The 40,682-nt window shown below is 71.4% G+C and carries 41 protein-coding genes and 1 pseudogene; 26 read left to right on the top strand and 16 right to left on the bottom strand.

The annotated features are described in order from the left end of the window. Nucleotides 1-115: 115 nt before the first annotated feature. From ACFXBC_RS17585 to ACFXBC_RS17545, 9 genes and pseudogenes are all read right to left on the bottom strand, one after another. Nucleotides 116-1,465: pseudogene (locus ACFXBC_RS17585) on the bottom strand (AAA family ATPase); the annotation flags it as partial. Nucleotides 1,466-1,524: 59 nt separating this feature from the next. After that, nucleotides 1,525-3,057 carry a 3' terminal RNA ribose 2'-O-methyltransferase Hen1 gene (locus tag ACFXBC_RS17580; protein ID WP_385024500.1) on the bottom strand — a complete coding sequence of 511 codons (1,533 nt, stop codon included), beginning with the start codon at nt 3,055-3,057 and terminating at the stop codon, nt 1,525-1,527. 43 nt (nt 3,058-3,100) lie between these two features. After that, complete coding sequence (gene mmuM / locus ACFXBC_RS17575) at nt 3,101-4,024, bottom strand: homocysteine S-methyltransferase (RefSeq protein ID WP_385024498.1); 924 nt, start codon at nt 4,022-4,024, stop codon at nt 3,101-3,103. A gap of 6 nt (nt 4,025-4,030) precedes the next feature. Next, a complete protein-coding gene (locus ACFXBC_RS17570) occupies nt 4,031-4,951 on the bottom strand; it encodes an LLM class F420-dependent oxidoreductase (RefSeq protein ID WP_385024496.1) in 921 nt (306 codons plus the stop codon). Between the two features lie 111 nt (nt 4,952-5,062). Next, nucleotides 5,063-5,524, bottom strand: a complete 462-nt coding sequence (locus ACFXBC_RS17565) for a DUF6099 family protein (RefSeq protein WP_385024494.1) — start codon at nt 5,522-5,524, stop codon at nt 5,063-5,065. A gap of 122 nt (nt 5,525-5,646) precedes the next feature. Next, on the bottom strand, nt 5,647-5,997 hold the full coding sequence (locus tag ACFXBC_RS17560; RefSeq protein ID WP_385024492.1) for a nucleotide pyrophosphohydrolase: 351 nt from the start codon (nt 5,995-5,997) through the stop codon (nt 5,647-5,649). Further along, entirely contained in the window at nt 5,994-7,118 is a 1,125-nt protein-coding gene (locus tag ACFXBC_RS17555; RefSeq protein ID WP_385024490.1) for an AAA family ATPase, read from the bottom strand. Before ACFXBC_RS17555 ends, ACFXBC_RS17560 begins: the two co-directional genes overlap by 4 nt. A gap of 56 nt (nt 7,119-7,174) precedes the next feature. Then, nucleotides 7,175-7,570 carry a cell division protein SepF gene (locus ACFXBC_RS17550; protein ID WP_385024488.1) on the bottom strand — a complete coding sequence of 132 codons (396 nt, stop codon included), beginning with the start codon at nt 7,568-7,570 and terminating at the stop codon, nt 7,175-7,177. A 210-nt stretch (nt 7,571-7,780) separates the two neighbouring features. Then, nucleotides 7,781-8,659: an ABC transporter substrate-binding protein gene (locus tag ACFXBC_RS17545; RefSeq protein ID WP_385024485.1), complete on the bottom strand. Its 879-nt coding sequence runs from the start codon at nt 8,657-8,659 to the stop codon at nt 7,781-7,783. Between the two features lie 288 nt (nt 8,660-8,947). Here ACFXBC_RS17545 and ACFXBC_RS17540 point away from each other — a divergent pair, with 288 nt between their 5' ends. From ACFXBC_RS17540 to ACFXBC_RS17525, 4 genes are all read left to right on the top strand, one after another. Beyond that, nucleotides 8,948-9,313 (top strand): SCO4225 family membrane protein, encoded by a 366-nt coding sequence (locus ACFXBC_RS17540; protein ID WP_385024483.1) that lies wholly within the window; start codon nt 8,948-8,950, stop codon nt 9,311-9,313. A 72-nt stretch (nt 9,314-9,385) separates the two neighbouring features. Then, nucleotides 9,386-9,718, top strand: coding sequence for a cupin domain-containing protein (locus ACFXBC_RS17535; RefSeq protein WP_385024481.1), 333 nt, complete (start codon nt 9,386-9,388; stop codon nt 9,716-9,718). A gap of 230 nt (nt 9,719-9,948) precedes the next feature. Next, nucleotides 9,949-10,326, top strand: a complete 378-nt coding sequence (locus tag ACFXBC_RS17530) for a hypothetical protein (RefSeq protein ID WP_385024479.1) — start codon at nt 9,949-9,951, stop codon at nt 10,324-10,326. Nucleotides 10,327-10,380: 54 nt separating this feature from the next. After that, nucleotides 10,381-10,752 (top strand): VOC family protein, encoded by a 372-nt coding sequence (locus tag ACFXBC_RS17525; RefSeq protein WP_385024478.1) that lies wholly within the window; start codon nt 10,381-10,383, stop codon nt 10,750-10,752. Nucleotides 10,753-10,792: 40 nt separating this feature from the next. Here the strand turns inward: ACFXBC_RS17525 and ACFXBC_RS17520 are convergent, their stop codons facing one another. Further along, entirely contained in the window at nt 10,793-11,548 is a 756-nt protein-coding gene (locus ACFXBC_RS17520) for a GntR family transcriptional regulator (RefSeq protein ID WP_385024476.1), read from the bottom strand. After that, complete coding sequence (locus ACFXBC_RS17515; RefSeq protein ID WP_385024474.1) at nt 11,545-12,072, bottom strand: peptide deformylase; 528 nt, start codon at nt 12,070-12,072, stop codon at nt 11,545-11,547. Before ACFXBC_RS17515 ends, ACFXBC_RS17520 begins: the two co-directional genes overlap by 4 nt. Nucleotides 12,073-12,088: 16 nt before the next feature. On the opposite strand from ACFXBC_RS17515, the gene ACFXBC_RS17510 reads away from it, so the two are divergent. Together ACFXBC_RS17510 and ACFXBC_RS17505 are read left to right on the top strand one after the other, a co-directional pair. Further along, on the top strand, nt 12,089-13,018 hold the full coding sequence (locus ACFXBC_RS17510; RefSeq protein ID WP_385024472.1) for a threonine/serine dehydratase: 930 nt from the start codon (nt 12,089-12,091) through the stop codon (nt 13,016-13,018). Between the two features lie 179 nt (nt 13,019-13,197). Next, a complete protein-coding gene (locus ACFXBC_RS17505; RefSeq protein ID WP_385024470.1) occupies nt 13,198-13,977 on the top strand; it encodes an SDR family NAD(P)-dependent oxidoreductase in 780 nt (259 codons plus the stop codon). Between the two features lie 42 nt (nt 13,978-14,019). Here ACFXBC_RS17505 and ACFXBC_RS17500 read toward each other — a convergent pair whose 3' ends face one another. The 3 genes from ACFXBC_RS17500 to ACFXBC_RS17490 all read right to left on the bottom strand — a co-directional run bounded on the left by ACFXBC_RS17500 (nt 14,020) and on the right by ACFXBC_RS17490 (nt 15,795). Continuing rightward, nucleotides 14,020-14,472, bottom strand: a complete 453-nt coding sequence (locus tag ACFXBC_RS17500) for a VOC family protein (RefSeq protein ID WP_385024468.1) — start codon at nt 14,470-14,472, stop codon at nt 14,020-14,022. A 91-nt stretch (nt 14,473-14,563) separates the two neighbouring features. Continuing rightward, nucleotides 14,564-15,463, bottom strand: a complete 900-nt coding sequence (hypB, locus tag ACFXBC_RS17495) for a hydrogenase nickel incorporation protein HypB (protein WP_385024466.1) — start codon at nt 15,461-15,463, stop codon at nt 14,564-14,566. Nucleotides 15,464-15,465: 2 nt separating this feature from the next. Beyond that, nucleotides 15,466-15,795 carry a hydrogenase maturation nickel metallochaperone HypA gene (locus ACFXBC_RS17490; protein ID WP_385024464.1) on the bottom strand — a complete coding sequence of 110 codons (330 nt, stop codon included), beginning with the start codon at nt 15,793-15,795 and terminating at the stop codon, nt 15,466-15,468. 350 nt (nt 15,796-16,145) lie between these two features. Here ACFXBC_RS17490 and ACFXBC_RS17485 point away from each other — a divergent pair, with 350 nt between their 5' ends. From ACFXBC_RS17485 to ACFXBC_RS17425, 13 genes are all read left to right on the top strand, one after another. Then, the gene (locus tag ACFXBC_RS17485; RefSeq protein ID WP_385024462.1) at nt 16,146-17,201 is read left to right on the top strand and encodes a hydrogenase expression protein HypE; all 1,056 of its coding nucleotides are present in this window, start codon (nt 16,146-16,148) and stop codon (nt 17,199-17,201) included. A gap of 34 nt (nt 17,202-17,235) precedes the next feature. Then, entirely contained in the window at nt 17,236-19,029 is a 1,794-nt protein-coding gene (locus ACFXBC_RS17480; RefSeq protein ID WP_385024460.1) for a nickel-dependent hydrogenase large subunit, read from the top strand. Next, nucleotides 19,029-19,973, top strand: coding sequence for a NifU family protein (locus ACFXBC_RS17475; protein ID WP_385024458.1), 945 nt, complete (start codon nt 19,029-19,031; stop codon nt 19,971-19,973). The genes ACFXBC_RS17480 and ACFXBC_RS17475 overlap by 1 nt, the downstream gene beginning before the upstream one ends. Beyond that, entirely contained in the window at nt 19,970-20,623 is a 654-nt protein-coding gene (locus ACFXBC_RS17470) for a DUF5947 family protein (protein ID WP_385024456.1), read from the top strand. The genes ACFXBC_RS17475 and ACFXBC_RS17470 overlap by 4 nt, the downstream gene beginning before the upstream one ends. Next, nucleotides 20,620-21,276, top strand: coding sequence for a DUF6084 family protein (locus ACFXBC_RS17465; protein WP_385024454.1), 657 nt, complete (start codon nt 20,620-20,622; stop codon nt 21,274-21,276). The genes ACFXBC_RS17470 and ACFXBC_RS17465 overlap by 4 nt, the downstream gene beginning before the upstream one ends. Next, on the top strand, nt 21,273-22,697 hold the full coding sequence (locus ACFXBC_RS17460) for a hypothetical protein (protein WP_385024452.1): 1,425 nt from the start codon (nt 21,273-21,275) through the stop codon (nt 22,695-22,697). The genes ACFXBC_RS17465 and ACFXBC_RS17460 overlap by 4 nt, the downstream gene beginning before the upstream one ends. Continuing rightward, nucleotides 22,694-22,813, top strand: coding sequence for a DUF6893 family small protein (locus ACFXBC_RS17455; protein ID WP_385024450.1), 120 nt, complete (start codon nt 22,694-22,696; stop codon nt 22,811-22,813). The genes ACFXBC_RS17460 and ACFXBC_RS17455 overlap by 4 nt, the downstream gene beginning before the upstream one ends. A gap of 52 nt (nt 22,814-22,865) precedes the next feature. Then, on the top strand, nt 22,866-23,360 hold the full coding sequence (locus tag ACFXBC_RS17450) for a hydrogenase maturation protease (RefSeq protein ID WP_385024448.1): 495 nt from the start codon (nt 22,866-22,868) through the stop codon (nt 23,358-23,360). 2 nt (nt 23,361-23,362) lie between these two features. Next, complete coding sequence (gene hypF, locus ACFXBC_RS17445) at nt 23,363-25,963, top strand: carbamoyltransferase HypF (protein WP_385024446.1); 2,601 nt, start codon at nt 23,363-23,365, stop codon at nt 25,961-25,963. A 76-nt stretch (nt 25,964-26,039) separates the two neighbouring features. Then, nucleotides 26,040-26,342, top strand: a complete 303-nt coding sequence (locus ACFXBC_RS17440; RefSeq protein ID WP_385024444.1) for a HypC/HybG/HupF family hydrogenase formation chaperone — start codon at nt 26,040-26,042, stop codon at nt 26,340-26,342. Then, entirely contained in the window at nt 26,339-27,442 is a 1,104-nt protein-coding gene (hypD, locus tag ACFXBC_RS17435) for a hydrogenase formation protein HypD (protein ID WP_385024442.1), read from the top strand. Before ACFXBC_RS17440 ends, hypD begins: the two co-directional genes overlap by 4 nt. Before the next feature lie 44 nt (nt 27,443-27,486). Continuing rightward, nucleotides 27,487-28,554 (top strand): hydrogenase expression/formation protein HypE, encoded by a 1,068-nt coding sequence (hypE, locus tag ACFXBC_RS17430; RefSeq protein ID WP_385024440.1) that lies wholly within the window; start codon nt 27,487-27,489, stop codon nt 28,552-28,554. After that, the gene (locus ACFXBC_RS17425) at nt 28,555-29,277 is read left to right on the top strand and encodes a DUF6390 family protein (protein ID WP_385024438.1); all 723 of its coding nucleotides are present in this window, start codon (nt 28,555-28,557) and stop codon (nt 29,275-29,277) included. A gap of 16 nt (nt 29,278-29,293) precedes the next feature. On the opposite strand, the gene ACFXBC_RS17420 is transcribed toward ACFXBC_RS17425, so the two are convergent. After that, nucleotides 29,294-30,223 (bottom strand): LysR family transcriptional regulator, encoded by a 930-nt coding sequence (locus ACFXBC_RS17420; RefSeq protein ID WP_385024436.1) that lies wholly within the window; start codon nt 30,221-30,223, stop codon nt 29,294-29,296. Between the two features lie 62 nt (nt 30,224-30,285). Further along, the gene (locus tag ACFXBC_RS17415) at nt 30,286-30,888 is read right to left on the bottom strand and encodes a TetR/AcrR family transcriptional regulator (RefSeq protein WP_385024434.1); all 603 of its coding nucleotides are present in this window, start codon (nt 30,886-30,888) and stop codon (nt 30,286-30,288) included. A gap of 142 nt (nt 30,889-31,030) precedes the next feature. On the opposite strand from ACFXBC_RS17415, the gene ACFXBC_RS17410 reads away from it, so the two are divergent. The 7 genes from ACFXBC_RS17410 (at nt 31,031) to ACFXBC_RS17380 (ending at nt 40,647) form a co-directional block, all read left to right on the top strand. Further along, nucleotides 31,031-32,500, top strand: a complete 1,470-nt coding sequence (locus ACFXBC_RS17410; RefSeq protein WP_385024432.1) for a purine-cytosine permease family protein — start codon at nt 31,031-31,033, stop codon at nt 32,498-32,500. Beyond that, entirely contained in the window at nt 32,497-33,969 is a 1,473-nt protein-coding gene (locus ACFXBC_RS17405) for an aldehyde dehydrogenase (RefSeq protein ID WP_385024430.1), read from the top strand. The genes ACFXBC_RS17410 and ACFXBC_RS17405 overlap by 4 nt, the downstream gene beginning before the upstream one ends. Further along, nucleotides 33,966-35,291, top strand: a complete 1,326-nt coding sequence (locus tag ACFXBC_RS17400) for an ArgE/DapE family deacylase (RefSeq protein WP_385024428.1) — start codon at nt 33,966-33,968, stop codon at nt 35,289-35,291. The genes ACFXBC_RS17405 and ACFXBC_RS17400 overlap by 4 nt, the downstream gene beginning before the upstream one ends. Before the next feature lie 124 nt (nt 35,292-35,415). Continuing rightward, nucleotides 35,416-36,765: an aspartate aminotransferase family protein gene (locus tag ACFXBC_RS17395; RefSeq protein ID WP_385024426.1), complete on the top strand. Its 1,350-nt coding sequence runs from the start codon at nt 35,416-35,418 to the stop codon at nt 36,763-36,765. Between the two features lie 145 nt (nt 36,766-36,910). Continuing rightward, complete coding sequence (locus ACFXBC_RS17390; RefSeq protein WP_385024424.1) at nt 36,911-38,464, top strand: APC family permease; 1,554 nt, start codon at nt 36,911-36,913, stop codon at nt 38,462-38,464. A 99-nt stretch (nt 38,465-38,563) separates the two neighbouring features. Further along, nucleotides 38,564-39,385, top strand: coding sequence for a FadR/GntR family transcriptional regulator (locus tag ACFXBC_RS17385; RefSeq protein WP_385024422.1), 822 nt, complete (start codon nt 38,564-38,566; stop codon nt 39,383-39,385). Beyond that, on the top strand, nt 39,382-40,647 hold the full coding sequence (locus ACFXBC_RS17380; protein ID WP_385024420.1) for a CynX/NimT family MFS transporter: 1,266 nt from the start codon (nt 39,382-39,384) through the stop codon (nt 40,645-40,647). Before ACFXBC_RS17385 ends, ACFXBC_RS17380 begins: the two co-directional genes overlap by 4 nt. Nucleotides 40,648-40,682 lie beyond the last annotated feature (35 nt).

The raw sequence follows: 40,682 nt of genomic DNA, 5'->3' as shown, positions 1-40,682 counted from the left end.
AGGGGGGGGGGTGGGGTGGGCGCCCCGCGGGGGCGCCCCCCGAACCCCGCAACTACAACACCCCCCCCCCCGCGGATTCCCCCGCGCGCCCCGCCCCCGGGCGGGGGGCCCGGCACTCCACGGTGCGACGGCCACTGACGTCGGTGAGGTCGAGCGGGCGCCCGTCATGGCCGCCCGGCGCCTCGGTGACGAGCGGGCGGGCCGGCTCGTACCAGACCTGTTCGGCGGGGACGTCGACCAGTTCGCGCTCGGGCCAGCGCAGCGCCGTCATCCGCCCGCCGAAGACCGCGCCGGTGTCCAGGCAGAGGGTGTTGTTGATCCAGCCGGCGTTCGGTACGGGGGTGTGGCCGTAGACGACGGCGGCCCGGCCTCGGTAGTCCTCGGCCCAGGGGTAGCGCACGGGCAGGCCGAACTCGTCGGTCTCGCCCGTCGTGTCCCCGTACAGCGCGTGCGAGCGGACCCGCCCGGAGGTGCGGCCGTGGTACTTCTCGGGCAGCCCGGCATGGCAGACGACGAGCCGGCCGCCGTCCAGGACGTAGTGGCTGACGAGCCCGTCGATGAACTCCCGCACCCGCTCCCGGAAGTCGGGGTCCCTCGTGTCCTCCTTCTCCAGCTGCTCGATGGTCTCGGCGAGTCCGTGGCTGTGCTGGACCTTCCGGCCCTTGAGGTAACGGCCGAGCTTGTTCTCGTGGTTCCCGGGCACACAGAGCGCGTTGCCCCCGGCGACCATCCCCATGACCCGGCGCAGCACACCGGGGCTGTCCGGGCCGCGGTCCACCAGGTCGCCGACGAAGACGGCGGTACGGCCCTCGGGGTGCGCGCCGTCGGTGTAGCCGAGGCGGGTGAGCAGGGTCTCCAGCTCGGAGCTGCAGCCGTGGATGTCGCCGATGATGTCGAAGGGGCCGGTGAGGTGGGTGAGGTCGTTGTACCGCTTCTCCAGGACGACTTCGGCGGTCTCCACCTCCGCCACGCTGCGCAGGACGTGCACCTTGCGGAAGCCCTCGCGCTCCAGACCGCGCAGTGAGCGGCGCAGTTCACGGCGGTGGCGCTGGATGACGTGGCGGGGCATCCCCGCGCGGTCGGGGCGTACGGCGTTGCGCTCCGCGCACACCTCTTCGGGCAGGTCGAGCACGATCGCGATGGGCAGCACGTCGTGCTCGCGCGCCAGCCTCACCAGCTGCTTGCGGCTCTCGGACTGCACGTTCGTCGCGTCCACGACGGTCAGCCGCCCGGCGGCCAGACGCTTGGCCGCGATGTAGTGGAGGACGTCGAAGGCGTCGCCGCTGGCGCTCTGGTCGTTCTCGTCGTCGGCCACCAGTCCGCGGCAGAAGTCCGACGAGATGATCTCGGTGGGCCTGAAGTGCCGCTGCGCGAAGGTCGACTTGCCCGAACCGGTGGCCCCGACCAGCACCACGAGGGAGAGGTCGGTCACGGGGAGGGTACGCGGGCCGGGCGGGTCGGCCATGCCGGGGCCGCCAGGCCCAGTCGCGCTCTGCGTGCTGCTGTCGCTGTCGCCGGTACTGCTCATGCCGCTTCCGCCTCCTTCGGGGACGTGCCGGACTTCGGGGCTGTGCCGGACTTCGATTCGGTGCCGGATTCCGGGGCCGCGCCGGACTTCGGGGTCATGGTGAACACCGCGAGCTGGGTCGGCGGGCCGACCTCGGGGTCGTCGGGCCCCACGGGCCTGAACTCCACTCCGTAACCGTGCCGTTCGGCCACCCCCGCGGCCCAGGCCCGGAACTCCTCACGGGTCCACTCGAAACGGTGGTCCCCATGACGCACCTGACCGGCGGGCAGCGTCGCCCAGCGCACGTTGTACTCGACGTTCGGCGTGGTCACCAGGACGGTCTGCGGCCTGGCCGCGCCGAAGACCGCGTACTCAAGCGCGGGCAGCCGCTCGGGGTCGACATGCTCGACGACCTCGCTCAGCACCGCGGCGTCGTACTGCTTGAGCCGCTTGTCGGTGTACGCGAGAGAGCCCTGGATGAGCTTCACCCGGGCGGCACCGCGCTCGCCGAGCTGGTCGAGGCGGAGCCTGCGGGCCGCGCTGTTCAGTGCGCGCATCGACACATCCATGCCGACGATCTCGGTGAAGCGGGCGTCCCTCAGCAGCTCCTGCAGCAACTGGCCCTGGCCACACCCCAGATCGAGCACCCGCCCCGCGCCCGCGGCGCGCAGGGCAGCCAGGATCGCCGCACGGCGCTGCGCGGCCAGCGGCACCGGCCTCTCCTCGGTGTCGGTGGTCTCGTCCACGGCGTTGTCGACCGACTCGACCTCGGTGTCGTCGGCCTCCGCGAGCCGCACCAGCTCCAGCGCCTCGGTCGCCTGCCGGGTCAGTCCCCGGCGCCGCGACAGATAGCGGCTGGTGATCAGCGACTGCTCGGGGTGCCCGGCCAGCCAGCCCTCACCGGCCCGCAGCAGTTTGTCGACCTCGTCGGGCGCCACCCAGTAGTGCTTGGCGTCGTCGAGGACCGGCAGCAGCACATAGAGCTGCCGCAGCGCGTCGGCGAGCCGTAGCTCGCCTTCGAGCACGAGACGCACATACCGCGATTCGCCCCACTCGGGGAACTTCTCGTCCAGCGCGACCGGTTCGGCCTTCACCCGCTCCCAGCCGAGCGGCGCGAAGAGCTGGTGCACCAGACCCGGTCCACCGCTGGCGGGCAGGGCTGGCACCTCGATCCGCAGCGGCATCGGAGCTGCTGCCCGCTCCGGCAGCGCGGCGCACACCCCGCGCAGGGCGCTCTTGAAGACGGTGGTCATGGCGACGGAGAGCAGCGAGGACGCGGCGTAGGGCCGGTCGTTGACGTACTGGGCGAGCGCGGTGCCGGGTGCGCCGCCGCGCCCCTTGCCCTTGCCGCGCCGCACCAGCGCCACCGGGTCCACCTCAAGGAGCAGCGCGGCCGTGCAGCGCTCGGCGGTGGCCTCCGGATAGAGGACATGCGCCGTGCCGTGCGAGGTGGAGAACGCCTGCGCCTTGTCGGGATGCTTGTGCAGCAGAAAGCCGAGGTCGGTGGCGGGGCGCTCTGGGGTGCCGGTCGTACTGATCGTCAGGAACACGCGTCCGATTATCGCCCGCACGGCCCGGTCCGACCAGAGGTTTTCATGCCCCCGGGGCCGGCGTCCGCGGCCCGGCGACGGCTGCGATGTCCGCGATCTCAGCCGGGCCGACCCGGCAGCAGCCGCCGACCAGTGCGGCCCCGGCCCGCTCCCAGCCCCGCACCCGCGAAGCGGCGAAGGCGGCGGGGCCGCGCCAGTCACGGCGCCCGGCGTCCCACTCCTCACCGCTGTTCGGATAGACGACCACCGGCTTGCCGGTCACCGCGGACGCGAGCTCCACCGCCCGATCCGCATCCCCCGGCGCGCAGCAGTTCACTCCCACGGCGACGACCTGGTCCCGGCCCGCCGCCAGGCCGAACGCCTCGGCCAGCGGCTGCCCGGCCCGGGTCCGCTCCCCCGTGACGCTGTACGAGAGCCAGACCGGCGTCCCGCACCCGTCGGCCGCCCGCAGCAGCGCCTCGGCCTCGTCGGTGTCCGGCACCGTCTCCAGGGCGAGCACATCGGGCTCCGCCGCGGCCAGCGCCTCGATCCGCGGCCGGTGGAAGCGCTCCAGCTCCCGGACGGAGAGCCCGTACCGGCCGCGGTACTCACTGCCGTCGGCGAGCATCGCACCGTACGGACCGACGGAGGCGGCGACCCAGACCTCACGGTCCGCCGCCCCGGCAGCCTCCCGCGCCAGCAGCACACTGCGGGCCAGCAGCCCCGTGGCCTCGGCCCGGCCGGTTCCGCGCCGCGCGAACCCCGCGAACGTGGCCTGGTAGCTCGCGGTGATGAGCACCTGGGCGCCCGCCCGTACATACGCCGTGTGCGCCGCCACGATCTGCCGGGGACCGTCGGCGAGCAGCCGCGCCGACCAGAGCGCGTCGGAGAGATCGCAGCCCTGTGCCTCCAACTGGTTGGAGAGTCCGCCGTCCAGGACGACGGTGGACTCGGCCAGTGCGGCGGCGAGGGTACGGACGGGGCGCATCCGGTCCTACTTCAGCTGGGAGAGGACCTGTGAGGAGATCAGCTCCAGGTGGTCCAGATCGTCGAGGTCGAGCACCTGGAGGTAGATGCGCGACGCGCCGATGGCCTCGTAGCGGCCGATCTTGTCGACAACCTCGGCGGGTGAACCGCCCAGCCCGTTCGCCTTCACATCCGCCGTGTCACGCCCGATGGCCTCCGCCCGGCGCGCCACCTCGGCGTCGTCCTTGCCGACACAGACGACCAGCGCGTTCGAGTACACCAGGTCGTCCGCCCGGCCGGCCGCCTTGGCCGCTGCCCTGACCCGCCCGAACTGCCGCTCGCTGTCCTCGATCGAGGCGAAGGGGATATTGAACTCATCGGCGTACTGCGCGGCCAGCCGGGGGGTACGGGTCGCGCCGTGTCCGCCGATCAGCACGGGCACCTTCGCCTGGGCGGGCTTGGGCAGCGCGGGCGAGTCGCTCAGCTGGTAGTAGGCGCCGTCATAGCTGAAGGTCTCACCCGTCCTGGTCCCCCAGAGCCCGGTGACGATGGCCAGCTGCTCTTCCAGGCGGCCGAACTTCTCCTTGGGGAAGGGAATCCCGTACGCCCGGTGCTCCTCCTCGAACCAGCCTGCCCCCAGGCCCAGTTCGACCCGGCCGCCGGACATCTGGTCGACCTGCGCCACCTGGATGGCCAGGACTCCGGGGAGCCGGAACGTGCCCGCCGTCATCAGCGTCCCGAGCCGGATCCGCTTGGTCTCGCGGGCAAGTCCCGCCAGGGTGATCCAGGCATCGGTGGGGCCTGGCAGGCCGTCGCCCGATCCCATGCGCAGATAGTGGTCCGAGCGGTAGAAGGCGTCGAAGCCCAGGTCCTCGGTTGCCTTGGCGACGGTCAGCAGAGTGTCATAGCTCGCCCCTTGCTGGGGCTCGGTGAAGATTCGAAGATCCATACATCCATCCTGCACCTTCCTCCGTCCCCCGACGCTCCCCGAACTGCCCGTACGGCGATTTCCCGGCACACCGGGAGGGGGCTCACCACCCCCCACCCCTGCCGCCGCCCCCTACCGCCGGGACCCCTCCGCGTCCCGCTCCTCCAGCTTCCGCAGCATTCCGCGCACCCGGTCCCCCGACTCGTCGGCCGCGTCCATGGCCTCGATGCACTGCCAGTAGACGGACTCCTCGTCGGTGCCGCAGGCGACGCCCACCAGTGCGATACCCACCTCCCCCAGCAGCACCCCGAGCGCGGCCAACGCCTCGTGCACATTCGACACTTCGGTCAACTGCGCCGCCCGTATCAGCCCGCCGCGCACCGTCGGCACGTCGAGCGCCCCGCAGCCCCGGCCGCCCGATTCGCCCAGCGCCCGCGCGTCGGCCCGCAGCTCCTGCGGGCCGCGCAGCGCCAGATGTCCGCCCACGGCGCGGGAGAGCGCCTGCGCCTGCCACGCCTCCACCATGGTGTCCAACTCCGGGACGCTCCGCGCCAGAGCGTCCCGGCTGATTGCGATGAGCCGCACCCCGTCCATCCCAGTCCCCGTTCGTATGACGTACCGTCTCCCCTTTCATTACCCAGAGTGAAGGCGGATGGACCATAAAGCCAGGGGAATTCGGAAATCTGTGGACGCAAGACGCATTGTTGATAACTCACTCACTCCGGAGAGTGACGATCCGCATCCCGCTCCACCGGAAACCGTGTCTCATTTCGGTCAATTTTATCGGAAAGCGCCGTAAGGGCATCGATCCCCAGCACCTCGCAGAACTGCAGCAGATACGCGAGGACATCGGCGACCTCGTCCGCGACCCGGTGTGCCGACCCCGGATCCTCCATCACCCGGACCGACTCCTCGGGCGTCAGCCACTGGAAGATCTCGACCAGTTCGGCCGCCTCGACGCTCAGTGCCGCCGCCAGGTTCTTCGGCGTGTGGTACGGCTGCCAGTCCCGCGCCGCGGCGAACTCGGCCAGCCGACGCTGCAATTGCGCTACATCCCGTTCTGTCACACGTCCAGATCTACCACCGAGACGCCGGCCAGCCGACCGGCCCACCCCGCGTCCGATGCCGTGCCCACCACCCTGATGTGGCCCTGACCGCAGATGGCCGCGGCGAGAGCGGCCAGCTCGCGCGCCTGCCGGGGGTCGAGGGAGCGGTCGAAGCCATCGGCCAGGACCGTCAACGACTGCATCGCGGACGGCACCTCGCCCGCGGGATCCACCGCGAGCACTCCGGGCCCGGTCAGCAGCACCAGCGCGAGGGCGAGATAGCGCAGCTCGCCCTCGCCCAGCCGCTCCAGCGGCGTGCCCGCGCCACTGCCCCGGCCGAGCACCGCCCGTACCCTCCCGTCCGTCAGCTCCTCGGCCGCGAGCCCCGCCACCGGGCCCACGCACCCGGCGCGCGCCGCTGCGACCAGCTGCCGGTGCCGGTTCGCGCACTCGGACTGGGTGCGGTAGAGCACCGAGGCCAGGTTGTCGCAGCCCCGCCGCAGCAGCCCGGCACCCGCGGCCACCGGGCGGCGCATCCGGTGCGGCTGGGGATCGCAGGCGAAGACCGAGCGCAGCGCCACCACCACCTGTTCGGCTGCGGCCAGCACCTTCAGCTGCCCGTCGGTCTTGCCCGCCACGCGCAGCGGAAGCAGGGCGGTCCCCATCCGGTCGTCGGGCAGCGGTGCCCGGGTCACCGGAACCGCGCCCGCGGTGTGCCAGGCGGCCTGTACGGTCCTGCGCGCCGGATCGCGCAGCGCGGTGGAAAGCAGCAACTGGCCTTCCGCGGCCAGCCGTTCGCCCACCACCCGCAGTTCGGGCTCGGCCTGCACCGCGAGATCGAGCTGTACGGGGCCGGCCGGTCCGTCCACGGTGCAGCCGATCCGGAACCCCCGTCGCCCCTGGGCGTCCGCGCAGGCCCGCTCCGGGACGCAGCTGCCCGGGTCGTCGAAGACCTCACCCAGCTCGTCCCCCGCACCGAGCCGCGCCAGCGCCTCGTACACCTGGAGTGCGCTCGTCTTCCCGCTCCCGCTCGCCCCCGTGAAGAGGGTCAGCGGGGCGAGCGGGAAGGCGGCGCCGCGGTGCGACTTGAAGGCCGAGAGCCGGAGTTCGGTGACGGTGGGGCGTGCGTAGGTTGCGTCCATGGTCCGGACCGTATGCACGCGCCTCGGTGGCGAACCGTTACGCCTGGATGACCTTCCTACGATCGGGGGACTGCGGCCGCCGCGATCCCCTCCACCTCCATGCCGGCCGGGGCCAGCAGGAAGACGTTCTTGTCGACCCGGTGCATTCCGCTGCCGAGGCCGAAGACCACTCCGCTGCTGAAGTCCAGGATGCGTTTGGCCACTTCGGTCTCGGCCCCGGTCAGATCGAGCAGTACCGGAACCTGGCCGACGAGGTACTCGGCGACTTCACGGGCGTCCGCGAAGACCTGGACACGCAGGACCACGAATCGGCGCTGCTCGGCCGCGTACTCGTGGGGAATCGTCTCGTGGTCGACGCGCGAGGGCCATTCGTTGCGCCCGCGCAGCGGCACCACCTGGGCGAGCCCCTCCCACTGCTCGTCGGTGACGTCGTAGTCGTCGTACCTGCTCACCGGACCACCTCGGCTGGACTTTCTATCTGCATCAGCCAATTCTGACCCCCTTCACCCGTTCGGCCCAACACCGACACGGATGAGTCCCCGGCGGAGCGCGTCCTTGATCGTCCGGGCCCTTGACCGTCCGCACCCTGACCGCCCGAGTCGTTGACCCATCAATTCCCTGACCCACCGGGTCCCTGACCGGACTCAGAGGCGTGAGCGCCCTCACTCCGTGGCGGCGGCCTCCAGCGCGTCGGCCACCGAGCCGAAGAACCGCGCATGGGACCGGGCGCTGTCCGGGGCTTCCGGATTCCACGGCAGGACCCGTGCCCGGCCGGTGAGGTTCAGCCATCCGTCGATGCCGCTCAGCTCGCCGATGGGTGTGGCGTTCGACCGGACGTCGGCGAGGACGATCCCGGGGTTCAGTGCCGCCGCCTCCGCCCAGCTGACGGTGGCCCAGTTCGCGCCGGGGCCGTCGGGCGGCTGCACCGTGCTGACGCCGTGCGCGGTCAGCGCACGCAGCTCCGGCCAGGCTCCGGGGCGCGCCAGATGCACCTGGTCGGGCCCGGCGGGCGAGAGCGCGAGCACCTCCGGCCCGGACGGTGCGTCCGCCGCCGCGCGCAGCCGCCGGTGTGCGGCGTCGAGCACCTGCTGCTGTTCGGCGTCGCCGCGGGTCCCCAGCGAGCGGGCGAGCGCGTCGAAGCGGCCCCTGATCCCCTCCAGCGTGTGTGTCTGCCCGACGTCGATGACCACGACGGGGACCTGCTCCTCAAGGTGTTTGGCGGTGTCCGGGTCCAGTCCGTACACCTGACCGCCGCCGTAACTGACCGCCACCACGAGATCGGGGCCGCCGCTGAGCAGCGTCTCCAGATCCAGCGTGCCGCCGGCCCCCAGGTAGCGGACATCGCCGGACGGCAGCGCCCCCGCCTTCGCCGGGTCGACCACCGCACCGTCGTGCAGGGAGCCGAAGACCGCGAGCGGGGCCAGGCCGTGGTCCCACAGGGTGGCACCCGCCCGTATGTACGCCGTCACTCTCGACGGTGTCCGCGCGGCCGTCGACAGCTGTCCACGGTCGTCGGAGAACTGCCAGCCAGCTTGTTCCATGACGTTTCGCGCCCCCTCCGGGTCTGCGCCGCCCGGCCTTCCGGTCGCCGCACACCCGTACCTGCCCAGCTCTCGTGTACGGCATTCGGCGCGAGCCGTGCCGCGTACGGCGAACACGAGCCGCCCCCGTACTCGGCCGCGGCTTGAGTACCGGTACTCAGGCCGCCGCGGCCCGTCTCCGGCAGTCTGGGAGAAGAGGGACACCGGGACACGGCCCCCGAATCCGAGCGGAGCGGTCGGACGGGCGCGCCATTCCGGTCACATCGACGAGAGGGTGGTGGAGGGACGATGAGCGGCAGGAACCTGATGCAGCGGATCGGCAGGACGGTGGCGGGCGACTGGATCTCGCGCGGATACCTCGTGGTCGTCGCGGCCCTGCTGGTCTGGGTGTGGGTGGACACCACACTGGTCTCCCACCCGGACGCGTCGTTCGCCGGGGTGTACCCGATCCTGCTCACCGCGCCGACGAGCCTGCTTCTGCTGCTGCCGGGCATCGAGGGAGCCCTGGTGTACGTCGTGCTGGTGGCGGCGGCACTGGTCAACTCCTCGGTCGTCGGCCTGATCGTCCGCCTGGCCGACGGACAGGGCCCTGGGCGCGGCCCCGGACACAGCACCAGCCGCCGCGTCGGCCCCGGCTCGGCCCCGGCCCGGTGACGTACCCGCCCTCCCCCAGATGTGCCCGCCCGTCCGCGTTGCCCGGTCGGGCGAATGCGGGACAATGACGACATGCAGAGACTCTCTCTCGAAGCGCTGGCCCGTCAGCAGATCGAGCTGGCGGCCACGGCCGGTGGCGGGCACACGGCGGACACCGTCTACGGCGGTCATGAGAAGGTCCTGCGCCAGACGGTCATCGGGATGACGCGCGGCTCACACCTCGCCGAGCACGAGAATCCCGGCGAGGCCACGGTGCAGGTACTGCAGGGCCGGGTGCGGCTCTCGGCGGGCGAGCTGGCCTGGGAAGGCCGTCAGGGCGACCTGATCATCGTGCCCGACAGCCGGCACCGGGTGGAGGCCCTGGAGGACTCGGCCCTGCTGCTGACCGTCGCCAAGCTGCCCTGACCACGCGCACCCCCGCTTCTCAACTCCCGGCTTGCCGCGCCCCAATACTGGACTGCGGACACGCAGGTTAGCCTCGGCGGCTGAAGAGATTCAGCCGACGGGCAACGGGGGTTACGGAAGTGAACAGCGAGCATGACGGCGCACATGACGGCATATCTGGTGAAGCCGGGATACCGGGAAACCCCGAACGCGTCCGGCCGGAACGGTCGTTGGGGCGGCTCCCCGCAGTCGTGAGAGGTGGCGCGACCCTCGCGCTGCTGATCGCGGTGGCCGCGGTGGGCCTGCTCCTCCTGCCGGTGTCCCCGACCGTCCACGATCCGTCCGATTACGCGGAGGACAGCGCCACCGTGCAGCTGACCTGCGGATCGATCCTGAACCCGGCGGGCGACGACGCTCTGGCGGACAACCGCGAGGAAACCGCGCCGGCCTGCGGCTCGGCCCGGACCCAGCGCGCGGGATGGTCCGGCGTGGGCCTCGGCGCCGCCTTCGCCGTCCTGGTGGTGTCGCTGCTCATGGGGGACGGCATGTCCGAGGACCCCGAGAATCCCAAGGGCCCCGGGGGCCTCGGGGGCTCCGGAAGTCCCGAGGATCCCGCACGGCCGGCATGATCCGGTTGAAAAACCCTGTGCTGCGGCCAGGAGCCGCAGAGCAGAATGGCCGACATGCCTGTTTCCTTGCATCACATCGTGATCGACGCCCACGACCTGCCTGGCCTGGCCCGTTTCTGGGCAGCGGTGCTGGGCTGGCGGATTCTGTCCGAACGCGAGCGGGAAGTGGTGATCGGGCCGGAGGAGACCGCGCCGACAGGCATCTGCTTCATGCCGGTAGCGGATCGTAAGTCCGGCAAGAACCGCCTGCACCTCGATCTGACGTCCGCCGCGGAGGACCGGGACGCCGAGATCGCGCGCATCCTCGCGCTGGGCGCCAGCCCGGCGGACGTCGGCCAGAGCGGAAACGAGTCATGGACCGTACTGGCCGACCCGGAGGGCAACGAGTTCTGCGTGGTCCGCCCGAAGGAAACCCTCATCGCCTAGATCCTTTCCGGGCAACACCGCACCGGAGGTTCCATGACGCTCACTCAGGCGTGACTGTGGCGGCGGGAGTCGTGGTCCTGTGGTCCGACGCGAGCCACTCGGCGATACAGCGCCTGCCGTCATGCCAGTGCTCCTCGACGACCGCCGCCGCACCCTCGCGGTCCCCCGTCGCCAGCGCCGAGAGCACCTCCCGGTGCTGCCGGTCCGCCGGGCCGCGCGACGGGATGTGCTGCATATACGCGATCTCGTAGCGGGAGAGGCTGGTGCGCAGCTTCGCGATCGTCTCCTGGAGGTACTGATTGCCGCAGAGCCTGATCAGTCCGGTGTGGAAGGCCGTGTCGAGCGCGCGCCGCTCCACCGCGTCGCCGCTCGCCTCCAGTTCGTCCAGGAGCCCGGCCAGCCGGTCGTGCTCCGCGGGGGCGAGCGGGCGGGGGGCCGAGCGTACGGCCAGCGCTTCGAGAGTGGCCAGAACGGGGTACACCTCGGAGACCTCACGGCCGCTCAGGGGCCTGACCACGAAGCCGCGCGCCAGGGCGGAGTGGACCACGCCCTCGGCCTCCAGACGTAGAAGGGCCTCGCGCACCGGTGTGCGGGAGACATCGAGGGCACGGCTGAGGGCTGCCTCCGTCACGGACATGCCGGGTGCGAGGCTGCCGGTGGAGAGCAGCGCGACGATACGGGCGTAGACGGCCTCCCTCAACGGCTCGCTCCGGGCGATCCTGGCGAGGGGAGCAACAGGCTCGGAGGTGCTCGTCGCCGAGTCGGGGGCGTTCGTCGCGGGCTCGGGTGTGCTCATCGGCGGTAGGGGCTTTCGTCGCGGTGCCGCGCCTCGAACTCCGTGCGCATGCAGAGGGTGGACACATCGGTCATACGGTCGACGGCGAGATAGCCGTCAAGGTGGTCGATCTCGTGCTGGAGCAGCTCGCTGAGCTCTCCTTCGGCGCGCACGGTGTGCGCCCGGCCGTCCGGGGACTGGTAGTCGACGGTGATCCAGGTATGGCGGCGGACACGGCAGAAGATCTCGACGGAGAAGCTGAGGCAGGCGTCCCAGGGCTCCCAGGTCGCCTCCGAGCGCTCCGTGATGCGGGGGTTGACGAGCGTACGGGGCTCGTCGAGCCGCAGATGCACCATCCGGACGCCTGCCCCGATCTGCGGCGCGGCTATGCCCCGGCCGTAACCGGTGCGTCTCACCCAGTCCGCCAGGGTGTCGTCCAGATCGGCGGCGAGCGCTCGCGCTTCGCCGGAGAGCGGGGTGGCCAGCGGCCGGGCGGGCGTACGCAGGAACGGGTCGCCGAGTTGCAGGGTCTCTTGTACCGTCACACACCTATCGTATACGATGTGCAGCGTGCTGTCAGTAGAGAACATCGAGGAAGCCGGCCGTACCATCGCCCCCGCCTTCGCCAACACGCCGCAGTTCGAGGACGAGGCGCTCCGTGCCGCCCTGGGCCGCCGGCTGATCGTCAAGGTGGAGACGGTCAACCCGGTCCGTTCTTTCAAGGGCCGCGGCGCCGACCACTTCATGAGGGGGCTCGCCCCGGGAAGCCACGTGGTGTGCGCTTCGGCCGGGAATTTCGGCCTCGCTCTGGCGTGGGCGGCCCGCCACCACGGCATCACCGTGACCGTCCACTGCGCGGAGCACGCCAACGCCGTCAAGCTGGCCCGTATGCGCAGCCTCGGCGCCCGGCTGGAGATCGGCGGGCAGGACTTCGACGAGGCGAAGGAGCGAGCACTCCGGCAGGCGGGCGAGGATCCCGGCACGGTGTTCGTGGAGGACGGCGACGACTCGCGCATCACGGCCGGGGCCGGGACCATCGCCCCCGAGCTCGCCGGGCTCGCCCCCGACACCGTCCTCGTCCCGGTCGGCAACGGAGCGCTGGTCAACGGTGTGGGCACCTGGTTCAAGGCCCGCTCGCCCCACACCCGTGTGGTGGGAGTGTGCGCGGCGGGCGCCCCGGCCATGGCACTGAGCTGGCGGGCGGGCGAAGCCGTCAGCACGCCGGCCGTCCGTACGGCTGCCGACGGGGTCGCGGTACGGGTCCCCGTTCCCGGCGCCCTGGCCACCATGCTCAAGGTCGTCGACGACATGCTGCTGGTCGACGAGACAGCCATCAGCCGCGCGCAGGCACTCGCCCACGAGCACCTGGGGCTGGTCCTCGAACCTGCGGGCGCGGTGGCCCTGGCCGCGGTCTCCGGGGCCGGGCCGGGGCCCGAAGTCGGTGAGCGCCCCGCCGTGATCCTCACCGGCGGCAACCAGGCGCCCCGGTAGAGACATCCCGGAGAGACACCTCGGCAGAGGCCCTGGTTCCTGCGCATGACAGGGTCCCTACCGGACCGGCAGGCGGCGCACGCCAGGACCGGCCACAGCACACGGAAGGACTGCATGTTGATCACCGTCGCCGAAGCGGCCGCGCCCGAAGGCGCAGCCGTCCACTCCAGGAGCCGCACATGACCAGCGGGGCCTATCTCTCCGACCTGTTCTCGCTGGACGGCCGGGTCGCCGTCGTGACCGGTGGGAGTTCCGGCATCGGCCGCAGCATCGCAGGGGCACTCGCCAGGGCCGGTGCGAGCATCGTCATCGTGGCACGCCGCGAGGCGGAGCTGACGGCGACGGTCGAAGAGCTGGTGACCGACGGTTGCCGGGCGGCCTGGGTGAGCGCCGATCTGAGCACCCGCGAGGGGGTCCGCACGGCGGCCGGGAAGGCGGTCGAGGCCTTCGGCGAGCCGGACATCCTGGTCAACTCCGCGGGGGTCAACCTCCGCCCGCCGATGGGTGAGTTGACCGATGAGGTGTGGGACACCACGATGAGCGTGAATCTGGAGGCGCCCTATCTGCTGGGGCAGCGGTTCGGGCCGGGGATGGCCGACCGCGGCTTCGGGCGGATCATCCACGTCACCTCACAGCAGGCGCACCGGGCCTTCGTCCAGAGCGGGGCCTACGGGGTGTCCAAGGGGGCACTGGAGTCCCTGGCCCGTTCCCAGGCCGAGGCCTGGTCGCCGCACGGCGTCACCTGCAACACCCTCGTGCCCGGTTTCGTGATGACCCCGCTCAACACACGGCTGTCCTCCGACCCCGGGAAGACAGCCGCACTGGCGGCGCGCACACTGACCGGCCGTAACGGCCTGGCCGAGGACTTCGAGGGCGCCGCGGTGTTCCTGGCCGGCCGCGCCTCGGCGTACATCACGGGGCAGTCGGTCTTCGTCGACGGCGGTTTCTCCGTCCACTGAGGGCTGTGCGCCCGCTGGGCGCGTCCCCCTGAGCGCTGTCCCTCAGGCGGCGCAGAACTCGTTGCCTTCGGGGTCCCGCATGACCCACCAGTGACCGGCCGGCCCGTGGTCCTCCTCGCGGACCCGGGTCGCGCCCAGGTCCACGAGGCGTGCGACCAGTTGGCCGAGACCACCGGGCTCGCCGTGGATGTCGATGTGCAGCCGGTTCTTGCCCGCCTTGGCCTCGGGCACGTCCTGGAAGAGCAGCCGGCGCCCACGGCCGATGCCGCTGGTCCGGTCGAAAGGGTCGTCGGGATGACGGACCGCGGCGTAGCCACGGAAGGTCTTGCGTCCCTGGTGCTCGGCGATCGCGTCCTCGCCGATGTGACCGGCTGTCTGCAGCTGCTCGATGAGCTCGCTCGGGTCCTCCACGTCGTAACCCAGCGCCGCCGCCCAGAAATCCGCGAGCACGGGCGCGTTCATGCTGTCGATGACGAGTTTCCAGCTGAGGGTCATAGGACTGGTTCTAAGGGTGCGCACACCTCAGGTCAACTCGTGGCGGTCCCGCCGGTCACCGCCCGGGAAGGGACGGTCAGCCCAGGAGCGGTCAGCCCAGGAGCATCCGGTCGTCCAGCGCCACCACCCAGTCGTACCACTGGTCCATCCCCTCGCCCGTCGTCGCGGACACCGTCAGTACCCGTACGTCCGGGTTGACCGAGCGCGCGTACGACTCGCACCGGGCCACGTCGAAGTCGACATGGGGCAGTAGATCGATCTTGTTGATGAGGACGAGGTCGGCGGCGCCGAACATGTAGGGGTACTTGAGCGGCTTGTCGGTGCCCTCGGTGACCGAGATGATGACGACCCTGCTGTTCTCGCCGAGGTCGAAGAGGGCCGGGCACACCAGGTTCCCCACGTTCTCGACCAGGACCAGTGCCCCGTCCTCCGGGGCGAGGGTGGTGAGTGCGCCCCGCATCATTTCGGCGTCCAGGTGGCAGCCGGCGCCGGTGTTCACCTGCACCACCGAGCATCCCGCGCGCTTGATGCGCTCCGCGTCGAGCATGGTCTCCTGGTCGCCCTCGACCACGGCCACCGGACGCCGGCCGGAGAAGTCCCTGATGGTGCGCTCCAGCAGGGTCGTCTTGCCGGCGCCGGGTGAACTCATCAGGTTCACGGCCACGATGTGCCGCTCGGCGAGCCAGGCGCGATTGCGCTCCGCCTCCAGCTCGTTCTTGGCGAGCACCCGCTCCTCAAGGGTGACGGTCTCCCCACCGTCACCGCCCACCGCGCCGTCCTGTGCGCCCTCATGCGGGCGATCGTGGGTGTGATGACCGTGGTCCTGGTGGGGGTGGCCGGCCTGCGAGTGGTCGTGGTGGTGGCCATCCTCGTGGTGATGGTCGTGGTGGTGGTCGCCCTGCGGACTCCGGGCCGCCCGTGCGTGGTCCTCGTGGGGCAGCGCGATCCGCGTGCCGCCGCCCTCGTCGCCACAACCGCAGGTACCGCACATGGTCAGCCCACTTTCATCGAGATGATCTGCAGTTCACGCCCCGCCGTGATCTCCACGTCGGCACTGCCGCACGGACAGAGCAGTACGGGATCGGCCAGGGTGAAGTCCTCTTCGCACGTGCGGCAGCGAGCCGCCCCCGGCGGCTGGTCGATCTCCAGTCGCGCGCCCTCGGCCACCGTGCCCGCCGTGACGAGGTCGAAGCAGAACCGCATCGACTCGGCCACGACGGCGGTGAGCACCCCGACCCGCACACTGACCATGCGGACCGGTCTGCCTTCGGCGCGTTCACAGACCATGTCGACAACGCTCTGCGTGATCGACAATTCATGCATCTCTGCCTCGTTCCCGCATCGTTGGCACGACCGTAGGGCCTGAAACCGGCGTGTGCCTCTTACGCTTGATTCGGTCGGCCCATTTCTCTTTCCGGTTCATTCGACCGGCGCAATCCGAATCCGGCCGCGAACGTACATGCCCGCCCGTTCCTTCAGGGCCGAATACATCCCGGTGCGCACACCGCCGAATGGCGCGGCCAGGGGACGCCCATACGGATTTCTTCTCGCGTTGACAGAGCGCCCGCGCCGGGCCTAGATGGTAGCAATGTGAGCGACACCACACGCGTGTGCCAGGCCCCCATCCAGCGCTGTCTGGAATGGAAACGTCGGCCCCGGAAGGCGGCAGAGCTATGCCGACAGAAGCAGCGGTAAAGGCAGAAGAAACGCTGATCCACGTCCTCTGGATCAATGCCGGACTCAGTTGTGACGGCGATTCCGTGGCCCTGACGGCGGCCACTCAGCCCAGCATCGAAGAGATCGCGCTCGGCGCCCTGCCCGGCCTCCCCCAGGTCGCGGTGCACTGGCCGCTCATCGACTTCGAGTGCGGGCCGAACGGCGGCGCCGATGACTTCCTCGAATGGTTCTTCAAGGCCGACAGAGGAGAGCTGGAGCCGTTCGTCCTGGTCGTTGAGGGGTCGATCCCCAACGAGCGACTGCACGACGAGGGCTACTGGTGCGGCTTCGGGAACAACCCCGCGACCGGACAGCCGATGACCACCAGTGAGTGGATCGACCGGCTGGCGCCGAAGGCCACCGCGATCGTCGCGGTCGGCACCTGTGCGACCTACGGCGGTATCCACGCCATGTCGGGCAACCCGACGGGCGCCATGGGGGTCCCGGACTATCTCGGCTGGGACTGGAAGTCCAAGGCGGGAATTCCGATCGTGTGCGTCCCGGGCTGTCCCATTCAGCCGGACAATCTCTCCGAGACGCTGACCTATCTGCTCTACATGGCGACCGACCAGGCCCCGATGATTCCGCTGGATGACGCACTGCGCCCCAGCTGGCTCTTCGGACAGACCGTGCACGAGGGCTGCGACAGGGCTGGTTACTACGAGCAGGGCGATTTCGCAACCGAATACGGATCGCCGAAGTGCATTGTCAAACTCGGCTGCTGGGGCCCCGCGGTCAAGTGCAACGTTCCCAAGCGTGGCTGGATGAACGGTATCGGCGGTTGCCCCAATGTCGGCGGAATCTGTATCGGCTGCACCATGCCGGGATTCCCGGACAAGTTCATGCCGTTCATGGACGAGCCGCCCGGCGGCAAACTCTCGTCGAACGCGGTCGGTCTCTACGGGGCGACCATGCGCCGGCTGCGCCACATCACGACACACACGCTGGACCAGGAGCCCAAGTGGCGCAGGCCCGGCAGGAGTCTCACGACCGGTGCCACCCGCACCTGGTGACCGACCGCAACGGACAGAAAGATGAGGCGGCGCAATGACCGCGACGCAACGCAGGGGTGGCAGCGGGACCCAGGGCAAGGACGGCCTTGTCGAGATGGCGTGGGATCCCATCACCCGCATCGTCGGCAGCCTGGGCATCTACACGAAGATCGACTTCAAGCAGAAGACGGTGGCCGAGTGCCACAGCACCAGTTCCATCTTCCGCGGCTACTCGGTCTTCATGAAGGGCAAGGACCCGCGCGACGCCCACTTCATCACCAGCCGGATCTGCGGCATCTGCGGCGACAACCACGCCACGTGCTCCTGCTACGCGCAGAACATGGCGTACGGGGTCAAGCCGCCGCACCTCGGTGAGTGGATCGTCAACCTCGGCGAAGCCGCGGAGTACATGTTCGACCACAACATCTTCCAGGAGAACCTGGTCGGGGTCGACTACTGCGAGAAGATGGTCGCGGAGACCAACCCGGGCGTGCTGGAGCAGGCCAACCGCACCCAGTCCCCGCACGCCGAGGCCCACGGGTACAAGACCATCGGCGACATCATGCGCTCGCTGAACCCCTTCACCGGTGAGTTCTACCGCGAGGCGCTCCAGGTGAGCCGGATGACCCGGGAGATGTTCTGCCTCATGGAGGGCAGGCACGTACACCCCTCCACGCTCTACCCGGGCGGCGTCGGCACCGTGGCGACCGTGCAGCTGATGACGGACTACATCACCCGGCTGCAGCGCTACGTCGAGTTCATGAAGAAGGTCGTGCCGATGCACGACGACCTCTTCGACTTCTTCTACGAGGCGCTGCCCGGCTACGAGCAGGTCGGCAACCGGCGCATCCTGCTCGGCTGCTGGGGCTCCTTCCAGGACCCGGAGCACTGCAACTTCAAGTACCAGGACATGACCGACTGGGGACGGAAGATGTACGTCACCCCCGGTGTGGTCGTGGACGGGAAGCTGGTCACCACCGACCTGGTGAAGATCAACCTGGGCATCCGGATCCTCCTCGGCTCGTCGTACTACGGCGACTGGGAGGAGCAGGAGATGTTCGTGACCCACGACCCGCTCGGCAACCCCGTCGACCGCCGCCACCCGTGGAACCAGCACACCAACCCGCAGCCGCAGAAGCGGGATCTGGACGACAAGTACAGCTGGGTCATGTCGCCGCGCTGGTTCGACGGCAAGGAGTACCTCGCGCTCGACACCGGCGGCGGCCCGCTCGCCCGGCTGTGGACCACCGCGCTGGCCGGTCTCGTCGACATCGGTTACATCCAGGCCACCGGCAACAGCGTCAAAATCAACCTCCCCAAGACCGCGCTCAAGGGCCCGGTCGAGCTGGAGTGGCACGTCCCGAAGTGGAGCAACACCATCGAGCGCAACCGGGCGCGCACCTACTTCCAGGCGTACGCGGCCGCCTGCGCGCTGCACTTCGCCGAGAAGGCGCTGGTGGAGATCCGCGCGGGCCGTACGAAGACCTGGGAGAAGTTCGAGGTCCCGCAGGAGGGCGTCGGCTGCGGTTTCACCGAGGCGGTACGCGGAGTGCTCTCGCACCACATGGTGATCCGGGACGGCAAGATCGCCAACTACCACCCGTACCCGCCGACCCCCTGGAACGCGAGCCCCCGCGACACCTTCGGCACACCGGGTCCCTACGAGGACGCGGTGCAGGGCCAGCCGATCTTCGAGGAGAACGACCGGGAGCACTTCAAGGGCATCGACATCATGCGCACGGTGCGCAGCTTCGACCCCTGTCTGCCCTGCGGTGTGCACATGTATCTCGGCGAGGGCAAGAAGCTGGAACTGCTGCACTCCCCCACCCAGTCCGCGGGCAGCGAGTGATGCCGGAGGAGACCGCTTCCGGGCCCGCCGACTGGCGGGCGACCGGCGACCGTATCGACACCCTCATCGCCGCGAGTGCCGCGGGCGGCGCCGTCGCCCGTGAGCGGAGCGAGGAGCTGGTCCGGCTCGTCACGGACTTCTACGGCGCCGGACTTGAGCGGCTGCTCGGCCTGGTGCACGAGCAGGGCCGCCTTGACGACGAGGTGCTGGCGGCCCTCGCCGGCGACGATCTGGTGGCCAGTCTGCTGCTGGTGCACGGGCTGCACCCGTACGGCGTGGAGACCCGGGTCGAGGAGGCGCTGGAGAGCGTGCGCCCGTATCTCGGTTCGCACGGCGGCGATGTGGAGCTGCTGGGCGTCACGGCCGACGGCGTCGTGACGCTGCGGCTGCTCGGCAGCTGCGACGGGTGCCCCTCGTCGTCGGCCACGCTCAAGCTGGCGGTGCGCAGTGCGGTCGAGGCCGCGGCTCCGGAGATCACCGGGATCGAGGTGGAGGCCCCGGCCGGGGACGAGACGGCCGGGGCGGGGCCGCTGGTGACCGTGGACTCGCTCTTCTCGCGGCTCCACGAGGCGGCATCGGCCCCCGGTGACGGCGGTTCGTCCTGGGAGGCCGTGCCGGGTCTGGACACCCTGGAGCCCGGCGCCGTACGCCACTTCACCGCGGGTGCGATCCCGGTGCTGGCCTGCCGGATCGGCTCCGGCCTCTTCGCGTTCCGCGACTGGTGCGCCCGGTGCGACCGGTCCCTGGAGGGCGCGGCGCTGGCCCGCAGGCTGGGCGGCGGCTCCGGTGATGCCGTGCTGCGCTGCCCCGGCTGCCGTGCCCACTACGACGTACGGCGGGCCGGTGCCTGTCTCGACGCGGAAGGACTGCATCTCGACCCGCTGCCCCTGCTGGTGGACGGCCCGACGGTCTCGGTCGCGGTGCCCGCCCCGGTCTCCGCATGAGCGCCCCCGGGCGTACGGCGACTCCGGTGTCCGCGCTGCGGCGGATCGCCAACAGCCGCCCGCGCTCCGCGGACGGGGAGCGCTGCGAGATGTGCGCCGAGCCGGTCGCCCCCGAACACTCCCATGTGGTGAACCTGGAGAGCCGGGCGCTGATGTGCAGCTGCCGCCCCTGCTATCTCCTCTTCACCGATGAGGACGCCCGGCTGCGCTACCGCGCGGTGCCGGAGCGGTATCTGCGCTTCGACGGAGTGCCGCTGGACGCACGGGCCTGGGACGAACTCCAGATCCCGGTGGGTCTCGCGTTCCTCTTCCGCAACTCGGTGCAGGACCGCACCATCGCGTTCTATCCGGGGCCCGCGGGCGCCACCGAGTCCGAACTGCCCCTGGAGGCCTGGGAGTCCGTCATCGGGTCAGCGCCCGCGCTCGCGACGCTGCAACCCGACGTCGAGGCGCTGCTGATCCGCCGCCCGGAGACCGGCGACAGCACCTGCCATCTGGTGCCCATCGACGCCTGCTACGAACTGGTCGGCCGGCTGCGGACGCTCTGGCGCGGCTTCGACGGCGGCAGTGAGGCGCACGCGGCGATCGACGCCTTCTTCGCCCGGGTGCGGGAGCGCAGCGGGACCGTACCGGCGGAGGGTGCCTCGTGAGCGGCGCCGACTTCTCCGTACTGGACTTCTCGGTCCTTGACGTGGTGGCCGAACGGTACTCGGCGGCGCCCCAGTTGACGGCCAGACTGCGGATCGAGGAGAGCAGCGGCGAGCGGATCCACGCGCTCGTCCTGCAGTGCCAGGTCCGTATCGAACCGCAGCGGCGCTCCTACGACGCGGCCGAGGAGGAGCGGCTGCGCGGGCTGTTCGGGGAGCGTTCCCGGTGGGGGGACACGCTGCGGCCGTTCCTGTGGATGCAGTGCAACACCACCGTCCAGGGGTTCACCGGTGCCACCGATGTCGATCTCGCGCTGCCCTGCACCTACGACTTCGACGTGACGGGTGCGCGGTATCTGCACGCTCTCGGGGAGGGCCCGGTGCCGCTCACGCTGCTCTTCTCGGGCACCGTCTTCACCCGGGGCAGCGCCGGCTTCGGCGTACGGCAGATCCCCTGGGACTGCGAGGCCCGTCATCCGATGCCCGTCGCGGTCTGGCGGGAGATGATCGGCGCCCACTTCCCGAACACCGGGTGGATCAGGCTCGATCACGACGTCATCACCGAGTTCGCCCGCTTCCGCGCCCGGCACGGGCTGATCAGCTGGGAAGAGACGGTCCGGACCCTGCTGGCCGAGACCGGAGAGGTGGTCCCGTGACCCCCGTGAACGCCCCTGGCCTGGACCAGGTCCGTACGATCGCCGACGCGGTGCTGTACGAGGGGTATCTGCTGTACCCGTACCGGGCCAGCTCGCACAAGAATCAGTCCCGCTGGCAGTTCGGGGTCCTCGGGCCGCCGTCGGCCGCACCCGCCTGCTTCGGCGAGGAGCCGGACATGGCGGTGCAGTGCCTGCTGGCGCCGGACGGGCCCGCCCCGGCCGTCACGGTCCATCTGCGCTTTCTCCAGGTGCAGGTCCGGGAGGTGCAGCGGCTGGGCGCCGACGGCCGCCACACCCCGGTCGCCGGGCTCACCGTGGCCGGTGCGCAGGTGCTGAGCTGGGAGGAGGCGGTGGAGCAGGAGATCGTGCTGCCCGAGCTCTGCCTCGCTGAGCCCGCCGATGTGCGGCGGACGGTTCCCGGCGGTGAGGACGTGGAGGAGCTGACGGAGGCGGACGGCACACCGGCAGGCCGCATCGTACGGCGGCGGCTGCCGCTGGACGTCCGGATCCGGGTGGGCGCCACCCCCGACGACGGCCTGCTGCGGCTGTCGCTGGCCGTGTCCAACGAGCACCCGGGGACGCCCGGGTCCAAGGACGAGGCGATCCGCAGTTCGCTGATCGGGGCGCATCTGATCCTGCGGGCGCACGGGGGCGGGTTCGTCTCGCTCCTCGAACCGCCCGAGCACGCGGCGGCCGCCGCCACCCGCTGCCAACAGCGCAGATGCTGGCCGGTCCTGGCCGGGCCCAGCGGCTCGGCGGACACCGTCCTCGGCGCGCCGATCATCCTCTACGACTACCCCGAGGTGGCCGAGCAGAGTCCGGGCGCACTCTTCGACTCCACCGAGATCGACGAGATCCTCACCCTGCGGGTCATGACCATGACCGAGGAGGAGAAGGCGGAGGCACGGGCCACCGACCCCCGGGCCAGGGAGATCATCGAACGCTGCGACTCACTGTCCCCCGCGGACCTCCAGCAGTTGCACGGACTGCTGCGCGATCCGCACGCCGCGGCGGTGCGGGACGGGTCCGCGCCGCCCGCCGCCGACCTCCGGGACGCTGAGCCGCCCGCCTTCGACACCGGCGGGGCGCCGTGGTGGGACCCGGCGTCGGACGCGAGCGTCCGTCCGGCGTCCGACGCGGTGGTGATCGACGGCGTCAGCGTCTCCCAGGGCAGCCTCGTGCGGGTGCATCCCTCGCGCCGCGCGGACGCCCAGGACCTCTTCTTCGCCGGTCAGGTGGCGCGGGTGACCGCGGTGCTCTCGGATGTCGACGGCGTGACGCATGTCGCCCTGGTCCTCGTCGACGATCCGGCGGCGGACCTGCACGACTGGTACGGCCGCTACTTCTACTTCTCCCCCGACGAGCTGGAGCCCCTGCCCGCCGGGACCACCACCGAAGACCGAGAGGAGAGCCCATCGTGAAGACCCTTGGTGTGATCACCGTTGTCGCGGGAGCCGTTCTGGCGGCGGCCGCTGTGGCCGTGGGAGTCCAGTCCATTCCGGACATCCGCCGGTATCTGCGAATGCGCTCGATGTGAGCGCGGTGCGGGCTGCGGCCCACAGCCCGGAAACAGCCGGGGCGTGGCGCCGGTGACGGAACGCGTACTGGTCGCCGGGGTCGGCAACCTCTTCCTCGGCGACGACGGCTTCGGCCCCGAGGTGGTCCGCGCACTCGCCGCCCCGGGTGCCCTGCCGCCCGGGGTCCGCGCCGTGGACTACGGGATCCGGGGCATGCACCTCGCGTACGACCTGCTGGCCGGGTACGAGGCGCTGGTGCTGGTGGACGCCTGTCCGGGCGGGGGGCCGCCCGGTGAGGTGACGGTGCTCGAAGTGGGACCCGACGACCTCGGTTCGGGTGAATTCGACGCGCATGGCATGAATCCGGTCGCAGTGCTGGCGAACCTGGATCAACTGGGCGGTACCCTTCCGTCCACCTACGTCGTGGGCTGCACGCCCGCCGACGTCGGTGAGGGCATCGGGCTCAGCCGCGCGGTCCTGGCGGCGGTGCCCACGGCCGTGGACGCCGTACGGATTCTGGTGGACCGGCTGCTGCCCGCCGAGCCCGCCCCGACCAGGAGGTCCTGAACATGTGCCTTGGCATTCCGGGGCGGGTCGTGGAGCTCGTCGACGGATATGCCGGCCAGCTCGCACTCGTCGATGTCGAGGGCGCGCAGCGGCGCATCAATGTCGGGATGCTCGACTCCCCTCCTGCCCACGGCGACTGGGTGCTCCTCCACATGGGCTTCGCGATGGAGGTCATCGACGCGGCGAAGGCCGGTGAGGCGCTCTCCGGTCTGGAGATGATGGGCCGGGGCCGCGCCGAGGAGCCGGGCAGCGAAGCGGAGCCGACGGGTGACGGCGCCCCGGCGGGCCGGGTGCGGCGGCGGTTCGAGGTGCACGGTGTGGTCCAGGGGGTCGGGTTCCGGCCCTTCGTCTATGTGACGGCCCGTGAACTCGGCCTCAGCGGTGCGGTGGTGAACACCGGCTCCGGAGTGGTCGCCGAAGTAGAGGGCGAGGCCGGGTCGGTGGCGGAGTTCGGCCGCAGGCTGCGCACGGACGCACCGGTGCTCGCCGTGGTCGAGTCCGTCCGGGAGACGGAGCTTTCGCCCCTGGGCGGTACGGAGTTCACCATCGGCGACTCCGTGGGGGGCGGCCCCGCCCGCACCCTGGTATCGCCCGATGTGGCGACCTGCCGGGAGTGCCTGGCGGAACTGCGCGATCCGGGGAACCGCCGCTACCGCCACCCCTTCATCACCTGCACCCACTGCGGCCCCCGGTTCACCATCGTGACCGGTGTGCCCTACGACCGGGCGGCCACCACGATGGCCGATTTCGAGATGTGCGCCGACTGCCGGGCGGAGTACGGCGATCCGGGCGACCGCCGCTTCCACGCCCAGCCGATCGCCTGCCATGCGTGCGGGCCCGTGCTCGAACTGGTCCGCAAGGACGAGGCGCCCGCGCTGAGCGGCGAGGACGCGCTGCGGGAGGCCCGGGAGCTGCTGGCCGACGGGCGGATCCTCGCGGTGAAGGGGCTCGGCGGCTACCACCTGGCGTGCGACGCCCGCAACGAGACGGCGGTGGCCGAGCTGCGGCGGCGCAAGCGGCGCGGCGGCAAACCGTTCGCGGTGATGGTCGCGGACATCTCGGTCGCGGCGGATCTGGTGACGCTGACCGGGGACGAGGAGCAGTTGCTGACCGGGGCCCGCAGGCCGATCGTGCTGCTGCCGCGGCGCGGGAGGCCGGAGGAGACCGGAATCGCCGCATCGGTGGCGCCGGACAGTCCGGATCTGGGGCTGATGCTCCCGTACACCCCGCTGCACGCCCTGCTCTTCGGCATCGGGGACGACCGGCCGGGGCCCGACGCGCTGGTGATGACCTCGGCCAACCTGACGGGTGAGCCGATCGTCACCGACGACGCGGCGGCCCGCACCGGTCTCGCGCCGCTGGCCGATGCCTGGCTGCGGCACGACCGGCGGATCGAGGTGCCCTGCGACGACTCGGTCAGCCGCTTCGTGGCCGGCGCCGAGCTGCCGCTGCGCCGCTCCCGCGGTTACGCCCCGCTGCCGCTCGCGCTGCCCTTCGACGTACCACCGCTCCTCGCGGCCGGCGCGGATCTGAAGAACACCTGTGCGCTGGGCGAGGGGCGGTACGCCTGGGTGAGCCAGCACATCGGCGACATGGACGATCTGGCCACGGCCGAGGCGCTGACCGGGACCGAGCGGCAGCTGGAGCGGCTCACCGGCGTCCGGCCGGAACAGCTGGTGGCCGATCTGCACCCCGGGTACCGGTCGGGTGCCTGGGCCGTGGCGCACGCCGGGTCCCGTCCGGTGCGGCGGGTGCAGCACCACCACGCCCATATCGCGTCCGTCATGGGTGAGCACGGCATCGGGCCGGGCGAGAGCGTGATCGGGGTCGCCTTCGACGGCACCGGCGCCGGTACGGACGGGGCTGCCTGGGGCGGCGAGGTGCTGATCGCCGGGTACAAGTCCTTCGAGCGGGCGGCACATCTGGGGTACGTACCGCTGGCGGGCGGCGATGCGAGTGTGCTGCGGCCGTACCGGATGGCGCTGGCCCACCTCCGGGCGGCCGGGGTCGACTGGGACGAGCGGCTGCCGTCCGTCCGGGCCTGCCCGCCGCGGGAACGGGAGGTGCTGGCCCATCAGTTCGGCACCGGCTTCGGCTGTGTGCCGACATCGAGCATGGGCCGGCTCTTCGACGCTGTGGCCTCGCTCGCGGGGGTGCGCCACGAGGTGGAGTACGAGGCCGAGGCCGCGATCGGCCTGGAGGGCCTGGCCAGGTCCGCGGGGCCCGAGGGAGCGGGTCCGGACGGCGCCTACTCCTTCGGGATCCGGGACGCGGCGGACGGCGGGCCCGTCGTCGCGGACCCCGGCCCTGTGGTGCGTGCGGTGGTCTCGGACGTACGGGCGGGGGTGCCGGCCGAGCTGGTCTCGGCACGGTTCCACGCCGGCGTCGCCGGTCTGGTGGTGGCGCTGGCCGCACGCGCACGGAGCAGGACCGGGTTGCGGACGGTGGCTCTCGGCGGGGGCGTCTTCCAGAACGCCGTACTCCTCGAAGCCGCTCAACGCTCCCTGGAGGCGGAGGACTTCACCGTGCTCCGGCCGAGACTGCTGCCCCCGAACGACGGGGGCATCGCCCTGGGGCAGCTCCTGATCGCCGCGTCGGGCTGACCGCCGTACACGCGGGCATCCGCAGAGATCCGCAGGATCCACCGGGTCCCACCGGGACCCACAGAGAAGAGGGACCATGTGTCTGGCAGTTCCGGGGCGAGTCCTCAGTACCGCCGAGGTCGACGGCACGTTGATGGCCGATGTCGACTTCGGCGGGGTGCGCAAGGAGGTGTGCCTCCAGTACATCCCGGATGTGACGGCCGGTGAGTACGTCGTCGTACACGTCGGGTTCGCCATCCAGCGCCTCGACGAGGAGTCGGCCCGGCGCACGCTGGCCGACTTCGACCGGCTCGGCATCCTGGAGGAGGAGTTCGGCGACGGTTTCGAACTCGCCGCACGGGCCGCACAGCAGGAGGCCCCCGAAGGAGCCGGCCGGTGAAGTATCTCGACGAGTTCAGCGACCCCGAGCTGGCGAAGAAACTGCTCGACCAGATCCATGCGGCGGCCACCCGGCCTTGGGCCCTGATGGAGGTCTGCGGCGGCCAGACGCATTCGATCATCCGGCACGGCATCGACCAGCTGCTGCCCGAGGGCATCGAGCTGATCCACGGGCCGGGCTGCCCCGTCTGCGTCACCCCGCTGGAGATCATCGACCGGGCGCTCGCCATCGCCGCCCGGCCGGGGGTGATCTTCTGCTCCTTCGGTGACATGCTCCGGGTGCCGGGCAGCAGCCAGGACCTGTTCTCGGTGAAGAGCGCCGGAGGGGACGTAAGGGTGGTGTACTCACCGCTCGACGCGCTGAAACTGGCCCAGCAGAACCCGGACCGGGAGGTCGTCTTCTTCGGGATCGGCTTCGAGACCACGGCCCCGGCGAACGCGATGACCGTGTACCAGGCCAGGCGCCTGGGGGTACGGAACTTCTCGCTGCTGGTCTCCCATGTCCTGGTGCCGCCCGCCATCTCGGCGATCATGGAGTCCGCCACCTGCCGGGTGCAGGGCTTCCTCGCCGCCGGACATGTGTGCAGCGTGATGGGTACCTCCGAGTACCCGCCGCTCACGGAGAAGTACCGGGTGCCGATCGTCGTCACCGGCTTCGAGCCGCTGGACATCCTCGAAGGCATCCGCCGCACGGTCGTCCAGCTCGAAGAGGGCCGCCACGAAGTGGAGAACGCCTACTCGCGTGCGGTGCGCGACGAGGGCAATCTGCCGGCCATGGAGATGCTGCGGGACGTCTTCGAGGTGACCGACCGGACCTGGCGGGGCATCGGGACGATCCCGCGCAGCGGCTGGCGGCTGGCGCCCGGGTACGCGGAGTTCGACGCGGAGCTGCGTTTCGACGTGACCGGGATCCGTACCGCCGAGTCGGAGCTGTGCCGGTCGGGCGACGTCCTCCAGGGGCTGATCAAACCGCATGAGTGCCCGGCCTTCGGCAAGGAGTGCACCCCACGCAACCCGCTGGGCGCCACGATGGTGTCGTCCGAGGGAGCCTGCGCCGCCTACCACACGTACCGACGACTGGAACTGGTCGAAGCCAAGTGACCGAAGCGATGCAGTCCTCCGCAGCGATGCCCTCCCCCACAGCGATGCCTTCCCCCGCCGAGCTCGACTTCGAGAGCTGGGTCTGTCCGGTCCCGCTGCGCGAGACGCCGTCCGTGGTGATGGGCCACGGGGGCGGCGGTGCGATGTCGGGCGAGCTGATCGAGCATCTGTTCCTGCCCGCGTACGGCGCGGCCGCCGCTGCCGAACTGGGCGACTCCGCCGTGCTGTCCGTCGGCGGCGGCCCCCGTCTGGCCTTCTCCACCGACTCGTACGTGGTGAAGCCGATGTTCTTCCCCGGCGGGTCGATCGGCGACCTGGCCGTGAACGGGACGGTGAACGACCTCGCGATGTCGGGCGCCGTACCGCTCTTCCTGTCGACGGCCTTCATCCTCCAGGAGGGGACTGAACTCGGAGAACTCGGGCGTATCGCCGATGCGTTGGGCGCGGCGGCGCGGTCGGCCGGGGTCAGACTGGTCACCGGGGACACCAAGGTCGTCGACAGCGCCAGTGGTGACGGTGTCTTCATCAACACCTCGGGGATCGGCGTGGTGCCCGACGGTGTGGATATCGGCGCGCGGCGTGCGCGCCCCGGGGACGCCGTGCTGATCAGCGGTGACATCGGGGTGCACGGGGTAGCGGTGATGAGCTGCCGGGACGGCCTGGAGTTCGGCACGGCGGTCGAGAGCGACACGGCCGCGTTGCACGGGCTTGTCGCGGACATGATCGCCACCGGCGCGGATCTGCATGTGCTGCGGGACCCGACCCGTGGCGGGGTCGCGGCCTCGCTGAACGAGATCGCCCGCGCGGCTGACGTCGGGATCGAGCTGGTGGAGCGGGAGCTGCCGGTGCCCGAAACGGTGCGCGACGCGTGCAGCCTGCTGGGGCTCGACCCGCTCCAGGTGGCCAATGAGGGGAAGCTCATCGCGGTGGTCCCGCAGGAGAGCGCGGAGCAGGTGCTCGCCGCGCTGCGGGCCCACCCGCTGGGCCGCGCGGCCTGCCGGATCGGTACCTGCGTGGCGGACCACCGCGGGATGGTGGTGGCCAGGACCGGGCTGGGCGGCAGCCGGGTGGTCGGGCTGCCGATCGGCGAGCAGCTGCCCCGGATCTGCTGAGTGAGCGCCGAGGGCGCGCTGCTGTTCGCGCGCTACGCCTATCCGCCCAACGAGCTCGGCTACTGCGGCCCCGACGACGCGGCGGCGCTGCTGCGCCCCGGTGCGGTGGCCGGGATGGAGGAGCGGGCCCGGCAGTTCGAGGGGGCCTGGTGCTATCTCGAATTCCTGGCGGAGTGCGCCGGTGTCCCGGATCCGCTCGACGTCCGGGTGGTGGAGGCGTACTGGATCGGCAACGAGCTGCTGGAGCTGGCCGACTCCGGGGCGCTGGTGGAGCGGCTCACCGACCGGTTCCGCGGGCAGACCGGCGGCACCTGGCGGGAGGCGGCGCACCGGGCGGTGCCGCACCACAGCTTCCAGGTGTTCGACGTCTATCCGTGGGCGGCGCTGCTGCGCGCGAGCGGCAACCCGACCGCGCTCTCGGTGCTGGACCAGTGCCGGATCCGTACCGGGGTGGTCGTCGCCGTCGACGGTGAGTCGGCGACCGTGGAGTCCCGCCCGCTGATCTGGGACGGCGGCGTGCTCGCGCCCGGCCCGGCCCGGCGGGAGGCGGCCCGCTGGTCCACGGGCGGCAGGTCACTGATCGACGGGGTCTGCCCCGGTGACCGGGTGGCGCTGCACTGGGACTGGATCTGCGAGGTGATCAGCGACGGGCAGGCCGCGCGCATCGAGTCGATCGAGGCCCTGCGGCACGCGGAGAGCAACTCCCTCGCACCGTCGCCCTGACGGGACAGCCCTTACCTCAGGACGGCGCCCCCTGCGGCACATCGCGCGCCACCACCTCGCGCACCAGGTCCATCAGGGCGCGTGCCCGGCGGGTCTGGCGCACCCCCGCGAGGTGGGCGATCACCAGGTCGAGCGTGGGGTGCGCGCTGGCCAGCGGGAGTGCGACGACCTCATCGCCGCTGTACGTCTGGGTGGTGGCCGGGAGCTGGTTGAGCACCGAGAAGCCGTGTCCGCGCGCCACCAGTGAGCGCACCGTCTCATAGCTCTGGGAGCGGTGGCGGACGACCGGGCGGGTGCCCGTCGCGTTCACCATCGACCAGAAGTAGTCGCGGCTGTACGGCAGATCGAGGAGGACGAGCGGTTCACCGGCCAGTTCGGCCAGGTCGACCGAGTCACGTCGGGCCAGCCGGTGACCCGCGGCGACCAGGGCGTGGGCCGGTACGGTGGCCACCGTCTCCCGCTGGACCTCGGGGCCGAACCCGAAATCGTAGGTCAGCGCACACTCGATCCGGCCTTCGTTCAACGCCCTTCCCAGCTCGGTCGCTTCGGCCTCCAGGACGCTCACCTCGACACCGGGGCAGCGGTCGGCGAACTCGGTGAGGAGCGCGGGCAGGAAGAACGGCGCCAGGGTGATGAAGCAGCCCAGCGCCACCGGGCCGGTGAGCCGGTCGCCCGTCCCCTTCGCCTCGTCCGCGACCTCCCTGGCGTGCGCGAGCAGCTTCCGGGCCTCGTGCAGCAGCCGGTTTCCCGCGGGTGTGGGGGTCAGGCCCTTGGCGCGGCGGCGGAGGAACAGCTGGACACCCAGCTCGTGCTCCAGATTGGACACGGCGGTGGAGACCGCCGACTGGGCGATCAGCAGGCGTTCGGCGGCGCCGGTCATACTGCCCGCCTCGGCCGCTGCGACGAAGTAGCGCAGCTGGACCAGCGTGAACGCGACTGGTGGCATGGGCGGTTACCCTCCCGGGTTCTCGACGTACGGTTCCGGAGCCCCCGCCGGGCAGCGGCGGTTCACAGCCCCGGGCAGCCGGTGGCCGTGCGCGCGTATCCGGCGATCATCCGCAGCGCGGCCGTGCGGTCCACCGCGGTGTTGCGGCTGACGATGTGCAGACCGTAGCCGTCCTCCAGGGTGACCAGATTGCGGGCGGTGTCCTGGAGAGGTTCGGTCAGTGTGAAGTCCCCCGATGCGGCGCCGAGTTCGAGGACCGTCGCGTACAGGGCGGTCTCCCTGGCGAAGAGCGATCCCATCAGCGCGGCGTGCGAGGCGCTGCGGTCGGCCCTGCTGTGGAGTTCGTACAGGAGCCGGTGCGCGGCGTCCTCGGCGTCGGCGGGCAGGCCGGACGCGATGGCCTCGCGCAGCCGCGCCACGGGGTCGGCGATGCCGTCCGTGCGGCTGTGCCGGTCGGCGAGGAACCGCTCGACGGCGCCCTGGTGGACTTCGAAGACGAGGTCGTCGAGGTCCGGATAGTAGTAGAGGACCGAGCCGGCGGAGACCCCCGCCTCGGCCGCGATGTCCTTGATCCGCAAGGACGCGATGCCCCGCTCGGAAATCGCCCGGCCGGCCGCGTCGATCAGCGCCTCGCGCCGGGCTCCCTGGTTCTTGGGTCGGGCCATGAAGTCGTTCTCCGTCCGTCGATTCAATTTACCTGATCTCACCCTGTCGCTGCTATTGACGGCACCCTTCAGCATTGTTTGAATCTCGCATCAAAGAATCCAGCCTGGCAGGGCGCTCTGCGAACGGCGCCGAGGAGGCAGCATGGAACACCCTTCGCCGCCCGCTCCCGGCGTCGTGGAGCACCGCACCATCGACGCCGTCCCCGTCTCCGAGCGGCACGGCCGCACCCGCGATCTGTTCACCATCTGGTTCAGCGCGAACCTGGGCCCGCTGACCGTCGTCACCGGGGCACTGGCCCCCACCGCTTTCGGTCTGTCCTTCTGGTGGAGCCTGGCCGCCCTGCTGGTCGGTCATCTCGGCGGCGGCTTCCTCATGGCACTGCATTCGGCGCAGGGCCCGCAGCTCGGTGTTCCGCAGATGATCCAGAGCCGGGGCCAGTTCGGCTCCGTGGGCGCGCTCGCCGTCGTGCTCGTCGTCATCGTCATGTACCAGGGCTTCTTCGCCTCCAATCTGGTGGTCGGCGCCCAGTCCCTGAGCGAGGTGACCCCGCTGGGGACGCGGACGGGTGTGCTGATCGGTGGCGTGGTCAGCCTGGCCGTCGCCGTGGTGGGGTACCGCCTGATGCACCGGATCGGCGCGCTCACCAGCTGGGTGTTCGGCGCCGTCCAACTCGTCGGCGCGGTCTGGCTGTTCACCGGCGGGCTGCCCGAAGGGCTGCTGACCCGGGGCGGCTTCAGCGTCGGCGGGTTCCTCGGCGTGGTCTCGGTGGGCGCGCTCTGGCAGATCGCGTACGCGCCGTACGTCTCGGACTACTCGCGCTACATGCCCGCCGACCGCGCCGGGGTCCGCTCGACGCTCTGGTGCACCTACGCCGGGTGCGTCCTCGGCAGTCTGCTGCCCATGGTGGTCGGCGCGGCGATCGGACTGTCCGGCGGCGACAACCCGATCGCGGCGCTCGACGGTCTGCTGGGCAGCGCGCTCGGGCAGCTCACCCTGTGGAGCTTCGCCCTGGTCACGATGCTCACCAACTCCATGAACCTGTACGGGGCGGTGCTCTGCGCGGTCACCGCCGTACAGACCTTCGCCCACCGCTGGCTGCCCCGGGCCACCGGCCGCGCCGTACTGGGGACCGCACTGACGGTGCTCTCCGTCTTCCTCGCCCTGGTGCTCGCCGGTTCCTTCATGAGCAGCTACCTGGATCTGATCTACCTCCTGCAGTACGTACTGATCCCCTGGACGGCGATCAACCTCGTCGACTTCTACCTGGTCCGGCACGGCAGCTATGACGTCGCGTCGTTCTTCGCCGCGGACGGCGGGATCTACGGCCGCTGGAACCCGGTGGCACTGGGTGTGTACGTACTCGGCATCCTCGCCGAGATCCCGTTCATGGCGCAGTCCCTCTACACCGGGCCGGTCGCCCACGCCCTCGGTGACACCGATCTCGGCTGGGCCGCGGGGCTCGTCGTCACCGTCCCCGTGTATCTGCTCGCCGCCCGGACGACCGCACGCCGCCACCGGGCCGCCGCCGGCTCTCCCTCCACCACCGCCCCCAACGACCCCACGACACCGCCCGTTTCGCCCGCACCGACTTCCGGAGCCCCGACCGTATGAACACCCACGCCGACTGGCGGCAGCGCGCCGCCGGACTCTCCTTCCGTACCCGTGCCTTCATCGACGGCCGCTGGGCCGACGCCGCCGGCGGCGCCACCTTCGCCACCGTCGACCCGGCCACCGGGCGGACCGTCGCCCGGGTCGCGCGGGGCGGCGCACCCGAGATCGACGCGGCGGTGCGCGCCGCCCGTACCGCCTTCGACGACGGCGGCTGGTCCGGCGCCGACCCGGCCGTCCGCAAACGGGTCCTGTTGCGCCTCGCCGCGCTCATCGAGGCGAACGGCCCGGAGCTCGCGCTCCTCGACACCCTCGACATGGGCAAGCCCATCACGGAGTCGTACGGCACCGACGTGCCCGGCGCCGCGGGCTGTTTCGCCTGGTACGCGGAGGCGGCCGACAAGCTGTACGACGAGGTCGCCCCCACCCCGCCGGGCAGCCTCGCGCTGGTGCGGCGTGCACCGCTCGGCGTCGTCGGCGCGGTCGTGCCGTGGAACTTCCCGCTGGACATCGCCGTCTGGAAGCTCGCGCCCGCACTGGCGGCGGGCAACAGCGTCGTACTCAAGCCCGCCGAGCAGTCCCCGCTCTCGGCGCTCCGGCTGGCCGAACTCGCCATGGAAGCCGGGCTGCCCGAAGGAGTGCTCAACGTCGTGCCGGGGCCGGGGCCGGAGGCCGGGCGCGCGCTGGGGCTCCACCCGGACGTGGACACCCTCGTCTTCACCGGCTCCACATCGGTCGGCAAGCGGTTCCTGTCGTACGCGGCCGATTCCAATATGAAGCAGGTGTGGCTGGAGGCGGGCGGCAAGAGCCCGTGCCTGGTCTTCGCCGACGCCGATCTGGACGCCGCGGCGGAGCGCGCCGCGTGGGGCTTCCTCTCCAACGCGGGGCAGGTCTGCTCCGCCAACACCCGGCTGCTGGTCGACGCTTCGATCGCCGACGAGTTCACCGAGCGGGTCGTCAAGCACACCGTCGCCTACGTCCCCGGCGATCCGCTCGACCCGGCCACCCGGCTCGGGCCGCTGGTCGACGAGGAGCAGGCCGTACGGATCCTCGCGGCGGTCACCGGATCGGGCGGCCGGATCGCCTGCGGCGGCACCCGCCCCGAGCGGCCCGGAGCCTATCTGGACCCGACCGTGGTCACCGGCCTCGCCCCGGACGCGCCACTGGCACGCGACGAACTGTTCGGGCCGGTGCTGACCGTACTGCCGTTCACCGATGAGGCCGACGCGGTACGGATCGCCAACGACTCCCCGTACGGCCTCGCCGCCTCGCTCTGGACCCGTGACCTCTCCCGCGCCCACCGGGTCGCCGACGCGCTGCGCGCCGGGACGGTCTCGGTCAACACCGTGGACGCGCTGAGTCCCGCCACCCCGTTCGGCGGGTTCAAGCAGTCGGGCTTCGGCCGCGATCTGTCCCTGCACTCCTTCGACAAGTACACCGGCCTGAAGACGACTTGGATCGACTACGCATGAACACCTCGGATGTGGACTCCGTCCTGGAGGAGATCGACCGGCGCGCCGACGACCTGGTCCGCCTCACCTGCGACCTGGTGGCCTTCGACACGACGGTGCGCGGCAGCGCGTCCGAACCCGCCCGCGACGAGGCCGACCTCCAGGAGTATCTGGCCCAGCGGCTGCGCGCGGCCGGCGCCACCGCCGATGTCTTCACCCCGGCCCCGGGCGCCCTGCCCGCGTCGCCGCAGACACCGGCGGGGCTCGGCTTCGACGGCCGCCCGCAGCTGATCGCCCGCTTCCCGGGCACCGGGGGCGGCAGGTCACTGCTGTTCAACGGGCATATCGATGTGGTGTCCGCCGAGCCGGCGGCCGACTGGAGCAGTGATCCGTTCCGCGCGGAGGTCCGTGACGGGCGGCTGTACGGGCGCGGTACCTGTGACATGAAGGGCGGTATCGCGGCAGCGGTCGTCGCCGCCGAGGCGCTCGCCGCTCTCGGTATCAGGCTGCCGGGCGATCTGCTGGTCAACACCGCGACCGACGAGGAGTGGAACGGCGCGGGCACCCTCGCCTCGGTCCACCACGGCGTACGCGCCGACGCGGCGATCGTCCCGGAGCCGACCGATCTCGATGTCGTCACCGCGCAGCGGGGCATACTCGGCGGCACCGTCACCGTCGCGGGCCGCCCCGGGCACGCCGAGCACCCGCCGGGCGACTGGCGCTCCGGAGGCGCGGTCAACGCCATCGAGAAGACCCTGCCCGTGCTCGCCGCACTCCAGGAGCTGCGCGAACGCTGGGCGGCCGACCCGGCGCACCGGCACCCGCTGCTGCCGCCGCCGTCGATCGTGCCGACCACCATCCGGGGCGGCGAGTGGTGGGTGACCTACCCGGCTTCCTGTGAAGTCGCCCTGGACATCACGTACTTGCCGGTCCAGGCAGACGAGGGCGGCTGGGCGAGCCGGGTACGGGACGACATCGAGCGGACGGTACGCGCGGCCTGCGCCCGGGACGGCTGGCTGTCCGCACACCCGCCCCGGTTCGCCTGGGACACCGAACTGCCGCCCGCCGAGGTCGGATCCGGTCACCCGCTGCCCGTACGGCTCGCCGCCTGCGCCACCGCGCTGGGCCGCACGCCCCGGGTGCTCGGCGAGCCCTCCTGGACCGACGCGGCGACGCTCACCCGCTTCGGACGTACCCCCGCCGTCTGCCTGGGACCCACCGCTACCAGGCCGGACGGATCACCGACCCTCCACACGATCGACGAGTACATCGAGGTCAGCGATCTCGTCGACACCGCCAAGGCACTGGCCCTGGCAGCCGTAGAGCTGACCGGCCCGGCCTGACCGGGCCCAGGCCCGACCACACACGGCACCGACTCATCGCGCAGCACCGAATCGCACAGCAACGGACAGCTGTGCAACGGACAGCTGAGCAACGAACCGCACCGCAACGAAAGGACTGACGGCCATGCCCTTCAGCCATGCCGAACTCGCCGCCACCGACCGGGCACACATCATCCACCCCTACCTCCCCGGGTCCGCCGATGAGCGGGTCGTGATGACCGGCGGCTCCGGCTGCCGGCTCACGGACGCCGCGGGACGCTCCTACCTCGACGCGACCGGCGGGCTCTGGCTCGCGCAGATCGGCCACGGCCGCGAGGAGGTCGCCCAGGTCGCCTTCGACCAGATGAAGCAGCTGGAGTACTTCACCAGCTTCTGGGAGTTCTCCAACGACAAGGCCGTCGCGCTCGCCGCCCGGCTGGCCTCGCTCGCCCCCGCCGGTCTGGACCACGTCTACTTCACATCGGGCGGCTCCGAGGGCAACGAGGCCGCCATCAAGATGGCCCGCTACTACCACCACCGGCGTGGCGACACCGACCGCACCTGGATCCTGGCCCGGGACAAGGCGTACCACGGCATCGGCTACGGCGGCGGCTCCGCCACCGGATTCCCCGTCTACCACGAGGGGTTCGCGCCGATGATGCCGCATGTCTCGCACCTCACCCCGCCGTGGCCCTACCGCACCGAGCTGTACGGCGGCCAGGACCCCACCGACTTCCTGATCGCCGAACTGGAGGCCCGTATCGCGGACATCGGGCCCGGCAACATCGCCGCCATGATCGGTGAACCCATCATGGGCGTCGGCGGCATGCTCGTACCGCCCGCCGACTACTGGCCGCGGGTGCGCGAGGTTCTCGACCGGCACGGGATCCTGCTCGTCTTCGACGAGGTCGTCACCGCATACGGCCGCGTCGGCGAGTGGTTCGCGGCCCAGCACTTCGGTGTCACCCCCGACATCATCGTCACCGCCAAGGGCATCACCTCCGGATACATCCCGCTCGGCGCGCTGCTGGTCGCCGACCGGGTCGCCGATGTGCTGCTGCGCGACCACGGCTTCCCGATGGGCTACACGTACAACGGCCATCCGGTCGCGGCCGCCGTCGCCCTGGCCAACCTCGACATCATCGAGCGCGAGGGGCTGCTCGGCCGCGCCGTCACCATGGGCGCCCGGCTCCACGCCGAACTGGACTCGCAGCTGGGCGAGTTGCCGATCGTGGGAGAGATCAGGTCGGTCGGGATGATGCTGGCCGTCGAACTCGTCGCCGACCGCGCGTCCCGTGCCCCGCTCCCCCTTGACCCGGCACGGATGCCGCACGACGTGATCCGGCGCGAGACCGGTGTCATCGTCCGCGACTCGGCGCACAGTCTGGTCCTGTCGCCCCCGCTGATCATGACGGACGCCGAGGCCAAGGAGGCTGCCGTGGCCCTGCGTTCGGTCCTGGAGCGCACCCTGCCCACCGGAGAGGTCCGGGCCTGAGCACACCCGGCGCACGCACGGGCGGGGCCGGCCGCAGCGGCCGGCCCCGCCCGTCACTCCGGCGCCCCCGTGGGCGGGCGCGCCACCGGCCGTATCCCACCGTTCTTCACGTGCCTCCCGCGGCGCGTGCCAGCAGGAGGACCCCGTGTCTGCACCACCGGCCTCACCCGCACCAGCGGCCGTGCCCCCGCCGCCCCATCTCTCCCGCAGCCTGCGCCGCTTCGACATCATGGCGATGGGGATCGCCGCCGTCATCTCCTTCGACGTGGTCGGCCAGATCGCCACCGGTGGCGGCGAGGCGGTCACCTGGACCGCGGTCATCGCGCTGCTCTTCCTCGTCCCGTACGCGCTGCTCTTCGCGGAGACGGGCGCGGCCTTTCCGCAGGAGGGCGGCCCCTATGTCTGGGTCAAGCTCGCCTTCGGCAAGGCGACGGCCGCGCTCACCACACTCTTCTACTGGGTCACCAACCCGGTCTGGCTGGGCGGTTCGCTGGTCTTCGCCGCGTCCGACGCCTGGAACAGCTATGTGTCGCACCTGGGCAGCGGTACCTTCGCCGACTACGCCTTCAAGCTCGTCTTCATCTGGGCCTCGATCCTGACCGCCGTCGTCTCGCTGCGCCGCGGCAAATGGATCACCACGGCGGGCGCGGTCGTCAAGGTCGGCTGCGTCCTGCTGTTCACCGGTACCGCCCTGGCCTACGGCCTGCGGCACGGTTTCAGCGGGCTGGAGCACGCGCGGTTCACACCGACCACCGCCGGGTTCCTCGCCCTGGTGCCCGTCCTGCTCTTCGCGTACGTGGGCTTCGAGGCGCCGAACGCGGCGGGCGACGAGATGCACGACGCCAAGCGCGATGTGCCCGTCTCCATCGCGGTCTCCGCGTCCGTCGCGGCCTGCTGCTATCTGCTGCCGGTCATCGCCATCCTGTCGGTGGCCCCCGCCGACAAGGTCACCGGCATCGGCGGGTTCATGGAGGCCGCGGCCCTGGTCTTCGGCGTGTACGGCTCCTGGAGCGGGCCGCTGCTGACGGCTGCCGGGGTCATGTTCGCCTTCGCGCTGCTCACCCAGGGCAGCGCCTGGATGATCGTCAGCGACCGGATGCAGGCCATGGCGGCGGCCGACGGCGGGTTCTTCGGCCGCTCGCTCGGCGCCTTCCACCGCGGGCTCGGCACCCCGGTGCGGATGAATCTGCTCTCCGGGATCACCGCCACGGTCTTCATGGTCGCCGCGACGGTTCTGGTACGGGGCGACAGCGCGGCGGTCTTCGGTGTCGTCCTCACCGTGGCCATCACCACGCTGCTCCTCTCCTACCTGGTCGTCGTCCCGGCGCTGGTCACCCTGCGCCACCGCCACCGCGACACCCCCCGCCCCTACACCGTGCCCTTCGGTACCCCGGGCTTCCGGGTCTGCGCGGCCCTCGTCTACGTCTGGATCCTCGTCGGCTCGTGGGTCGCGCTCTTCCCCGGCACCCTGGAAGCGCTCCTCGGTGTCGGCTACGACTTCCGGAGCACCTGGGGAGTCAGCCGTACCACGTTCGAGGCGTTCACCTTGGGCACGGTGGTGCTCCTGCTCGCGGTGGGCGCGCTCGGCAGGGGTGTCGGCTCGGTCCGGGACCGGGTGGCGCGCGCCGAGGACGGACCCGACGCCGCGGGGTCCGACGCCGCCGGGTCCGCCGGGCGCGCCCGCAACTCGGCCCGGTAGCGGCGGCGCCGCGGGCCTCTGCCCGGTCCCGGCTCCGGCCGCCTCCGTACGGCCTCCGGCCCCGGCCCTCCGCGAATCAAACATGGGATGTTAGGTTGATTGGAGGAATTGAGCCTGGAGGTGGACATGCCGCTGCGCGCGACGGAGCGCACCAGTCTGGTCGGACGCGTGATCGACCAGCTGCAGACCCTGATCGAGTCCCGGGAGTGGCCGGTCGGTACGAAGATCCCGGCCGAGCCGGTCCTGGTGGAGCTGCTGGGCGTCGGCCGCAACACGGTGCGTGAGGCGGTGCGCGCCCTGGTGCACAGCGGGATGCTGGAGCCGCGCCAGGGCGACGGGACCTATGTACGCGCCGCCGACGACCTCGGCGCCGCGCTGCTGCGGCGGCTGCGCCGGGCGAGCCATCTGGAGGCGCTGGAGGTACGCGCCGGTCTGGAGCGCGACGCCGCCCGGCTGGCGGCCGAGCGCCGTACCCCCGAGGACCTGACCGCACTGCGGGCCGCGCTGCGACGGCGCGACGAGACCAGGCAGCAGCCGGACCCGGCGGAGTTCGTCGAAGCGGATGTCGCCTTCCACCGTACGGTGGTGGCCGCCGCGCACAACGGCATGCTCACGGATCTGTACAGCCACCTCACCGACGGGCTGCGCGCCGCCATCACCTCCGTCGCCCACGCCCCGCTCCCGGACGGGCCGCGCTTCCAGCTGGATTCGCACGCCGCCCTGGTGGACGCGATCGAGGCGGCGGACGCGGACCGGGCGGTCCGCAGCGTCGAGCACTACATCAACGAGACCATCGCCTCCGTACGGACCCTGCAGGACGCGGACCCCCTGCCCGGCGGTCCGGACGGCGGCGCAGCGGGCCCCGGCCCGGGGGCGGACGCCGAGGCGTGCCCCGACGAGAACACTGGAGGCCGCTCATGACGGGCACCCCTGCCGAGCAGACCGCACCCCGGACCTCCGGCGAACGGATACCCGCGGCGCCCGGGCCCGCGGTGCGGCCGGGCGGGCTGCTCGCCTTCGGCGTGATCGTCCTGGCGCTGAATCTGCGCCCCGCCCTGGTCGCCGCTTCGCCCCTGCTCGACACCATCCGCGACGACACCGGGATGTCCGCCACCGCGGTCGGGCTGCTGACCACCCTGCCGCTGCTCTGTTTCGGACTGCTGGCCCCCTTCGCACCGCGTCTGGGGCGCCGGTTCGGCATGGAGCCCGCGCTCCTCGGCACCATGGTGCTGATCTGCGCCGGGACCGCGCTGCGGCTGCTGCCCTCGATGGCCGCGCTGCTCGGCGGCACGGTCGTCGTGGGTGCGGGCATCGCCGTGGCCAACGTCCTGCTGCCCGGCGTCATCAAGCGGGACTTCCCGCACCGGGTCGGCCTGATGACGGGCCTCTACTCGATGTCGCTGTTCGGCGGCGCCGCCCTGGCGGCCGGTATCACCGTCCCCGTCGAGCACGCCGCCCACCTGGACTGGCGCTCCACGCTGGCACTCTGGGGGCTGCTGGGCCTGGTGGCCGTCATCGTCTGGGCCCCGCAGATCCGCCGCCACAGCCGGGCCAGTGCCGCTGAGGCACGCAGCGCGGCCCATCCCGTCCGGGGGCTCTGGCGCCACCCGGTCGCCTGGCTGGTCACCGGCTACATGGGGCTGCAGTCCCTCTCGTACTACGCCGCTGCCGCCTGGCTGCCGACCATCCTGAGCAACGCGGGCATGGCCGAGGGCACCGCGGGATGGATGCTGTCCTTCTCCAGCCTGCTGGGCATCGCCGGGGCCTTCGTCTCCCCGGTGCTGGCCTCCCGGGGCGTACGGCCCGGTCTGCTGGCGACGGTCGGCGCGGTGCTGACCGTGGGCGGTTTCGTGGGGCTCATCTGCGCCCCTGTGGGCGGGGCCTACCTCTGGATGATCCTGCTCGGGCTCGGCCAGGGCGCGGCGATCTCGCTCGCGATGCTGTTCATCGTGGAGCGGGCGCCGGACGGCCGGCATGCCGCGCAACTGTCCAGCATGGCCCAGTGCTTCGGCTATCTGCTGGCCTCGGTGGGACCGCTCGCACTGGGCGCGGTGCACCAGCTGACCGACGGCTGGACGGTGCCGCTGGTGATGCTCATCGTGCTGCTGGTGCCGCAGGCCGTCATCGGCATCGGTGCCGCTCGCGACCGGCACGCGGCGCCGGAACAGGGGGCGCGTCACTGACGGGCGCCCGGCCGGTGCGCGTCACTGACGCGCAC

It is taken from the genome of Streptomyces sp. NPDC059398 (genome assembly GCF_042751845.1).
In the GTDB taxonomy this organism is placed as follows: Bacteria; Actinomycetota; Actinomycetes; order Streptomycetales; family Streptomycetaceae; genus Streptomyces.
The sequence above is the reverse complement of the archived record's forward strand: the minus strand, read 5'-3'. Positions and strand labels throughout refer to the sequence as shown.

What these genes read in the sequence shown, in the direction of transcription:
- mmuM (WP_385024498.1), bottom strand. Translation starts at nt 4,024, where the DNA reads ATGCGCCCCGTCCGTACCCTCGCCGCCGCACTGGCCGAGTCCACCGTC.
- ACFXBC_RS17570 (WP_385024496.1), bottom strand. Translation starts at nt 4,951, where the DNA reads ATGGATCTTCGAATCTTCACCGAGCCCCAGCAAGGGGCGAGCTATGAC.
- ACFXBC_RS17565 (WP_385024494.1), bottom strand. Translation starts at nt 5,524, where the DNA reads ATGGACGGGGTGCGGCTCATCGCAATCAGCCGGGACGCTCTGGCGCGG.
- ACFXBC_RS17555 (WP_385024490.1), bottom strand. Translation starts at nt 7,118, where the DNA reads ATGGACGCAACCTACGCACGCCCCACCGTCACCGAACTCCGGCTCTCG.
- ACFXBC_RS17545 (WP_385024485.1), bottom strand. Translation starts at nt 8,659, where the DNA reads ATGGAACAAGCTGGCTGGCAGTTCTCCGACGACCGTGGACAGCTGTCG.
- ACFXBC_RS17540 (WP_385024483.1), top strand. Translation starts at nt 8,948, where the DNA reads ATGAGCGGCAGGAACCTGATGCAGCGGATCGGCAGGACGGTGGCGGGC.
- ACFXBC_RS17535 (WP_385024481.1), top strand. Translation starts at nt 9,386, where the DNA reads ATGCAGAGACTCTCTCTCGAAGCGCTGGCCCGTCAGCAGATCGAGCTG.
- ACFXBC_RS17525 (WP_385024478.1), top strand. Translation starts at nt 10,381, where the DNA reads ATGCCTGTTTCCTTGCATCACATCGTGATCGACGCCCACGACCTGCCT.
- ACFXBC_RS17520 (WP_385024476.1), bottom strand. Translation starts at nt 11,548, where the DNA reads ATGAGCACACCCGAGCCCGCGACGAACGCCCCCGACTCGGCGACGAGC.
- ACFXBC_RS17510 (WP_385024472.1), top strand. Translation starts at nt 12,089, where the DNA reads ATGTGCAGCGTGCTGTCAGTAGAGAACATCGAGGAAGCCGGCCGTACC.
- ACFXBC_RS17505 (WP_385024470.1), top strand. Translation starts at nt 13,198, where the DNA reads ATGACCAGCGGGGCCTATCTCTCCGACCTGTTCTCGCTGGACGGCCGG.
- ACFXBC_RS17500 (WP_385024468.1), bottom strand. Translation starts at nt 14,472, where the DNA reads ATGACCCTCAGCTGGAAACTCGTCATCGACAGCATGAACGCGCCCGTG.
- hypB (WP_385024466.1), bottom strand. Translation starts at nt 15,463, where the DNA reads ATGTGCGGTACCTGCGGTTGTGGCGACGAGGGCGGCGGCACGCGGATC.
- ACFXBC_RS17490 (WP_385024464.1), bottom strand. Translation starts at nt 15,795, where the DNA reads ATGCATGAATTGTCGATCACGCAGAGCGTTGTCGACATGGTCTGTGAA.
- ACFXBC_RS17485 (WP_385024462.1), top strand. Translation starts at nt 16,146, where the DNA reads ATGCCGACAGAAGCAGCGGTAAAGGCAGAAGAAACGCTGATCCACGTC.
- ACFXBC_RS17480 (WP_385024460.1), top strand. Translation starts at nt 17,236, where the DNA reads ATGACCGCGACGCAACGCAGGGGTGGCAGCGGGACCCAGGGCAAGGAC.
- ACFXBC_RS17475 (WP_385024458.1), top strand. Translation starts at nt 19,029, where the DNA reads ATGCCGGAGGAGACCGCTTCCGGGCCCGCCGACTGGCGGGCGACCGGC.
- ACFXBC_RS17470 (WP_385024456.1), top strand. Translation starts at nt 19,970, where the DNA reads ATGAGCGCCCCCGGGCGTACGGCGACTCCGGTGTCCGCGCTGCGGCGG.
- hypF (WP_385024446.1), top strand. Translation starts at nt 23,363, where the DNA reads ATGTGCCTTGGCATTCCGGGGCGGGTCGTGGAGCTCGTCGACGGATAT.
- ACFXBC_RS17440 (WP_385024444.1), top strand. Translation starts at nt 26,040, where the DNA reads ATGTGTCTGGCAGTTCCGGGGCGAGTCCTCAGTACCGCCGAGGTCGAC.
- hypE (WP_385024440.1), top strand. Translation starts at nt 27,487, where the DNA reads ATGCCTTCCCCCGCCGAGCTCGACTTCGAGAGCTGGGTCTGTCCGGTC.
- ACFXBC_RS17420 (WP_385024436.1), bottom strand. Translation starts at nt 30,223, where the DNA reads ATGCCACCAGTCGCGTTCACGCTGGTCCAGCTGCGCTACTTCGTCGCA.
- ACFXBC_RS17415 (WP_385024434.1), bottom strand. Translation starts at nt 30,888, where the DNA reads ATGGCCCGACCCAAGAACCAGGGAGCCCGGCGCGAGGCGCTGATCGAC.
- ACFXBC_RS17410 (WP_385024432.1), top strand. Translation starts at nt 31,031, where the DNA reads ATGGAACACCCTTCGCCGCCCGCTCCCGGCGTCGTGGAGCACCGCACC.
- ACFXBC_RS17405 (WP_385024430.1), top strand. Translation starts at nt 32,497, where the DNA reads ATGAACACCCACGCCGACTGGCGGCAGCGCGCCGCCGGACTCTCCTTC.
- ACFXBC_RS17400 (WP_385024428.1), top strand. Translation starts at nt 33,966, where the DNA reads ATGAACACCTCGGATGTGGACTCCGTCCTGGAGGAGATCGACCGGCGC.
- ACFXBC_RS17395 (WP_385024426.1), top strand. Translation starts at nt 35,416, where the DNA reads ATGCCCTTCAGCCATGCCGAACTCGCCGCCACCGACCGGGCACACATC.
- ACFXBC_RS17380 (WP_385024420.1), top strand. Translation starts at nt 39,382, where the DNA reads ATGACGGGCACCCCTGCCGAGCAGACCGCACCCCGGACCTCCGGCGAA.